Here is a 57,196-nt window from a genome sequence, read left to right as displayed (position 1 = left end):
CAGGCGGAATTAGGAGAGTGCCCGCTGTGGAGCGTAGAGCAACAGGTACTGTGGTTTGTTGACATCATTGCCCCTGCTTTACACCGCTTCGATCCGTCCAGCGGAGAGCATCAGGTCTGGCCGGTAGCGGAGGATATTGGTTGTATTGGCCTGTGTGAAGACGGCGGGCTGATAGCCGCCCTGCGCAGCGGCATCTGTTTCCTCAATAACCGTGGCGAAATTACCCGCCGGATAGCCAGTAACCCCGGTGATGCTCCACGCAGTCGCTTCAACGATGGCCGCATCGATCCCTTTGGCCGTTTCTGGTGTGGCACCCTGTGGGAGCCGCAGGATCGCAATGGCGCGAAACTCTACCGCGTGGATAATCAGCTCAAACTTACCGAGCAGGCAGCCGATATTATGATCTCCAACGGACTGGCCTTTTCTCCCGACAGGCGGTGGATGTATCAAAGCGATACGCCAAATGCGGTGCTTTATCGTTACCCGATGGATGCGGACAATGGTGCAATCGGCCAGCGCGAGGTGGTACGGCACTTCAACCAGCAGCAGGGCGGAAGCCCTGATGGTGCGGCGGTAGATAGCGAAGGCTACTACTGGGCGGCGATGTTTGACGGAGGACGGGTTGTCCGTCTCGATCCGCACAGCGGGGATATTGTTGATGAAATCCCGCTGCCGGTACGCTGGCCGACGATGGTTGCTTTTGGTGGCCCGGATCTGAAGACCCTGTATATCACCACTTCAAGAGAAGATCGCAGCGAAGAGGAGCTGGCACAGTACCCTCAGTCCGGCGATCTGTTTGCTGTCAGGGTTGCGGTCGCTGGCCGTCCTGAACCGTTGTTCCACCAGCAATAACCCAGAGATGCCCGCAGCAGGATTGGCTGTGGGCATCCCGGTTTTCAGCTGGCGATCGGGCGTGCTGCGGTGGACTTCTGCGTCAATTTAGCTGGGGCACGCACAGTGACGGACAACAGTAATGAGAGCACCAGCAGTAGCATAATCAGACTAAAGGTCACGTTAAAGCCACCGAAAAGCGAGGCGATCAGAGATCCCATTACGCTGCCGATGCCGAAACCGAGGTAAATTCCCCCGTAGTTTTTGCTCAAGTTATTCAGTCCGAAAAAGTCACTGACCAGCGATGGATAGACGGTGATCGTCCCGCCAAAGCTGAACGCCACACAGGCAACCGCGATAAAGAAGGTGCTTTCGTTCATCTGGCTGAACAACATGATACTGATGCCCGCCAGTGATACCAACTGTGCGAGGGTAATCACCCGAATACGGGCGACTTTATCAGAGAGAATGCCCAATATCAGGCGGCCACTAAGGTTGGCAATCGCAATAATGGTGACCGCATTAGCGGCGGTGTGCGTGCTGAGGTTCACCATGCTTTCACCAATGTCTTTTGCAATGCCAATCACATACAGGCCACTCATGCATGAAGTCAGGAACATCAGGGCCAGGATCCAGTACTGCGGCATACGCACTGACTCGGCAAAGGCGTAATCCTGCGCGGCCTGAGTAACCCGGGCGTGAGTGTGAACGGGCGCGTCTCTCATTAACAGGGCACCGAGCATCATCATGCTCATGGCGATTGCGGCCCAGATCATAAAGGTCATTTCCAGACTGGTGACGCTGAGCAGGAAGCTACAAATAAATTTGAAACCCAGGCTGCCAAGACCATATGCACCGACTGCACACGCGGAAATAACCCCTTTGCGCTCAGGGAACCATTTCACACAGTTAGACAGCGTCATCAGATAACCCGCACCATCCGCCAGCCCCACCAGCACCCCGGCACTGATATAGAGCATAAACAGGTTGTCGGCGTATGCGGTGAGCGCCAGGCCAATGGCCATCAGCAGCCCGGCCACGATGGTGACATGACGTACGCCGAACCGATCCTGTAATTTTCCGGCGACGGAAGAAGCCAGCGCCAGGCTGAGGCTCAATAAACCAAATGAAAACGCGATTTGGCTCACCGGAGCGGCCATTTTTAACGACAGTTGACCATTAAACAGGCTCCAGGTATAGACCGATCCCAGGGCAAACTGGGTAATGATGGTGCCTGCCAGGGTTAACCAGCGGGTGCGGTTCACATTGCCACTGGCGATGGGTGAGTTCATTGGGGCTTCTCCCGCCGGAATGTTAAGTATCTCGATGGGAGCATAGTAACGCCGGGCTTACGTGCGGTGCGGAATAAGGGAATGAACTGCCGCTGACAGGGAATGAAATGCACCTGTAGCGACATGAGTGGAATGGATTGCTAAGGGCGTCAGCGATGAGTAGAGCGTTGCATCGGCCCGTCGAACGCACCCATTCATTCCTCCGAGTAGGCCATACGATATCCCCCATCAGCCATAAGAATGTCAGCGAACCCCGCAATGTCTAAATGCATGCCTGCAACGATCGTTTTTTCCCTGACGGCCTGTTCCAGGATTTTTTTGCGTGTCTCTTCAGCCAGAGCGGGATCGACGTCAAACATAATGGAAACAGAGGGGTGTGCTGACTGGATATGGGGGAAATGGACGATATCTCCCCATATCAAGAGGCATTGATCGACTGAATGAATGCGGTATCCCGTATGACCCGGCGTGTGGCCCGGTAGCAAAATGGGGGCAATGCCTTCCGCTATTTCGTTTTCATCAATAAAATGCAGGTTATGCGCATAAGCGTCTAACGTTCGACGGACCAGTGCAAAGTTACGTTTACCACGTTCGCTGGCTGTTTTTTGTTTTTCATCATCGCGCCAGTATTCAGCTTCTAAAGCATGAAGATGAAGCGCTGCATGTTTATAGACTGGCTGACCTTCAGCATCCAGCAGCCCGCCAATATGGTCAGGATGACCATGTGTCAACAAGACGGTGTCCACGTCATCAGGACTGATACCGGCCTCACTAAGATTTTTTCCGAGAAGCCCACCTATGTTGTTTAGGCCCCCTGTACCGGCGTCCACCAAAATGGTTCGCCCTCGACCTCGGATGAGATAGCAGTTGATATGGATATTGCCGGGTTCAGCGATCCCGGCAGCATGCTGAATTAACTCGGCGTCAGCAGCCTCAATGCCTGACAGTAAATCCAGACTGGCTGGCATATTGCCGTCACTCAGTACGGTAACCAGATAATTCCCAATCTGACGGGATGTGCGGTGCGGATGGGTCATCACTCTCTCCGGGTTAGTTTTAGGCGTGTCACCTTAATGATTTTTTATCATGCTACTTCCTGTTTTATCGGGTATAAATCGATATTATTTCATTGCTTAATGATATTAAGTCACTGAAAGAGTATCCCATGTACCTGTCCAGGAACCTTTTCTATGCGCAGAAAAATTCCCAGTAGCGCTTCTCTGCAAGCTTTTGATGCTGCCGCAAGGCAGGGTAATTTTGCCCGTGCGGCAGAGGAGTTATCGCTAACAGAAGGTGCCATCAGTCGGCAGATTGCGCGTCTGGAATCTTTACTGAACTGCAAGCTGTTTGACCGTATGGGAAGCCGCGTTAAGCTCAATCCTGTTGGCGCACACTATGCGCATCACATCCGCGAAACGCTCGAACGACTCGAAAGAGATACCCAGTACATAATGGGCATGCCAGGAGGCAGTAAATGTCTGGATATTGCCGCCTTGCCGACGTTTTCCAGTCGCTGGCTTATTCCGCGCCTTAGCGGTTTTAGCGCTATGCATCCGGACATCACATTGAATATTGCGGCCAGAACCGATCCTTTCATTCTCACCGGCAGTGGTTTTGACGCCGTTGTGCATTTTGAGCATCCGGCATGGGCAGGCATGCGTACACGCTTTCTCTTTCAGGAAAAACTGGTGCCTGTGTGTCATCCTGCGCTGTTAACCGATAAAAACATCTGCGATCTGTTGAACGAACTGCCGCGTATTCACCGGCGGCAGAATCCGCAAGCATGGAGTGACTACGCGAGGGAAAGCGGGATAATCCTGGATAATCCCGCGCAGGGGGTGCGATATGACCTGCATGAAATGGCAATAGCAGCCGCATTGGCCGGGCAGGGGGTGGCAATGGTACCGTACATGTACGTCAAAAAAGAACTGATTAGCGGAGCGCTTGTTGCGCCCTGGCCAGAAACAGACTCTGTGAGCAAAAAATTCTGTTTGGTAAAACCGATGGAAACAGGCATCAATGAAGCTGCACTACAGGACTTTGAGCGCTGGTTGCTGGCAGAACTGGGGTGATATCGGTGGATCATACACGTAAGGTATACAGCCCGGGGTCAGAACACCATGCCGGGCTGCGTGACGGTCAGCGGATATAGCTACGGATCACATTGGCTATCGCTTTGTTTGCCTCTCGCTCGTCACGATGTTCGACGTCATCAGCGATCTTTTCCAGATACTTATTCAGCTTGCCGCCGGTTGGCACATTGCCATAAGCGATAAGCATTTGCACAATGTTACGTAGCGCAAGAACCTCTAAAGAGAGGCGCTCAACAACAGGATCTTTATCTGACATAGTGAACTCCGGGGTAAAGTCAGCAATAATCCCACCAGCTTAAACCCCGATGGCAAAATCAATCCGCAGAATATGCACCGTTTTTCATGACGATAAAAGCGTTCAGATGCAGAGGTTAGCAACATTTTTCGATCAGGGTTGAACCTGTACCGTGCTCAAGGCATGATCACCGCTGATTTTTAAGGAGACGCTATGCAGCAATTGATTGCACAACTCAAACAGTTTGGTATTGAACCTAACCATGCCATTTCGCTGACGATTATTTTTTCCATCATTTTTCTTACGGCAATCGTCGTTCACTTTGTTTTGCACCGCATCGTTTTGGCCGCCTGTGAAAAACGCGCCCAGGCCAGCTCACATCTTTGGTTGCACGTCCTGACCGAGAATAAGCTGTTTCACCGACTGGCATTTACCCTACAGGGGATTATTGTCAATGTTCAGGCGGTGCTCTGGCTCAACAAGAACAGTGATGCTGCGGCTATTCTGTCAACCTGTGCGCAACTGTGGGTGATGTTCTATGCCCTGATGTCGCTTTTCTCGCTGCTGGATGTGGTGAATGGTTTATCAAACCGTTTCGCTTTTGCCGCGCAGTTCCCGCTGAAAGGGCTGCTACAGGGCATAAAGCTGATCGCCGCTATTGTTATCGGTATTATGATGATTTCGCTGCTGATTGGAAAATCTCCAGCGATCCTGATCAGCGGGCTGGGCGCAATGGCTGCCGTGCTGATGCTGGTATTTAAAGACCCTATCCTGGGGCTGGTGGCGGGCATCCAGCTTTCTGCTAACCATATGCTGAAGCTGGGAGACTGGCTGGAGATGCCCAAATATGGGGCTGACGGCGAGGTGACGGATATTGGGTTGACCACGGTAAAAGTGCGGAACTGGGATAATACTATTACCACCATACCGACTTATGCCCTGGTCTCCGACGCATTTAAAAACTGGAGCGGCATGTCGGCCTCTGGCGGTCGTCGCATCAAGCGCTGTATTAATATTGATACCACCAGCATCCACTTCCTGACGGAGGAGGAGCAGGAAAAACTGACTCATGCGCGCCTGCTATCGTCTTATATCGAGACGCGTCAGGAGGAAATCGCCAGCTGGAATGGACATAATGCCGGGCCAACTTCCGTACTGAATCAGCGTAAGATGACCAATGTCGGCACTTTCCGCGCCTACCTGACCGAATATCTGCGCCAGCACCCGTCTATACGCAAGGACATGACGCTGATGGTGCGTCAGATGGCTCCAGGAGAGACCGGTTTACCGCTTGAAATTTACGCCTTTACCAATACCGTGGCATGGCTGGAATACGAAAGTATTCAGGCAGATATTTTCGACCATGTGTTTGCCGTTGTGGATGCGTTTGGCTTACGCATCCATCAGGCTCCTACCGGGAGCGATGTGCGCGCCATCGCGGGTCTGAATTCATATTGATTGGGGTGTGGGCGAATCGATTCAGAGACTTAGGGATAGCGTCTCTGAATGGGTTGGTGGGCATTCAAAAAATGGATTTCAATATTACTGTAAGTATCCCGGCTTTAGTTCCACACACTTTTGAGATTTCCGGTTTCTCAGCCATCAGCCGGTATTCTTCCGGTGTCAGGTTATTCAGGGATTCATGGGGCCGCTCACTGTTATATTCATTCAGCCAGCGTTCCGTCATTTCCCGTGCTTCATTCAGTGTTCTGTACAGGTAAAAATCCAGTATTTCTGTCCTGTACGTTCGGTTAAACCGTTCGATAAATGCGTTCTGCGTCGGCTTACCCGGCTTGATAAATTCCAGTATCACACCGTGGTCTTCAGCCCATCGCGCCAGAGTCAGTGATATCAGTTCCGGCCCGTTATCCATCCGCATCTTCAACGGATATCCACGGTTTGCCACTATCCTGTCCAGCACCCGCACGACGCGCTGCGCCGGGATATTCAGGTCAATTTCAATAGCCAGAGCCTCACGGTTAAAATCGATGGACCAACTTTGGTTTAGCGCATCCGGCGTTGTCAGCGGAGCCGGATTACGCACCGGCAGACGTTGTTTACCCTTACGACGAAAATCCAGTTTCAGCAGACAGTAAATCCGGTATATGCGCTTGTGGTTCCAGACGTGCCCCTGCCTGCGAAGCACCTGAAAAAGTTTCTTAAATCCGTAACGCGGATAACGCTCAGCCGCCCCGGTCAGCGCCTGTATCACCGACTCGTCACCTCGTGTATCAGGCTGGTAACGAAACACCGTCCTGCTCAGCGATAACGTCCTGCATGCCTGGCGTATGCACATCGTAAACTGCGCGATCAAATAGTTGACGAACTCACGCTTTATCGCTGGTTTTAAAGCTTTTTTCGATAACGTCCTTCAGCGCCTGGTTTTCGAGGCTCAGATCGGCAAACATCTGCTTCAGACGACGATGCTCGTCCTCAAGCTCTTTGATCTTTTTAATATCAGTGGTTTCCATCCCGCCATATTTCGCCTTCCAGTTGTAATAGCTGGCTTCGGAAACAGCGGCCTCGCAACAGACATCTTTGACGGTTCTGTAGTCCCTCCGTTTTTTTATCCGCTTAAGCGTGCAGCTGTCAACGAACGATTACGAACTATGGCGAACTAAAAATTTAGGTGATGCTTGAGTTTAAAGGGTTTTTGCGAACTACTGCGGAGGGTGGCGAACGATGAAATGGTGTCCCCTGCAGGAATCGAACCTGCAACTAGCCCTTAGGAGGGGCTCGTTATATCCATTTAACTAAGGAGACGTCGAGATGCGGCGCATAACGGCTAAACCGGGGCGCTATCCTAGCGTAAAGGCTCATGTTTTTTCAAGCCTTACATTATAGCAGCCCCGCTTTATTGTGGATGCAAAGCCATTCAGATCCCACAGCAACCCGAACCAGGCGTGTTGAACCCATTTATGCTGTTCGTGTTTGCCCTGCGTGGCACTGAATGGAAACGGATTTAACGGCTGTAATGCATCTTCGCCTTAATCCGCTTTACTCCTTGTCCTTTCCTGCTGTTGTTTTGCTTCTGCCGCCGCTTTAGCTTTCGCCTTGTTACTCATATCATTACGGATCTGTGCATGGCTAATCAGCGCGAAAATAAAGGTGCCGCCAATGATATTACCCGCCAGCGTGGGGAGGGCGAACGGCCAGATAAACTGCTGCCACGGGATCTCACCGTTGAAGACCAGATAGAAGATCTCTACCGATCCGACGACAATATGCGTCAGGTCGCCCAGCGCCACCAGCCAGGTCATCAGGACGATCACCCAGATTTTTGCCGCACCGGCCGACGGGAACATCCATACCATCGTGGCGATAATCCAGCCGGATACCACCGCGTTGGCAAACATTTCACCAGGCGTATTTTCCATCACCTTCTGACTGATGCTGACAAATGCGCTGCGGACGGTCTCATCAAAAATCGGCATATGGTTAAACGCCAGCGCTGCCAGCGCAGTACCCGCCAGGTTACCACACAGTACCAGTCCCCACAGGCGTAAAAGCAGCAACAAATTGCCGCTACTGGGCTTGTGCATGACCGGCAGCACGGCGGTGACGGTGTTTTCAGTGAACAGCTGTTGCCGGGCCATGATCACAATAATAAAACCAAAGGTGTAGCCGAGGTTTTCCAGCAGAAAAGCACCGGGTATGCCATGCAGATGGGCCTGGAATACGCCTTTTGCCATCAGGGATGCGCCCATCGACAGGCCCGCCGCCAGTGCAGAAAAAAGCAATGCCAACCCGTCGCGCTCCAGCTCTTTTTCTCCCTCCTGACGGATTTGTTCATGTATGGCCGCAGCCCGAGAGGGTAATGCCTCTTCGTCCACTTCGATCGCTGCGCCCTGGGAACCTTCCTCACTTTCTACCTGATTTTTATCGTTTTGTGTGCTACTCATCGTTTCCCCTCCAAAGGAACTGGTTTGCCTCTAAGCGTAGCGGGTATTATGCCGTTCGTTAAGTTGGCAGCCCTCGGATCCTCCGTCTGGCTTGATGCAGTTGTCACAATGTTTGTGCTACTATCCACCAATAAATTTAACAAGATATGACTCTCCCTCTATGCTGGCAGCCCGAAATCTGACATGTCTGCGCGACGAGCGTGCGCTGTTTAGCGATCTCAGTTTCACCGTGTCGCCGGGCGATATTGTGCAGGTGGAAGGCCCGAACGGCGTGGGTAAAACCTCCCTGCTGCGTATCCTCACCGGACTGAGCCAAGCAGAGCAGGGCGAAGTGCTCTGGCAGCAGCAGCGTATTCAACATCAGCGTGAAAACTATCATGCCAGCCTGTTATACCTCGGGCATCAGCCCGGCATTAAGGCGCAGCTGACTCCTTACGAAAATCTCAGTTTCTGGTACGCGCATCGTCCACAGGATGAACTGTGGCACGCTCTGGAGCAGGTTGACCTGATCGGCTATGAAGACCTGCCGGTAGCACAACTCTCGGCTGGTCAGCAGCGTCGCGTCGCGGCGGCTCGTCTCTGGCTAAGCCCGGCGCCGCTATGGATACTTGATGAGCCACTGACGGCGATCGACAAATCCGGGGTGGAAAAGCTGATGACGCAGTTTGCGCGGCATACGCAGCAGGGCGGTGCCGTTGTGCTGACCACACACCAAGAACTGCCCGCCTCGGTGCGCAATCTGCGTCGCATTTGCCTCACGGCGGGGGAAGGCTGATGTTCTTAGCCGTACTGAAACGGGAATTACGCATTGCGTTTCGCAGCACTGCGGAAATCCTCAACCCGCTTTGGTTCTTTCTGATTGTGATCACGCTGTTTCCTTTAGGCATTGGTGCAGACCCTCAGCTGCTGGCGCGCATTGCGCCCGGTATTGTTTGGGTGGCGGCGCTGCTCTCCTCGCTGCTGGCGCTGGAGCGGCTGTTCCGCGATGATTTTCTCGATGGTTCGCTGGAACAGCTGCTGCTGCTGCCCGTGCCGCTGCCGTTAATCGTGTTGAGTAAGGTGGTCGCTCACTGGCTGGTTACCGGGCTGCCGCTGCTTCTGTTGTCGCCGCTTATCGCGCTGCTGCTGGCGCTGGATTTTGCCAGCTGGCGTGCGGTGGCGCTGACGTTATTACTCGGTACACCAACGCTCAGCCTGATTGGCGCGATTGGCGTTGGCCTGACGGTGGGGTTACGTCGCGGAGGGGTTTTACTCAGCTTACTGGTCCTGCCGCTGGCGGTGCCGGTGCTGATTTTTGCCAGTGCGGCCATTGATGCCGCAGAGCAGGGGCTGGCGATTGGCGGCTATCTGGCGATTCTTGGCGCTATTCTGGCAGGTAGCGCCGTCCTCGCGCCCTTTGCCACCGCCACAGCTTTACGAATAAGCGTTAACTAACTGACTGATAAGAAAAAAACAGAACCAATGCGTGATCGCTGTCACTGAATTAACCGCACGGATTAACTTTTATTGTGGGCAAGATAATAATGTGGAAATGGATACATCAACAGGGCAAGCCGGAGCGGCTGTATCAGTTATGCGGGCGTTTTGTGCCGTGTTTTGCCATTCCTGGCGTAGCAGCCTTGCTGCTCGGCTGGGGATGGGGGTTCGGGTTTGCTCCCCCTGATTATCAGCAGGGCAACAGCTATCGCATTATTTACCTCCATGTTCCTGCCGCGATGTGGTCGATGGGCATTTATGCATCGATGGCGATTGCCGCGCTGATCGGGCTGGTGTGGCAGTGGAAAACCGCCGACCTCGCTGCAATGGCGATGGCTCCGGTTGGAGCGGTGTTCACCTTTATCGCGCTGGTCACCGGCTCCGCCTGGGGGAAACCGATGTGGGGAACCTGGTGGATCTGGGATGCGCGTCTGACTTCCGAACTGGTGCTGCTGTTCCTTTATATGGGTACGATAGCGCTGTATCACGCGGTCGACGATCGTCGTATGGCAGCCCGAGCTGCCGGTATTCTGATCCTGGTTGGCGTGGTCAATCTGCCGGTGATCCACTACTCGGTGCAGTGGTGGAATACCCTGCACCAGGGCTCTTCCGGCGTGTTACAGCAGGCTATCGACCCCAGCATGCGCACGCCGCTGCGCTGGTCGGTGCTCGGCTATCTGCTGGTGTTTATTGCCCTGACGCTGATGCGCCTGCGTAACCTGCTGCTACAGGCTGAACGTCATCGCCCGTGGGTGTCAGAGCTGGCCGCGAAGAGAGGGCGAAAAGTATGACGCCCGCTTTCTCTTCGTGGCAGGCTTTCTTCGCGATGGGGGGCTATGCCTTCTACGTCTGGCTGGCCGTCGCCTGTACCCTGATCCCGCTTGCTGTGCTGCTGGTGCATACCTGTTGGCAGCGCCGTCGTCTGTTGGCCGACATCCGCCAGCGTCAGGCGCGTGAGCAGCGCATCCGTGCGGTAAAAGAAAAAAAGGCGGCGCAGGCCGCTAAGGAAGATCGCGCGTGAATCCCCGTCGCAAAAATCGCCTGATATTGGTGATGCTGGTGCTGGTCGGACTGGGGCTGGCAACGGCGTTGGTGATGTACGCCCTGCGTTCCAATATCGATCTGTTTTATACCCCAAGTGAAATTATCAATGGTAAAGGGGATCGGCAGCAAAAGCCGGATGCGGGCCAGCGCCTGCGCGTGGGCGGTATGGTGATGCCGGGCAGCGTTAAGCGCGATCCGCATACCTTGCAGGTGGTATTCAAACTGTATGATGCCAGCGGAGTGATTAGCGTCAGCTATGATGGCATCCTGCCAGATCTGTTCCGGGAAGGGCAGGGTGTGGTGGCGCAGGGCGTATTACAGGACGCCACTCACGTTATCGCCAAAGAGGTATTAGCGAAGCACGATGAAAAATATACCCCGCCGGAAATAGAAGATGCCATGAAAAAGAATCAGCCTGCTCAGGTCGTCGGCGATAACAGCGCGAGGCCGTCATGATACCGGAGATTGGTAGTTTCCTGCTGTGCCTGGCGCTGGCGCTGTCACTGCTGCTTAGCGTCTATCCACTATGGGGCGCGGCGCGTCAGGATCTGCGGCTGATGGGGCTGGCACGGCCGCTGTCATACGCGCTGTTTGCCTGCATCGCCGCTGCCTTTTTGATCCTCGTGCACGCTTTTGTGGTGAATGATTTCAGCGTCACCTATGTGGCCACTAACTCCAATACGCTGCTGCCGGTTTATTATCGTGTTGCTGCTACCTGGGGAGCGCATGAAGGCTCGCTGCTGCTGTGGGTCTTACTGCTCAGCGGCTGGACGCTGGCGGTGGCGCTGCTTAGCCGCACTATGCCGCTGGAGGCGATTGCTCGCGTGTTGGCGGTAATGGGCATGATTAATCTCGGTTTTCTGCTGTTTATCACCCTGACCTCTAACCCGTTTAGCCGCACGTTACCGAATTTTCCCATTGATGGCAGCGATCTCAACCCGATGTTGCAGGATATTGGGCTGATCTTCCATCCGCCGCTGCTGTATATGGGCTACGTCGGTTTCTCGGTGGCGTTTGCTTTTGCGATCGCTTCGCTGTTAGCCGGGCGGCTGGATACGGCCTGGGCTCGCTGGTCGCGTCCGTGGACGACGGCCGCCTGGGTCTTTCTGACTATCGGCATTGTGCTGGGCTCTGCGTGGGCTTACTACGAACTCGGCTGGGGCGGATGGTGGTTCTGGGACCCGGTAGAAAACGCCTCATTTATGCCGTGGCTGGCCGGTACGGCGCTGATCCATTCGCTGGCCGTCACTGAAAAACGCGGCACCTTTAAAGCCTGGACCGTGCTGCTGGCGATTACCGCCTTTTCCCTCAGCCTGTTAGGCACTTTTCTGGTGCGCTCCGGGGTGCTGGTGTCGGTACACGCCTTTGCCTCCGATCCGGCACGCGGCATGTTTATTCTCGCCTTTTTGATTATCGTCATCGGCGGATCGCTCCTGCTGTACGCCATTAAGGGCGGCAAGGTGCGCAGCCGGGTACAGAATGAAGTCTGGTCGCGAGAATCTTTCCTGCTGGGGAATAACGTGCTGCTGATGGCTGCCATGCTGGTGGTGTTGCTGGGTACGCTGCTGCCGCTGGTGCATAAACAGCTCGGTCTTGGCACGATCTCCATCGGCGAGCCGTTCTTTAATACGCTTTTCACCTGGCTGATGGCGCCGCTGGCACTACTGCTCGGCATCGGGCCGCTGGTGCGCTGGCGTCGTGATGAGCCGCAGAAACTGTGGAAACGGCTGGGGCTGGCGCTGGTGGTGACGCTGCTACTGTCGATCCTGCTGCCGTGGCTAATGCAGGATCGCATTGAGGCGATGACGGTCGTGGGGCTGCTGATGGCGCTGTGGGTGATTATCCTGACGCTGATGGAGCTGCACGAACGCGCCACCCACCGTCATCGCTTCTTCAGCGGTTTGCGCCATCTGTCGCGCAGCCACTGGGGCATGGTGCTGGGCCATCTCGGCGTGGCGGTGACGGTGATTGGCATTGCCTTCAGTCAGAACTACAGCGTCGAGCGCGATGTGCGTATGAAGGCTGGGGACAGCGTGGATATCAACAATTATCACTTTACGTTTCGCGATGTTGACCGCCTACAGGGGCCAAACTATTCCGGCGGCGTTGGCCTGATTGACGTCACGCGCAACGGTCATTACGAAGCCACGCTGCGCGCTGAAAAACGCTACTACAGCGTGGCGCGCGCCATGATGACGGAGGCGGCGATTGACGGTGGTTTTACCCGCGATCTCTATGCTGCACTGGGCGAAGAGCTGGACGGTGACTCATGGGCGGTACGCCTCTATTACAAACCTTTTGTACGCTGGATTTGGTTTGGCGGGGTGTTTATGGCGCTGGGTGGCGTGTTCTGCCTGCTGGACCCGCGCTACCGTACGCGTAACAAAACGCCTAAGGAAGCGCGATGAGCAAGAAAGTTCTCTATATTCCGTTGGTACTGTTTTTGCTGCTGGCCGCCACGTTGTTATGGCAGCTTAACCGCAATGCCGACGGCGACGATCCGACGCGCCTGGAATCGGCGCTGCTGGGAAAGCCGGTGCCGGTATTTAAGCTGGAGTCGCTGAATGAGCCAGGTAAAACCTTCGATCGGTCGGTGCTGAAGGACGGTAAACCGCTGCTGCTGAACGTCTGGGCGACCTGGTGCCCGACCTGCCGTGCGGAACATCAGTACCTCAACTCGCTGGCCGCCCAAGGTGTGCGCGTGGTGGGGCTGAATTATAAGGACGATCGTCAGAAAGCCATTCACTGGCTCAACACGCTGGGAAATCCTTATGCTTTAAGCCTCTATGATGGCGATGGCATGCTCGGGCTGGATCTCGGCGTGTACGGCGCACCGGAAACTTTCCTTATCGACGGACGCGGCATTATTCGCTATCGCCACGCCGGTGACCTGAATGAGCGGGTGTGGAACCAGCAGGTGAAACCGCTGTGGCAGAAATACAGTCAGGAGGGGGGAGCATGAAGCGCTACCTGATCCTGCTATTGGCGCTGCTGTTTAGCGCTCTGGCGCAGGCCGACAACATTGATATTTACCCGTTTGACTCCGTTGCCCAGGAGCAACAGTACCGCCATCTTACTGAATCGCTGCGCTGTCCTAAATGCCAGAACAACAGCATTGCCGACTCGAATGCGATGATTGCTGGGGATATGCGGCTCAAGGTGTATCAGCTGCTGCGCGCCGGGCAGACGCCAGAGCAGATCAAAGCATATATGGTGGCGCGCTACGGCAATTTTGTCTCCTACCAGCCGCCGCTTACTCCATCAACCTTGATCCTCTGGGCTGGCCCGCTGCTATTTGTCATCATCGGTGCGCTGGTGATTATTCTGCGCAGCCGCCAGCGGCGAACAGCGCCTGTACTGGACTCAGAGCAGCAACGGCGGCTTAATGCGCTGTTGCACAAAAATGGGAAGCAACCATGAGCGGATTTTGGCTAACCATTGCGCTGCTGCTGGCGGCGGCCAGCGCGCTGGTGTTACTGACGGGCAATCGTCGCGGCAGCGCCGCAACCACCGATCGCGATACGTTAAATCAGCGCTTTTATCATCAGCGTCTGCGTGAACTGGAAGACGATGAGGCGCAGGGCGTGGTCGACGGCCGGCCGGAAATGGTGCGTGAGCTGCAACAAACCCTGCTGCTCGACATACCCGAACAGCCCGCCGCGCAACGACACCCGATAAGCCGCTGGGCATTGCTGCCGGGGGTTGTTGCCTTGCTGCTGGTGAGTCTCGGCATTTACTTGAAGACCGGGGGCCTGCAACAGCTGATGGTTTGGCAACAGGTACAAAACCAGCTGCCCGCGCTGCGCGCCCAGGCGATGGACCCCAATGCTCGTCCGTTGACGATGGAGCAGCTGGCAAGACTGGCGCTGGGTGTTCGCAGTGAGCTACAGCATTCCCCTGATAATGTTAACGACTGGATGTTGCTCGGACACCTCGGCATGTTACTCAACAATGCTACTACCGCCTCGCAGGCTTTCCGGCGCGCGCTGCAACTGGCACCAACCAATGCTGAAGCGCGGCTAAGCTATGCGGAAGTACTGACCCGCTCAAGTGACCCGCAGGATAACCGCCAGGCGAGTGCCATGCTGAACGAAATGCTCAGCCATGATGATCGTAATCTACGGCTGCTGGGATTACTGGCATTTAATGACTTCAGTCTGCAAAATTACGCCCGGGCAATCACCGGCTGGCAAAAAATGTTGCCGCTGTTACCGCCTGAAGATGGGCGGGTCGCCATGATCCGGCGCAGTATCGCCGAGGCCAAAAGCGCGTCGGGTTTACAGAATAATCAGCTGGCTTTAACCATCGGGTTATCAAATGCGGCAGAAAAAATGTTACAGCCGGGCGGAGTGTTGTATATTTCTGTGACTGATGGCCACTCGCCGATCCCCGTGGCGGTGAAAAAAGTGCCGCTGAGTCACTTTCCTTTATCACTCACGCTGGACGACAGTAACGCCATGATGCCGGAGCGCTTGTTATCCGCGCAGCGCCAGCTACAGGTGCGCGTACGCATTTCGCGCGACGGCAGCGCGACGCCGCAACCGGGTGACTGGTTCGGACTGAGTGCGGTAACACCCTTCGCGGGTCAGCAGCAGCTTGCCGTTGACATAAACCGACAATAGCGGGCGAGAATTCACAAAAAGCAGGACTGGGAGACAACTATGAACTATCGCCTGACGGGCTTAGCGCTGGCAAGCGTACTGATGGTGGGCTGTGCCAGTTCGCCAACGGCTGATGAACCAGCAGGGCGCTCCGATCCGCTGGAAGGCTTCAACCGGACCATGTTCAATTTTAACTACAATGTTCTGGATCCGTATGTTGTGCGCCCGGTTGCGGTGGCATGGCGTGATTATTTACCGCTTCCTGCCCGTAACGGACTGAGCAATTTTACCAGTAACCTCGGCGAACCTGCCTCAATGGTCAACTATTTCATCGAAGGAAATCCCTATAAGGCGATGGTTCACTTCAACCGCTTCTTCCTGAATACCCTGTTAGGGATGGGGGGATTGATTGACGTGGCGAGCATGGCTAACCCGAAACTGGCAAAAGAAGAGAACCGCGCTTTCGGCAGCACCCTCGGTCACTACGGCGTAGGTTACGGCACCTATGTAGAAATCCCGGGTTATGGTGGCTTTACGCCGCGTGAAGACGTGGGCGGGATGGTGGATTATCTTTATCCGCCGTTCAGCTGGTTGACATGGTGGATGTCTGCCGGTAAGTGGGTGGTGGAAGGCATTGAAACCCGTGCCCAGCTGCTGGACTCGGACGCCGTGGTCAGAAACTCAAATGATCCCTATGCGTTTATTCGCGCAGCCTACTTCCAGCATCATGATTTCCTCGCCAGCGATGGCAAGTTAATCCCGCAGGAAAACCCCAATGCGGCGGCGATCCAAAACGATCTCGGCGACATTGATTCGCAATAATTGATTCGCAGTAAATCATGCGTCATAACAAACCCCGCGAAATGCGGGGTTTTTTCTGCGATGTTGGGCGGGATCAGAACTTATAGTTAAAGCTCGCGCCGTACAGCCAGGCTTTGCCGCTGGAGTTAAAGACATAAGGGGTTGGCTGACCGTTCTTGAGGCTGGCAACCGGATCGTTGCCCTCTTTGATCGTCACCTTCTGACCGTGCATATAAGAGATGCCCACATCGACCGAGGCATTTTCATTGAAGGCATAGGAGGTGCCGGCGCTTAACCACAGACGATCCTGATCGGGAATGGAAATGGAGCGTTTATCTGCCGGAACCGGACTGTCATCGAATGCAATCCCGGTACGGAAGGTCCAATTTTCATCGTAGAAGTAACTGGTCCCCAGCGCGATGCGCCACGCATCGTGGTAGCTTTCATCTTTGTAGAACAGCTCCTGTCCATTGCTGCCGGTCGCTTTCAGCTCCTGGAACTGGCTCCAGCTGGTATAGGCCATGCTGTAATGTACCGCCCATTTAGGCGCGACCTTATGATACCCGGAGACTTCCCACATTTCTGGCAGATGCAGCGACAGTGAGCCGGGAATGGTATTGCCGCCGGTGCCCGTCGGTAAGCCAAACTGCGAGCCAATCGCGTTATACGCCACCGGGATCGCGCTGCGGTAATCACCGTCAAAATCGACTTTAACTTCAGAGCGATAGCTTAGGCCAAAGCGGTTATTATCGTCCAGTTCGTACAGAATCCCGGCATTCCAGCCGTATCCCCATTCATCACCTTTAAGATGGGCAATCTGGGTATCTGCTGGCGCAGCAGGCAGGCCGTAAGCGGGTAATAACGCCCCGAGTTCTCCGATAGTGCGTTCGATTTTTGCCCGTGCGTACACGGCGTCAAAACCTATGCCAAAGCTAAAATGCTGGTTGAGGCGATAAGCTGTGCTCAGGTTAAGGTTCATGGTCATCAGATCGGTTTTGCCGGCAAACGGGCCGCCTGCATAGCCATCGTTAAACTCGGTTGCCAGACCATAGTTGCTGGTAGCAGAAGCGCCCACCCACCATTGGTCATTGATGGGCTGAACATAGTGGATATTGGGTACCCACTGCGTTGGGGCAATGTTGTTGGCTCTCAGGCTGTTACCCGAGCCGGACTGCCCGTCAATATTGACATCCGGATCGATAAAGACACCGCCGACAGAAAACATCGGGCGATCCATTAAGGCCATTGTGGCCGGGTTGCGGCTGGCGGAAGCCGCAGTATCTCCCATTGCCCCTTCACCGGAATAGGCACGGCCTAAACCAATGGTTGAAAATTCGTTTAGCTGAAAGCCCGCCGCGATGGCATGGGAAGAAACTAACGCCACTGCCGCTGCAAGGGCAGATTGAGCAAACAGGTTTTTATGGTTCATAACCATAACCTCATTATCTGATTATTATTAATATCTGTTACCGTGAGTAACAAAAAGCGGAAATTGTAGGGACTGATAGACTGTTAACAAATCAGACCAGTTGAGCCAGTATAGGTATGACCAGTAAGGAAGTTGCAATAACGTTTTTTTGATTCGGGTAAATTGTTTCTGGAAAAGAGATCTGCTTAACAAAAAAATTACATTTAGTCTTGCCGTGAGTCCTGCGGGTTTGTTTTGCATCAAACAATAGTGTGATTTTCATCACTATAGCGCCCGCAAGCCGTTCATCGCTGGAGCCACAATAGTACCGGGCGTAAACTGAGATCCTGCTAAATTCATCTGCCGCCCGATCAATGACGGCAAGCCGGAGGAGTTATGACTGATGCCATTAAACGCTGTAGTACCCGTGAGACCGCTGCCTGTTGCTGTGTGGATGTCGGCACCATTTTGGATAACAGCGACTGCACGGCGAGCTATCGCCAGGACTTTCAACATCAGGATCAGGCCGAGGCGATGCTGAGAAACCTGACGGCTAAAGCGCGTGCGGTAGAATCCGAACCCTGCCTGATTGATAGCCAGTTTCATCAGACATCGGCGGGTATCCAGCTGGAATGCCACTTCACCTTTAGCTGCCAGGCGGAGACGATGATTTTCCAGCTTGGCCTGCGCTAAACGCGCGGCGGAGGAGGTGCTTCCTCCGCCTTAATCGTGTCCTCTCCCGCACTTTTCTCCTGCCGTCATGGCATCCGCCGACATTCTGGTTAACACTGATCAGGTCAGACCTCTTTGGCAGTGATGCCGTTTATCGACAGGATACAGGTGAGAAAAATGAGCAAAGCGTTACCTTTGCTGACGCGTCAGGGTGAGCGTATCGCCATCACCCACGGGTTACGTACTCCATTTGCCCGTCAGGCGACGGCCTTCCACGGTATTCCGGCACTGGAGCTGGGATGCATGGTGGTCACTGAGCTGTTGGCACGTAGCGAAATCCCCCCCGAGGTCATTGAACAACTGGTGTTTGGTCAGGTGGTACAGATGCCGGAAGCGCCCAACATTGCCCGTGAAATCGTGCTTGCCAGCACTCTGAGTGTGCATACCGATGCCTGGAGCGTGAACCGCGCCTGCGCCACTAGTTTTCAGGCGGTGGCCAACGTGGCGGAAAGTCTGACGGTCGGAAATATTCAGGCAGGGATCGCCGGAGGGGCAGATTCATCATCGGTGCTGCCGATAGGCGTCAGCAAAAAGCTGGCGCGGCTGCTGGTTGATGTCAGTAAAACGCGTAGCCTTGCACAAAAGCTAAAGCTGTTCAGCCAGCTGCGCCCGCGCGATCTGCTGCCGGTAGCGCCAGCGGTAGCCGAATACTCCACCGGATTGCGTATGGGCGACAGTGCCGAACAGATGGCGAAAAGCTACGGGATCACGCGTGAACAGCAGGATGCGCTGGCTCTGCGTTCTCATCAGCGTGCTGCCAGCGCCTGGCAGCAGGGCTTGCTGAATGACGAGGTGATGACCGCCTGCGTACCGCCGTGGAAACAGCCATTCGAACAGGATAACAACGTGCGCACCGAGTCAAAACCAGAGGATTACGCACGTCTGCGTCCGGCGTTTGACCGCCGTCATGGCACGGTGACCGCTGCTAACAGTACGCCGCTCACCGATGGCGCGGCGGCGGTGATCCTGATGACGGAATCGCGCGCCAGGGAGCTGGATATTGTGCCACTCGGCTTTCTGCGCAGCTATGCTTTCACCGCCATTGATGTAGGTTGGGACATGCTGCTGGGGCCGTCCTATGCTTCACCGCTGGCGCTGGATCGCGCCGGGATCACGCTCGCCGATTTGAGCCTGATCGATATGCATGAAGCCTTCGCGGCGCAAACCCTGGCGAATCTGAAAATGTTTGCCGATGAACGTTTTGCCCGTGAGGTGCTGAATCGTCCGCAGGCTCTGGGGGAGGTGGATCTGGAGCGGTTCAATGTGCTGGGCGGCTCCATCGCCTATGGCCATCCGTTTGCCGCTACCGGGGCGCGGATGATCACCCAAACGCTGAATGAACTACGCCGACGAGGTGGCGGGCTGGGGCTGGTGACCGCCTGTGCTGCGGGCGGGCTGGGTGCTGCTATGGTTCTGGAGGTGGAATAATGAATCTGCCCTCTGCATTGACTCTGACTCTGCGCCCTGATGGGGTTGGCGTGATCGCCATCGATGTGCCCGATGAGAAGGTTAACACCCTGAAAGCTGAATTTGCCGCAGATCTTCTGGCGCTGATCCAGCAGGCGCGGGCCAACCCGCATCTGGCCGGGCTGGTACTGATTTCCGGCAAGCCCGACAGTTTTATTGCCGGAGCGGATATCAGCATGATCGCCGCCTGTCACAGTACACAGCAGGCGACTGAGTTGGCTCAGGCCGGGCAAAAGGCGATGGCGGAGATAGCCGCACTGCCGTTTCCGGTGGTTGCGGCCATTCATGGTGCCTGCCTGGGCGGGGGGCTTGAACTGGCGCTGGCCTGCCATTACCGCATCTGTACGCTGGATGGTAAAACCCGACTTGGCCTGCCTGAAGTGCAGCTGGGACTGCTGCCGGGTTCCGGCGGGACGCAGCGGTTGCCGCAACTGACGGGCATCCGGGTGGCTTTGGATATGATATTGACGGGTAAAACGCTCAATGCCCGCGCCGCTTTACGCTGCGGTCTGGTGGACGATGCGGTGTCACCTGCTATTTTGCTGGAAGCTGCCGTGCAGCAGGTGCTAAAACCGCGTGCGGCCGCGAAACGTGTCCCACTGGGCGAGCGGCTGTTAACCAGCAGGGCTGGGCGTGCGCTGCTGTTTACCCTGGCGCAGCGCCAGATCCAGGCAAAAACCCACGGTAACTACCCGGCGACGAAAAAAATTCTTAGCGTGGTGCGCCGTGGGCTGACGCCCGGCGGAAGTGGCTATTTAGCCGAAGCGCAGGCGTTTGGTGAACTGGTGATGACCCCGCAATCTGCCGCACTGCGCAGTCTGTTTTTTGCCACCACCGCGCTGAAAAAAGAGGGCTTCGGCGCTGAACCTTATCCACTGAAACGCATTGGTGTACTGGGCGGCGGCCTGATGGGCGGTGGTATAGCCTGCGTCACCGCCACCCGTGCCGGATTGCCGGTACGTATTAAAGACGTCAATTTCAGCGGCATTAACCATGCGCTGAAAACCAGCTGGCAGGTTCTGACTCAGGCGGTGAAGCGCCGCCGCCTGAGTGCGGCACAGCGCCAGCAGCAGATGGCGTTGATCACCGGCAGCACCCGCTATCAGGGCTTCCGGCAGTGCGATATGGTGATCGAGGCGGTATTTGAAGATCTCGCACTGAAGCAGAAAATGGTGAAGGAAGTCGAAGCAAACTGTAGTGCGCATACGCTGTTTGCTTCCAACACCTCTTCTTTGCCGATAGCCGATATTGCCGCCGCCGCGCAGCGGCCAGAGAACGTCATCGGCCTGCATTACTTTAGCCCACCGGACAAAATGCCGCTGGTGGAGGTGATCCCACATGCAGGCACCTCTGCACAGACCATCGCCACGGCGGTGATGCTGGCGCGAAAACAAGGCAAGACGCCGATCGTTGTCGCCGACCGGGCTGGCTTCTACGTCAATCGCATTCTGGCACCCTATATCATCGAAGCGCTGCATTGTTTGCGCGATGGAGAGCCGATTGAATATATCGACCGGGCGCTGGTGCAGTTTGGTTTTCCGCTTGGGCCGTTACAATTATTGGATGAGGTCGGCCTGGATGTGGGTACGCATATTATGCCTGTTCTCCAACAGGCATGGGGCGAACGCTTTGCATTACCGGCAGGGGTTGACGCGCTGTGGCAGGATGGCCGTAAAGGGCGCAAAAATGGGCGTGGATTCTATCTGTACCGCAATAAAGGTGGGAAAAAGCGCGTCGACACCACGCTGTACCGCCTGCTGCCCGTTAACGTGAAACATCATCTTAGTTCACAGAATGTCTCTCAGCGCTGTGTAATGATGTTGTTAAATGAGGCGGCACGCACGTTGGAAGAGCAGGGGATCGCCAGCGTGCGCGATGGTGATATTGGGGCGGTATTTGGCATCGGTTTTCCGCCATTTCTCGGTGGGCCGTTCCGCTATATGGACCAGTTGGGCATCGGTGAAGTGACCAACAGATTAACTATGCTTATGCAACAACACGGGCCTCGCTTTGCACCTTGTTCCCTGCTGCTGAAAATGGCAGCCCGACAAGAGACTTTTTATATAAATGAAGTGAAATGTGACAACCCCAGTGATTCAGCGGGTTAGCCTGAGGGAGTGTAGGGAATTGGTCGATCGGGGAAAGACATTTGGCGCTCATTAAGTAAACGATCGGTTGACTCCCGTCAAGGCATTGGGGTACAACACAGCGTTCATTCTCAGAATGAAGAGTCGGATAGCGTTTTCTCCGGCGTTTTTGTTTAACTACAGCGGTGCTATATGCAAGTTTTCATAATGCGTCACGGCGATGCTGCTTTAGAAGCAGTAAGCGACTCGGTCAGACCTTTGACTCACTGCGGCTGTGATGAAACTCGTCAGATGGCGATATGGCTTAACGACCAGGCGGTTGACATCGAGCGGGTGTTAGTCAGCCCTTATCTGCGTGCGCAGCAGACGCTAATCACGGTGCGTGAAGCGCTGCTTCTGCCCGACGGTGAGGATGTACTGCCGGAACTGACGCCAGGCGGTGACCCGAAGCAGGTGGCCTGCTATTTACAGGTGCTGGCGAACGAAGGGGTGAAGTCGGCGCTGGTGATCTCTCACCTGCCGCTGGTGGGCTATCTGGTATCGGAACTTTGCCCACAGGAAACGCCGCCGATGTTTGCTACCTCTGCCATCGCCTGTATTGATTTCAATACCGATAACGCGGCGGGTGAATTGGAATGGCAGGTCTCTCCGGCAAAATTAGCCAAAGCCATGTAATGCAAACGCGAGGGCGCGATCCTTTTCCCGGTCGGCCCTGCGTCAGCCTTCTTTATTAAAATTCCCCGTTACGGTAGCTCCGGCGGTAACCACTCTTCCACTTCAATCAGCACCAGCAGCGCGGCGTCGCCGCCGAACATCTTAGGTGCCTGATGAAAAGCCATCACCCACGGATGTTGTGCCAGCCACAGCGGGGTTTGTTGCTTGAGAATGTGCTTTCCGTGGCCGTGCATCACGCTGGCGCAGAAAATATGTTCGCGGCGGCAGGCGGCAATCAGCGCGCCCAGCTCCTGTTTTGCCTGCTTCTGTGTCAGACCATGCAGGTCGAGAAAAATCTCCGGTGTAAAATCCCCACGGCGCAGTTTTTTCAGCTCGTAGTGGCTGACGTCGCTGCGGACATATCGCACGGCACCTTCACTTGCCAGCAGCGGCTGGAACTCATCGGAAAAATAGTGGCTGGCATCCATCTGCTCCGACAACAGGCGCTTTACCGGCACCTGATTGAATTTTTTGCGCGGCGGTTTGTGGACAATCGTGTCCTGTGCCAGCTGGCGCGTCCCGCTCATTAGCCCGCGAAACAGCGCCTTTTCTTCCGCACTAAGCTTCTCTTTTTTACTCATTTCTGGCGATCGCTACTCTCTGGGGGGCGAATTATCGGATGGCGTCAATGGCCATTCGATCAATTTGATACGGTCAGTCTACCTTTTCCTCCTTTCAGGCTAAAACAAATCTCAGCTTTTTCATCCCCCTGCGCTGAATTATTGTCGGCTTCGTGGCAAACTAGCGCCCGGGTTTAACAGAACGGCCTGCGGAGGGCACCTTGGACAAAATTCTCGTCGATGAAGCAGTCAGTGAACTGCATACTATTCAGGATATGTTGCGCTGGTCGGTCAGTCGCTTTGCTGCCGCTGATATCTGGTACGGCCACGGCACCGATAATCCCTGGGACGAAGCCGTCCAGCTGGTGCTCCCGACCCTCTATTTGCCGCTGGATATCCCGGAAGATATGCGCACCGCGCGCCTTACCCTGAGCGAGCGCCAGCGCATCGTTGAACGCGTGATCCGCCGGGTTAGCGACCGTACTCCAGTGGCTTACCTCACCAATAAGGCCTGGTTCTGCGGCCATGAATTCTATGTCGACGAGCGCGTGCTGGTGCCGCGTTCACCCATTGGCGAACTGATTGAACAACACTTTGCCGGGATCATTAGCCATCAGCCACGACATATTCTGGATATGTGTACCGGCAGCGGCTGCATTGCGATTGCCTGTGCCTGGGCTTTCCCAGAGGCTGAGGTTGACGCAGTGGATATCTCCGACGATGCGCTGGCGGTGACCGAGCAGAATATCAGCGCGCACGGTCTTGAACAGCATGTGACGCCCATTCGCTCCGACCTGTTCCGCGAGTTGCCGAAAACACAGTATGACCTGATTGTCTCCAATCCGCCGTATGTTGATGCTGATGATATGGATGACCTGCCGGACGAGTACCGCCATGAGCCGGAGCTGGGGCTGGCGGCGGGCAATGATGGACTGACGCTGGCGCGGCGTATTCTGGGCTGTGCGGCGGATTACCTGAGCGAACAGGGGGTGCTTGTCTGCGAAGTGGGCAACAGCCTGGTGCACCTTATCGAGCAGTACCCGGATGTTCCATTCACCTGGCTGGAATTTGAAAATGGCGGTGATGGCGTATTTATGCTGACCCGACAGCAGCTTATCGACGCACAGCATCACTTTAACATTTATAAAGACTGAGACTAATTTTCGCGAGGAGCCAGCATGGCGGGTAATACCATTGGACAACTATTTCGGGTCACGACGTTTGGTGAATCCCACGGCATCGCTCTCGGCTGCATCGTTGATGGCGTCCCCCCTGGCATTCCGCTGACCGAGGATGACTTACAGCACGATCTCGATCGCCGTCGCCCTGGCACTTCACGCTACACCACGCCACGCCGTGAGCCGGATCGGGTGAAAATCCTCTCCGGGGTATTCGAAGGACGCACTACTGGAACCAGTATCGGACTGCTGATCGAAAATACCGACCAGCGTTCGCAGGATTACGGTGCGATCAAAGAACTCTACCGTCCTGGCCATGCGGATTACACTTACGACGGTAAATACGGCTTCCGCGATTATCGTGGCGGTGGCCGCTCTTCAGCACGCGAAACGGCAATGCGCGTGGCGGCCGGAGCGATTGCTAAAAAATACCTGGATATGAAGCATGGCATCAAAGTCCGTGGCTATCTGGCGCAGATGGGGGACGTGGTCTGTGAACTGAAAGACTGGCAGCAGGTTGAGCAGAACCCCTTTTTCAGCCCGGATGTGGACAAGCTGGATGCGCTGGACGAACTGATGCGCGCTTTGAAGAAAGAGGGCGACTCCATCGGGGCTAAAGTCACGGTGATGGCGGAAAATGTGCCGGTTGGCCTCGGTGAACCGGTGTTTGACCGTCTCGATGCCGATCTGGCCCATGCGCTAATGAGCATTAACGCGGTGAAGGGCGTTGAAATCGGTGATGGTTTTGCCGTGGTCAACCAGCGTGGCAGCGAGCACCGCGATGAAATACGCGCGAACGGCTTCCAGAGCAATCATGCGGGCGGCATCCTCGGCGGGATCAGCAGCGGCCAAACGGTGACCGCGAACCTGGCAATGAAGCCGACCTCCAGCATCACCGTACCGGGTAAAACCATTACTCGCAGCGGCGAAGAAGTGGAGATGATTACCAAAGGACGTCACGATCCCTGCGTCGGCATTCGCGCGGTGCCCATCGCGGAAGCGATGATGGCCATTGTGTTGATGGATCATCTTCTGCGTAATCGTGCGCAAAATGCCGACGTTCATGTCGATATGCCTCGCGGGTAACAGATGAAGAAGACGCTGACAGCGCTGTGCGCACTGTTGATAAGCGCCACGGTAGCGCAGGCCGCCACGCCGTGGCAGACCATCCGCCAGCCGATTGCAGGTACGCCGCAGTCGATAGGGGAATTTGCCAATGGCTGCATTATCGGGGCGCAGCCGCTGCCGTTGGATGCGGCGGGTTATCAGGTGATGCGCACCGATCAGCGGCGCTTTTTTGGTCATCCCGATTTGATCGCTTTTATCCAGCGTCTCAGTCACCGCAGCCAGCAGCAAAAGCTGGGAGAGGTGCTGGTCGGGGATATGGGGATGGCGGCAGGAGGGCGTTTTAGCAGCGGCCATGCCAGCCATCAGTCCGGCCTTGATGTCGATATCTGGTTGCAGCTGCCGAAACAGCGCTGGAGCCAGCAGATGCTGCTTAAACCCCAGCCGCTGGATCTGGTGACCGCCGACGGAAAAAATGTGGTGGCGCGTCACTGGCAGCCGGAGATCGACAGCCTGATCAAACTGGCGGCACAGGATAACGACGTTACGCGCATTTTCGTTAACCCGGCGATTAAACAGCAGCTGTGTACCGATGCCGGAAGCGATCGCGCCTGGCTGCGCAAGGTACGGCCGTGGTTCCAGCATCGTGCGCATATGCATGTGCGTTTACGCTGTCCGGCGGGCAGTGTGCAGTGTGAAGATCAGCCTGCACCGCCGCCGGGCGACGGCTGCGGCGCTGAACTGCAAAGCTGGTTCGCGCCGCCAAAACCGGGCAGCACACCGCCGGTGAAGCGCGAACCGCCGCCGCTGCCGTCTGCTTGTCAGGCATTGTTGGACACCCATCAACTGTAAGGCGTTTAAATGGAATGGCTTAGCGTTGCGCCGGGTTTATTGTGCGTACTGTTTCTGGTGGCTCTGCTCGCGGGTTTTATCGATTCGATTGCCGGAGGCGGTGGATTACTGACGGTACCCGCTCTGTTGGCAGCGGGGCTTTCTCCTGCCCAGGCACTGGCAACCAATAAACTACAATCGGTTGGCGGATCGTTTTCCGCCAGCCTCTACTTTATCCGCCGTAAAGCGGTAAATTTGCGCGAGCAGTGGCTGAATATTGCCTTGACCTTTATGGGGTCTCTGGTGGGTGCGCTGTTGGTTCAGCATGTGCAGGGCGATGTTCTGCGCCAGCTGTTGCCGCTGCTGGTGATTGCCATCGGACTTTACTTCCTGTTGATGCCGCGCATTGGAGAAGAAGATCGCCAGCGCCGCCTGCATGGCCTGCCGTTTGCCCTGGTGGCCGGTGGCTGTGTGGGTTTTTATGACGGTTTTTTCGGCCCCGGTGCGGGGTCATTCTATGCGCTGGCCTTTGTGACGCTGTGCGGCTATAACCTGGCGAAATCGACCGCGCATGCCAAAGTACTGAATTTTACCTCTAACCTCGGCGGCCTGCTGCTGTTTATGCTGGGCGGCAAAGTGGTGTGGCTGGTCGGGCTGGTGATGCTGGCAGGCCAGGTTTGCGGTGCGCGTCTTGGTGCCAGAATGGTATTAAGTAAAGGCCAGAAGCTGATCCGCCCGATGATTGTGATTGTCTCGGCGGTGATGAGCGCCAAACTGCTGTATGACAGCCACGGTGCAGAGCTGGCCGCCTGGCTGCATGCGCTGTGACTGCCGGGCTTTACCGCAGAATAGTGCTCGAAACGCGGCGGGCAAAATGCGACAATTGCGCGTTTTTTTACTTTAACGACAGACGGCTATGAGCACGCAACATCACTACCAGGACCTGATCGACATCTTCGATCGCTGCTTTATGGATGAATTCCAGACCCGCCTGATTAAAGGCGACGATGAGCCGATCTATCTTCCGGCGGATGACAGTTCTCCGTGGCATCGGGTGGTGTTTGCCCACGGCTATTATGCCAGCGGGCTGCATGAAATTTCCCACTGGTGCATTGCCGGTGAGGCGCGTCGTAAGCTGGTGGATTTTGGCTACTGGTACTGCCCGGACGGCCGCGATGCGGCGACCCAGGGGCAGTTTGAATCGGTCGAAATTAAACCTCAGGCGCTGGAATGGTTGTTGAGTGTTGCCGCCGGTTTTGCCTTCAACGTCAGTTGTGACAACCTTGAAGGTGACTGCGAGCCGGATCGTATCGCGTTTCAGCGTAAGGTTCATGCCCAGGTGATGGCGTATCTGCAAAAGGGCATTCCTCCTCGCCCGGCGCGCTTGATTGCTGAACTTCGCTCGTTTTACTCAACTCCACCGCTGACGGCGGCACAGTTTTCCTGGCCGGAAGATCTGTGTTAAGCGCGGAGCGAATCGTTTACAGAGGAAATTTATGATCGATGAATTCGAGGCGCGCATTCTGGGCCTGATTGATGACATGGTGGATCACGCCAGTGATGACGAGCTTTTCGCGGGCGGCTATCTGCGTGGTCACTTAACGCTTGCGGTCGCCGAGCTGGAGCTGACCGGCGAACATACCCCGGAAGCGTTGCAGATTGAGGTACAAAGAAGCCTGCAAAACGCCATCCAGGCCGGGGAACTGTCACCGCGTGACCAGGCGCTGGTGATCGGCATGTGGGACAACCTGTTCCTGCAAGCGCGTAAGGCGTCTTAATTCTCACCCGATCCGCTGCCAGCGATCGCCCGTGTAGGATACAAAAATGCCCCTTAACCAGCCTGGGGCATTTTCTTGCTGTTTTAAGTTATTTCTGGCGCTTCAGTTAAGTGAATTTGTGGTCTGTAGCGCTCATGCGCAAAGAATGTCAGTTCAGCGCCCTGCCTTTTATCAACCTGCGTATCCAAAAGCGATTAGGGCTGGTGGCTGCCAGCGTGGCGCGATCCAGCGGGAGCGGTTCCGCGCATAGCTGGGCCGCCAGCACCTCCGCCGCCAGCGGGGCGCTACACAGTCCGCGCGCACCCAACGCGCCCAGCACAAACAGCCCCTTATGCACAGGCGCAGACTGAGCCTGCCGTTTCTGCTGCGCCAGGTCGGCATACTGTTCAAGCGTGGCCGCGTAGTCCGGCAATGCGCCGATCATCGGCAGATGGTCGCGGGTGGCGGCACGCACGGCGCAGCGCGCCTCTGCGCCGCTGACGTCGATCTGCCCAGGCCACTCTGCTGTTGGCAGGCAACGCATCAGCCGCTCGCGGTTCTCCTGCTGGTCGTTGGCACAATAGTCGGTGCTGGCGTTGCCACGGTGATAGCTGGCTCCGATACAGTGCTGCTGAAATTGAGCACTGACCGGGGTGAGATAGCCGTCATAGCACAGCACCTGTTTCAGCGCTGCCAGCGTATCATTGGTCGGCACATGGCTCACCTGTCCGCCTACCGCATTGACGGGCAGTTTCTCACTCTGTGCAAATGCCGTCAGAAGATGACCGGTGGCCAGCACCAAATTGCGGTGAGTGGTGGCAGGCTGCGTGGTAAAGCTCAGCTGCCAGCCGTCTGCCTGTGGCGCAAGCTGAGCGATGTCATGCTGCCAGTTCAATTTTGCCCCTTGCTGTTCGGCCAGCTGCCACAGGGCGCGGGTGAGTTCGGCGGGAGAGAGCCAGCCGCCCAGCGGATAGGTTATGCCACCGCAGCCGGTTTCCACGCCGCACAGCGCTTCGGCTTCTTCTGTGGTAACAGCCGCCGCCAGCGTGTCTGGCAGATCCATTTGCAGCATCTTACTGATTTTTTCAGCGCTCTTTTCATCCCATGCCAGCTGGGTCACACCACACCACTGGTGTTCAAACGTCACGTCCAGCTGGTCATAAAACCGGCGTGCAAAGGTGAATGCGGCGGGGAAAAAGATCGCCAGCGCCGGGTCATGCTGGTTAAGCAACGGATATAACGCCCCCTGTCGATTGCCGGAAGCCCCCTGCGCCGGACTGGCGTCAGCACAGTAGAGCGTCACCTTTTTACCGCGCCGCAGCAGTGCCAGCGCCAGCAATACACTGGCAATACCGCCCCCGGCGATGGCGATATCATCACCTTCAGCAGCGGGGCGTGCGTACCACGGCGTATGAGCTTGGGTGTTGACAGGCTCCGGCAATCGGCCTGTCAGCATCTCACGTTTCTCCCCGAAGCCTTTACGTTTGCTCATCTCAAACCCGGCCTGTTGCAGGCCACGCCGCACAAATCCGGCGGCGGTAAAGGTGGCCAGCGTCGCGCCGGGGCGCGCCAGCCGTGCCATGCAGTCAAACAGCTCCGCAGTCCACATCTCCGGGTTTTTTGCGGGCGCAAAGCCGTCCAGCAGCCAGGCGTCGACCTGCCGATCCATCGTGTCATCAAAAGTGCGAATAAGTTGGTTAACATCACCAAACCACAGATCGAGCGTCACGCGCCCGCCATCCAGCAGCAAACGGTGACAGCCCGGCAGCGCGACAGGCCACTGTTGGTGCAGCTGGTGGGCCAGAGATGCCAACTCGGGCCAGCTGGCGTGGGCGGCTGCCAGATCGCTGGCACTAAGAGGAAACTTTTCACAGCTAATAAAGTGCAAACGTTGAAGCGGGGCATCCGGCTGCTGTTGATGAAAGTCGTTAAATGCCTGCCAGAGTGCGAGAAAATTCAGCCCGGTGCCAAATCCTGTTTCGGCAGCCACAAACAGGCTACGCGGATGGGTAGAAAAGCGATCGGGCAGGCCATTGCCGGCGAGAAACACGTGCAGCGTCTCTTTAAGACCATTTTGGTTAGAAAAATAGACGTCATCAAATGCTCGGGATACAGGTGTACCACGTTCATTCCAGCTTAGCTCAGCGTACTCTATTGGGGCTGTTTTCACGGCAAAGGCTCACGGATCAGGCAGTGGCAAGATTTTAACGATGAGATTGGTCCTACGCAAATTTACACAGTTAATATGCTGATCGGACTTGTTCGGCGTACAACTGTAAGCTAAAGTGCCTCTCGAATCCTAATAGAAGAAGTGGAAGAGGTATTGAATGAAACGTGCTGTGATTACTGGCTTAGGGATCGTTTCCAGTATTGGTAATAACCAGGAAGAGGTTCTGGCATCCTTGCGTGCAGGGCGCTCCGGTATTACCTTCTCGCAGGAACTGAAAGATTCCGGCATGCGTAGTCACGTCTGGGGTAACGTTAAGTTATCCAAAGAAGACATCTCAGCGCGAATCGATCGCAAAATGCTGCGTTTTATGAGCGATGCGTCTGTTTATGCTTTCCTTTCCATGCAGCAAGCGGTGCAAGACTCCGGTCTGACCGACGAGCAGTACCAGAACAACCCACGTGTGGGGCTGGTCGCTGGTTCCGGCGGCGGTTCGCCGTTCTACCAGGCGGCCAGCGTTGATGGCATGCGCGCTAAAGGCCTGCGTGGCGTGGGGCCGTATATGGTCACCAAAGCGATGGCATCCGGCGTTTCAGCCTGTCTGGCAACACCGTTCAAAATCCACGGCGTTAACTACTCCATCAGTTCTGCCTGTGCGACATCTGCACACTGTATCGGCAACGCCGTTGAACAGATTCAGCTGGGCAAACAGGACATCGTTTTTGCTGGCGGCGGCGAAGAGCTGTGCTGGGAGATGTCATGTGAGTTCGATGCGATGGGCGCACTCTCGACCAAATACAATGAAACCCCGGAAAAGGCTTCCCGCACCTATGACACCGCACGCGATGGTTTCGTCATTGCCGGTGGCGGCGGCATGGTGGTGGTTGAAGAGCTGGAGCACGCGCTGGCGCGCGGCGCACATATCTATGCTGAGATCGTGGGCTATGGTGCGACCTCTGACGGCGCGGATATGGTGGCACCATCAGGTGAAGGTGCAATGCGCTGTATGCGTATGGCGATGGAAGGCGTAGACACGCCAATCGACTACCTGAATACTCACGGCACCTCAACACCGGTGGGTGATGTGAAAGAACTGGGCGCTATCCGTGCCGTATTCCCGGAAAAAACGCCAGCGATGTCAGCCACTAAAGCAATGACCGGTCACTCACTGGGTGCTGCTGGCGTGCAGGAAGCGATCTACTCACTGTTGATGCTGGAGCACGGTTTCGTGGCACCAAGTATCAATATTGATGAGCTGGATCCGGCTGCGGAAGGCCTTGATATCGTGACTCAGCCTGTTGAGCGCCAGCTGACCACCGTGATGTCTAACAGCTTCGGCTTTGGTGGCACCAATGCCACTCTGGTAATGCGCAAGCTGGCATAACCGATTCAGGGGGCGAACCTATCGCCCCCTGTTCTCATTCCGCTCTACTGATCCCAACTCCTGCACGCCAACCTGATAATCTCCCCGTTTTGCTTATTTCTATCTCTTTGCGATGACGATTGCATTAAAGCTGATTAAAAAGCATAAGAAAATATTAACCTTAATAGTTAAATGGATTTAAGGTATCATCACGTTATTATTCTTTTGAGGTATGACGTTTTGACTTCTTTCGCTAAATATTTCCCAGCTTCTGCATGCCATCTTTGCGCCTGGCATCAGGCTCCACAAGCAGGCAACACGTCATAGCCTGAAAATTATCAGCCCGCCGCAGGACGGGATAAACGGATACTGTTACCTCACTCTTCGCACTGATGCACCCGCCACTCTTTTCACCAGATAAACGGAATTATGCCCCCAGTATGCTACAGCACCTTGTAAAACAGCCTTTATCAGCCGAATCAGAAACCTTACAGGCAGTGATCGACTTCACGCAGGATTTAGCCCGTCATGTACAGGAGCACGCGCGCGCCGCCCAGTCGAGGCTACCTGAACTGGATTTTGCCCCCGCAGGGCTTGCCAGACCTGGCCCAAAGTACCCGGCGCGAACCTTCTCTTGGCTGGAAGAACTTGAAGGCGAGTTGGGAGATAGCCCGGCCGAAGATGGCGAGCTGTTCGACGAGGTCGCTCGCTACTTTGAGGGCGCGATCCGCCCTCAGTCGCGCCATTCCCTGTTTAACATGGTTCCGGCACCGAGCAGGGAGGCAACGGCGGCTGCATGGCTAACAACCGCCTACAATATCAATAGCCTGATGGACGTATTCGGCGGCCAGTCGCTGCTTATTGAACAAAAGGTGGCCCGCTGTATCGGGCGGTGGGCTGGCTGGCCGCAGGCGATGGGCATATCCTGTAGCGGTGGCAAACTCACCATTATGTACGCCATTAAATCAGCGCTGAGCCGCCTCGACCCGGGATCGTTACGCACGGGGCTGCCGGGCGATACGGTGATTTTGTGCAGCGAAGGCTCACATTACTGCGTGGAGCACGCCGCCAGCCTGCTGGGACTGGGTTCAGACAACTGCCTGCGCGTGCCCGGTAACGGCAGCGGCCGCATGTGCGGCACGGCGTTGCTGCGCATCCTCAAGCAACAGCACGATCGGGGGCGTCGGGTTGCCGCTATTGTCTGCTGCGGCGGAACCACCATTAATTTCAACTGTGAAGATACGCGGCAGATAGGTGACATTGTCGACGTATTCATGCGTGAGCGTAATGTCAAGCAGCGCCCCTGGCTGCATTTAGACAGCGTCATCGGCTGGCTGTATCTGAGCCTTAACCCGGTGGGTCAAAAGCCGCAGCTACAGGCTGTGGACGACCCGCGTAGCAGAAAGCGTATTGCCGAAGTGGGGCAACGCCTACAGGGTTTAGACGGGTTTGATTCACTCGGCGTCGACTTTCACAAAGATGGCCTGTGCCCGTATGCCAGCAGCTTCTTTGTCGGTCGGGAGCGACATTTTATGGACCTGCTCGGTGACGGTCATTATCACTACGACGAAACCGATTTTCAGTCGGGGAAATTTCGCGCCTATCGCTATACTTTTGAAAACTCGCGCTCAGGTCAGGGGATCCTCGCCGCCTGGATCAACCTTCGCCGCCTGGGTCGCGCTGGCTACGCAGATTATCTCGTCAGTCTGCATCAGGCACGCAATTCGCTGGTTGAGGCGCTGGAGCGTCACGGTCTGTTCCGTGTGCTTAACCATGCAAGTCTTGGTTGGGAAGTGGTCTTTGAAGCGCCGTTTGACCCTGAACTGATCGACCGGGTAGGAACTCACCAGGATCTTGCTGCGGGATTTATGCAGGCGTGTTGGGATCGGGTTAATGCGGGCTACGATCTCCCGCTGTTCAGTATCATACCCGGCTATCAGATTGATAATGATGCTAAATCGGTCACCACGGCTTTTCTTCTGTATCCCATGCGCCAACGCGAGGAGAGCGAGTGGGATGAAACGGTGGCGCTGATCGCAGCACAGTTTGACAACTTCCAGGCTCGCCTGCGCGCGCAGCCCCTTGAGTCAGTTACCGGAGAGTTTGAAAAGCCCATTCGCTAATCCGGGCCGCCAGGTTTAACGCCGACACCGGCGCATTTTTCTGTCTGCGGCGGCGTTAATAGCTTAACCGGGCGAGCTTATTGACGGCATCTATCAGCTCCGCAGGTTGCAGTGCCGAAAACCCGAGCATCCAGCCTTCACACGCAGGCTGCTGGCGATACAGTGGCGACAGGCGTGGCAGCAGCAAATCATGCTGTAACGCCTGCTGTGTCAGCCTCTGTTCGCCGCCCCCGGGCAGAGCCACCGTTAGCTGTAATCCGCCCTGATGCGGAAACAGACTGAGACGATGTGGCAGTTTGTTATTTAGCTCGTTAATCAACAAGTTGCGGCGACTGGCATACAGCTGGCGCATCAAACGCAGATGGGCAGCAAAGTGACCATGCTGGATAAAGTCGGCGGTTACGGCCTGCATCAGCTGGGCGCTGTGGCCGTCCATCAGACTGCGCAGGCGGCGTAACGGGTCGACCAGGGCATCAGGTACAACCAGATAGGCCAGTCGCAGAGAAGGGAACAGAACTTTGGAAAAGGTGCCAACGTACAGTACCCTGGCCCGCTCCTCCAGCCCTTGCAGGGCTGGCAGGGGGCGTCCGTCATAGTGGAATTCGCTATCGTAATCATCTTCAATCAGCCAGCACTGTGAGCGACGGGCGAAGTCAAGCCACGCCAGCCGTCGTTGGCCACTGAGCGTGCTGCCGGTGGGATACTGGTGAGAAGGCGTCAGATAAACCAGACGCGGTGCGGCATCATGGCCAATGATTGCCCCCTGTTCATCGGTGGCAAGGGTACAAACCTCAGCACCGGCGCTGTGGAAGGCGTGATAAGCGCCCCGATAGCCCGGATCTTCCAGCCACACCCGGTCGCCCCGATCGCAGAGTAGCAGGGCAATCATCTGTAGCGCCTGCTGCGAACTGGTGACGATCACCACCTGGTCTGCCGTACAGCGCACCCCGCGTGACTGGCCGAGGTAGTGCGCCACCGCTTGGCGCAGAACCGGTAGCCCCAACGGATCGCCGTAGCCCATCAGCGACTCACCGCCCGCAGTTAAACGCTGCTGCGTCAGACGCCGCCACAGGCGTTGTGGAAAAGCACGCAGGTCGGGAGAACCGGCGGCAAACGCCCGGGGAAACGGCGGGTCGTCACAGCCGCCTGCTGCGATAATCTGCCGTCCGCGCGTTGATAACACCGGTACTGGCGCGGGCAGGTTGCGGTGCACTGTGCGATCGGCAAAGGGGGCGACAAACGTTCCCTTGCCGCTATGGCGCAACAAATAGCCTTCGCTCTCAAGCTGACTATAGGCAGCTTCAATGGTCACGCGCGACAGGGCAAGATCGCTGGCCAGCAGGCGCGATGACGGCAGGCGCGTTTCTGCGGGTAAGATACCGCTGGCGATGGCCTGGCGTAGCATCGAGCAGACCCGGTCACGCAGCGTGGCGGCGGACTGGCTATTGAACAAGGCGAGAAACGGGACGGTAGTGAGTGCCATATGGGTCTTATCTGTTGGCTTAAATGGGTCTTAATATTAAGACCTGTCCAGCTTATGATAGCAAGACACCCTATTGATCAGGAGTTTATTATGAGTCACCTTTCGGCTGTCTTACAATTTCCCCCTCCTTCTCCACGGCAAAGTGAGATATGGCTGGCGGAAAAGCTGGCTTACTATGCGGATGCCTGGGATGTGGCGCAGGATTTGGCAAACGGCGTGGCGGAAATTGTGGTGATTGATACACGCTCACCGCAGCATTATCGCGCCGGGCATATTTGCGCTGCCATCAGTTTTCCTCATCGCACCATGAATGCCGACAGCCTGGCGGCGCTGGATCGTGACAAAGTTTATGTCACCTACTGTGACGGCATCGGCTGCAACGGCTCAACCCGGGGAGCGTGGAAGCTGGCGGCGGCAGGATTTAAGGTGAAGGAACTGATTGGCGGGCTGGATTTCTGGCGGCGCGACCAGCATCCGGTAATGACCGGGGATGAGTCGGGCAGCTGGCCTGATGTCACCACGCTGCCCGACTGCGGCTGCTAAATTACAGCAGCATCCACAGCACCAGACCGATCAGGATAAGGGTAACAAAGGCGGCTAACACCGGGCGTTTAGCCAGTGGCTGCAATACGGTCGGCAGCGCACCCCAGACGGGCATGGCAATCGGTTTCGGGTTGAGGTTGCTGTCGGCAACGGGTTGCTCCAGCAGTCGCTCGGCGCGGCGGCTGAACAACAGATTTAACAGATCCTGCACCTGTGCTGCGCTGAGCGGCATCTGCGGCGTGGCGTTAAAACGATGCTGGCTGTAATCCTCCAACAACCGTTGTTCGCCGCTATCCAGCGGCTGCTTCAGCGTGGCGGTGAGTTGTGACAGCGTTGTTGATACGTGTTGCGTCATCGTCTGGCTGGCCTGGAGATACTGGTTCAACAGCGGGAATAAGCGCGCTGGGATCGGGTCGCCGCTGTGCAGATTGACCACTTTCAGCAGCGATGCCCACAGCTTGACCGGCTGTTCTCCGGTGGCAGCGGCGAGACGCGAGATCTGTTGGTTAAGGGCGTGATGTTCCGCTGGCAGCAGGGTGCGGTCGGTCGCGAGGCCTTGCTGCGGCTGAGGAATGGCCATCTGGCCATTTTGCAACATGGTCAGGACCTGGCGTAGCTGGTCCGGGTTAAGCGAACTGAGCACCGTATGACCAAACTGCTGACGGATGAAATCACTGACGGCCTGGCGGTTATTGCCGGTAGGCAGCAGCTCACTTAGCTGTTGCTGCAGCTGGCGCGTGGCGTGGCTATCCTGCACCTGTGCCAGACGGACATTGAGAAACTGTTCGGCCTGAGGAAAGTGACGCGCCTGGAGTCCGGCATCATTTTTTACACCTATATCATGGCGCAGCCCGGCCCACAGTTCGGCAGATTTTAGCGAGCTAAGCGACATGATTTTTACTATCAATCGTTCCAGCGTGGTGCGTTGTGCCGGCGTTAACGGCTGATTGCCCGCGCCGGATTGGGCATCGATCGCCGGGCGATCGCCGGGTAGGGGCGCACCAGGGCCGCTTATAGGTTGCATGGCGAAGTCCTTCAGTCAGAGTCAACGTCCGGGGGCGCCGGCGTAAAAGGTAATCGGCTATGATAACAATCCCGCCCGGCGATAGGTAGAGGAAGGGTGCGCATTCACCCCATTTGACGCGATTTATTTCATCATTCTGGTGATTTATTGCCGGGCGTACAAGGTGACTTGCGTCCAGTCAATGGCGTGCGCAGTCGCTGCGCCAGAATGACCCCCGCCAGGGCGATACCCCCACCGATAAAATGATAGCTGTGCAGCGTCTCATGCAGAAAGCTTACCGCAATCACGGCGGTAAAAATGGGTACCAGGTTCATATAAATGCTGGTGCTGCTTGCTCCGAGGCGCATCACGCCCTGGATCCACAGGAAGGGCGCAACGATCGACGCTGGGATAGCGGCAAATAACACCAGGGGAAGGTTATGGGCATTGAGCGAGACATCGGTGGCCAGCAGGAAATTGGGGATCAATAACAGCACGCCAAATAAAATCTGCATCCACAGACTCTGCCAGTTAGGCAGCGGAATGGCCCAGCGTCTGGTCAGCACGCCATATAAAGCATAGGAGGTTGATGCCGTAAACATCATAATTTCTCCTTTACCCAGTCCCTGTGTCAGTATCCGTGCCGGGTCCCCCTGGCTGACCAGCCACACCAGCCCACTGAATGACAGCAGGCTGCCGAGCAAGATCCCCAGCGTCGGTGCCAGGCGCATCACCACCATGCTCAGCAGTACGGTGAGCAGCGGGATCAGGGCGGCAATAATCCCCATAAACAGCGCGCTGACACTGTGTGCCGCGTAGTAAGCCAGGCTCTGGTACATCACCATGCCTAACAATCCGAGCACCAACAGTTTCCACCATAATTGCTTAATTTGCTGGCGATGACGCCAGACGCCGGGTAGGGCAAAAGGGGCTAATACCAGCAGCGCCACCAGCCAGCGGTAAAAGGAGATCGCCGCAGGATCGATAGCCGTTGCGGAGAGCTTGCTGACGATGGCATTGACTGACCAGATCAGCACAGCCAGTAGCGGAAAAAGGAAATTCATCAGGGTGTGCTCAGACAGGAAAAAAGTAGGGGGTAGTTTATACGGCACGGCGGTAAATAACATGCGTTGATTGTGGAAGTCGTGAGTCGACTGCGGGAGATGATGAAGATGCCTCATCCGTCCTGCTTTATGGCAGAATACCCCATCCTGAATGAGCTGGAATCCTATTGTGAAAATCCTCGTTGATGAAAATATGCCTTATGCTCGTGAGCTGTTTAGTCGTACTGGTGATGTGGTGGCAGTGCCCGGTCGGCCGATCCCGCAGGAGCAGCTGGATGATGCCGATGGCCTGATGGTACGTTCGGTGACTCTGGTAGACGCCGGGCTGTTGAAAGATAAACCGGTAAAATTCGTCGGTACGGCAACCGCAGGAACCGACCATATCGACGAGTCATTCCTGCAACAGCAGGGCATTGCTTTCTCTGCGGCACCCGGCTGCAATGCTATCGCGGTGGTGGAATATGTTTTTTCAGCCCTGCTGCTGCTGGCCGAGCGCGACGGATTTCAGCTGACCGATCGTACCATTGGTATTGTCGGCGTGGGCAATGTCGGCGGTCGTCTACAGGCGCGGCTTGAGGCGTTGGGCATCCGTACCCTGCTGTGCGATCCCCCGCGTGCCGAACGCGGCGATGATGGAACATTTTTACCGCTGTCGCAGCTGGTGGCAGAAGCGGACGTGCTCACCTTCCATACCCCGCTATTTAAGGATGGGCCATATCAGACCCGGCATATGGTGGATGAAGCGCTGCTGCAAAACCTGAAGCCGGGAACCATCCTGATTAACGCCTGCCGTGGCGCGGTGGTGGATAATGCGGCTCTGCTGAAGGTGCTGGAGCAGCGTGACGATCTCAGCGTCGTGCTGGATGTCTGGGAGCCAGAACCGGATCTGTCGCTGCCGCTGTTGGCACAAGTCGATATCGCCACCGCCCATATTGCCGGTTATACCCTTGAGGGCAAAGCGCGCGGCACGACCCAGGTGTTTGAAGCCTGGACACAATTTATCGGGCAGCCACAGCAGGTGGCGCTGAATACGCTGTTGCCCGCACCGGAGTTTGGCAGCATCACCCTGAGCGGTGAACTGGATCAGGCAACGCTGAAACGTCTGGTGCATCTGGTGTATGATGTGCGCCGCGACGATGCACCGCTGCGGCGCGGCGCGGCTATTGCCGGTGAGTTTGACCGTCTGCGCAAGAATTATCAGGAGCGCCGGGAGTGGTCCTCATTACGGGTTGAATGCGATAATGCGGCAACGGCTGCGCTGCTGAACAGGCTGGGTTTTAACGCGGTTCATGTCGTGCGCTAATTGACTTGGTCGTATTTGTATCACCCCCGTCTACCACGGGAAAAATCTGAATCTTCGGGCGGTGAACTCACCGCCCTTCATTTTTATGTCATTGTCTGGAGTAAACCAACATGTCTGACGGCTGGAATATCGCTATCCTCGGAGCGACAGGCGCAGTAGGGGGAGCTTTACTGGAATTGCTGGCAGAACGCCAGTTCCCGGTTGGTGAGCTGTACGCGCTGGCAAGCGAACGCAGTGCGGGTGAAGTTCTGCGTTATCAGGGCAAATCACTGCGCGTGAGCAATGTGGCGGAATTTGACTGGTCACAGGCCCAGCTGGCGTTCTTCGTCGCCGGGCGTGATGCCTCCGCGCTCTATGCAGAAGAAGCGGCGAATGCCGGTTGCCTGGTTATCGACAGCAGCGATCTGTTCGCCCTGGAGCCGGATGTGCCGCTGGTAGTGCCAGACGTCAATCCGCAGGTGCTGGCGGACTATCGCAATCGTAATATCGTCAGCGTGGCTGCGGCATTAACCAGCCAGCTGCTATGTGCCATTAAGCCGCTGGTCGAGCAGGCCGGACTGGGCCGCTTACAGGTGACTAACCTGCTGGCTGCCTCATCGCACGGCAAAGTGGCGGTAGACTCACTGGCCGGAGAGAGTGCGCGTTTGCTCAATGGCCTGCCGGCAGAAGAGGGCTATTTCGGCCGGCAACTGGCGTTTAACCTGTTGCCACTACTGGCGGACGGCGAAGGCAGCGTAGCACAAGAGCGCCAGCTGGTTGAGCAGGTGCGTAAGGTGTTGCAGGATGAAGGTTTGCCGATTGCGGTCAGCAGCGTGCAGGCCCCGGTGTTTTACGGCAATGGACAGATTGTCCATATTGAAAACCTGCGCCCGCTTTCTGCGGAAGAAGCGCGTGAAGCGCTGGCCCAAGGGGAAGGTATCAATTTGACGGAAGAAGATAACTTCCCAACCCAGGTGGGGGATGCCTCTGGCAGCGATCATCTGAGCATCGGCTGTGTGCGTAACGACTACGGTATCCCTGAACTGCTGCAATTCTGGTCAGTGGCGGATAACGTGCGCTTTGGCGGGGCGTTGATGGCGGTGAAAACTGCCGAGAAGCTGGTGCAGGAGTATTTCTACTGATGTCCGGCATCGATGTGCTACAGCCGACGGTAAAACTGGCGCTGGGCATTGAATATGATGGCAGCCGTTACTACGGCTGGCAGCGGCAGAATGAAGTGCGCAGCGTGCAGGAAAAACTGGAAAAAGCGTTGGCGAAAGTCGCCGATTGCCCGGTCAATGTCTTCTGTGCCGGGCGCACGGATGCCGGCGTTCATGGAACGGGCCAGGTGGTTCATTTCGAGACCACCGCGCAGCGTAAAGACGCTGCGTGGACGCTGGGCGTGAATGCCAATTTGCCAGCAGATATCGCCGTGCGCTGGGTCAAAGCGGTACCGGATGAGTTCCATGCCCGCTTTAGTGCTACCGCCCGGCGCTATCGCTATATTATCTATAACCAGCGCCTGCGCCCGGCCATTCTCGCTGGCGGCGTCACGCATTTTTATCATCCATTAGACGTGGAAAAAATGCAGCGTGCCGGGCAGTGCCTGCTTGGAGAAAATAATTTTACGTCATTTCGCGCCGTACAGTGCCAGTCGCGCACGCCAATGCGTAATGTGATGCATCTGAACGTCAGCCGTCACGGTGCCTATGTGGTGGTTGATATTAAGGCCAACGCGTTTGTGCATCATATGGTGCGCAATATCGTCGGCAGTCTGATGGAAATTGGCTGCGGTAATCAGCCCGAGGGCTGGATGCGTGAGCTGTTGGACGCGAAGGATCGCAAGCTGGCTGCGGCAACGGCGCGTGCCGAAGGGCTGTATCTGGTCGCTGTGGATTATCCTGCCAGCTATGAATTACCCAGCCCACCGATGGGGCCGCTGTTCCTCGGTGATTAATATTGGTTTGCCTTATTCAAGGAATCCCGTATGGATTTAGTTCGTTTTGTTGTCGACTTTATTCTGCATATTGATGTTCACCTCGCGGAGCTGGTGTCACAGTATGGTATTTGGATCTATGCCATTTTGTTTTTGATCTTGTTTTGCGAAACCGGCCTGGTGGTTACCCCTTTCCTGCCGGGGGATTCCCTGCTGTTTGTTGCCGGAGCGCTGGCAGCGCTGCCGGGCAACGACCTTAACGTACATACAATGGTTGCGCTGATGGTGGTTGCCGCGATACTCGGCGATGCGCTGAATTACACAATTGGAAAACAGTTCGGGGTCAGGCTGTTCAGCAATCCTGACTCGAAAATTTTCCGCCGCAGCTATCTGGATAAAACCCACGCGTTTTATGACAAGCACGGCGGTAAAACCATTATCCTCGCGCGCTTTGTGCCAATCGTGCGTACCTTCGCGCCTTTTGTGGCGGGTATGGGCAAAATGTCCTATCGCCATTTTGCCCTGTATAACGTGTCGGGTGGCCTGCTGTGGGTGCTGCTGTTTACCTATGCCGGCTATTTCTTTGGCAATCTCCCGGCGGTGCAGGAAAACCTTAAACTACTGATCGTCGCCATTATCCTGCTGTCAATTCTGCCTGGGGTGATTGAAGTGTGGCGTCAACGCCGTGCGGCCCGTCAGAACAGGGTAGGCTAACCCGAACGGCTGCTGCTATCGGTGATAAGCCCTACTGAATCAAAGCAGGCCATTCCGTCAGGGACGGCCTGCTTAAATAAGATCATTTCTGCCGAATCAGGCAAAACTCCACCTCTCTGAAAAATTCTCTGCGTTATATCGCTTCTCTTAAGTGAGTTAATCCTGCCGTTCTCTTTGAGCGCTTGCCGCACGACAGCCAGTATTTAATGCCGACTATCAGACTAAAAGTGTTTTTAGATATTATTTATCTTAAGGATCGTCTTAATTGTAGGGCTGCGCCGAACGTAAACTGCCTTGATTCTGACAGAGGTTATATTAGAGGAGCCTTATCATGCTTGAAACGTCAGCCCCACCCGAAAATCACCATCCCACCATAAATACGCCTCTTAATGAAAAAGAAACGAAGCTGATAACAGAAAAAGCATTAATGGCTGAACATATTATTTCCGTATCAGAAAGTACTAATACTCTGCTTTTGGGTTGTGATGCCCCCACCTCACGGCCGCAGGCAGGTGTGCTTAGTCGTTTTAGCAAATTTCTCTCTTCAGCAGGTTGGCAAATTAATCCCAGGGATGAGGGAGAGACGGAGATGTCAGAGATCAGGGATACGGGAAGAGAGCTGCGCCAGCTGGCAGAAAATTGTGCCTTGCAGAGTGATGCCAACCACAGAGAATCTTCTCCTTCAGCACTCAGTTTAACAAGCAAGGTTGGGCTGTTGATAGGAGCCGGTCTGTTGGCAGGTACCGGCGGAAGTCTGGCCTACCGGCGCATCTGGGCAACAGACTGCAACGATAACAGCACGACCCTGAATCGTGCGGAGGTTTTCCCTTTATTTAATCAACATGATGCACAAATGGCTAATCGCTCGGCGGATAATTATGCCGGTCAACATGTCATCCAGGGCGAACCTTTACCGCAACCCGCAGCCAGAGCCTTGCCACGCGGTTTAAGGATCAGCAAGCAGCCTGAACGCGATGATGTAAAAAAAATAGCTATCGCCGATTTGATTTGCTATGAAACCGTGGGGGTGGGGAGAATGGTACATAGGAGAATCGCCCCTTGTAAAAACAGTCTGCCTGACTTTGCGCAACACAAACCCAGGTCAAAGCCACCGAGAAAGTATTATTATACGAATAATCAACCTGATATATGCAGTTCGACTCAGTTTGAAGCACAATGTCAAAATTTTCATCATGCGCAAAAGAATAAAAATAAGGTGTTTAATCGTGTCGTACTGAATGTGGGAAAAATAAGATGCTTGTGCCCCCCTCCTGTAGGCGAAAAAGTTGAAATAATTTCACCGCACAAATCAAGTGAGAAAATAAATAAAGTTAAAGGGGGGGGTAAAACGTCAGACAGACCGAATGTATCATTTGCTTATACTAATGCCACGATGGCGGTTCAAACCGAAATGAGTATTTATCCCGTGTCTGAAGTTAATAACACGACGATAAGTACCCTTTTTGAAGAGGTGAAAATAGAAAGATTATTCGATTTTTCATGTATTGATGAGCGTGAGAATATTTCATGGTCTGATATTATCAGGCAGGTAGGGAAAACCCTGGCCTCTCCAATAAGAACGCTGGGTGATGAATCCCTTATTATTCACTATCACAATACTCTTGGACAGGGCTGCCCACCAAACCAGACAACTGAGCGAGTCGACCAGATAAACGGTAAAATTGATTCCGTGACCACGCAAATACTGACTTTATTACCAGGGTCGCAGGTGGTTGCCGTTGCCCAACTCATCGTTGCTCCTGCATTGCAGGTGCTTGCAGATGATTTATCGGGAAGATCCGTAAATCTACAAAGTATTGCAGGTATCAATCAGCAATTAATGTTTATGATAAGGCAAACCATCCCTACGCTCTCTGGAACAGAGATGGTTTCTCTTTACGAAAATTCTATGCAAGAGAAAGGACAGAAAGGTGTAGCAACCGGAGACCCCGTAAAAAGGTTTATATTGAAGGATAAAAAATTAGCCGTGGAGATAAATGGTAAATCTTACTCTTATCATAGACGGAAAACAGGTGAGTCTTATATATATGATGGGGATGATACGCGGGTTATTGCCTATAATAAGTCAAAGTTCCAATGGGATTTTATTAGTAAAGATAAAGAGTTAATTTATTCATCGTACAATGTTAATTACAGCAAGGCTTTTGGCATTCCAATAAATAAGTTTGTAAAAAACAGAGATTCATTGTTGCGAGCCGATAATGAAAATACGGATATTATTAGCCTTAACAGTAAGGATGGGGGAGTGTCAGAGTATGTTCTCATCAGGGGTTATTTGGTGTCGATAGAGCAGTATGATTTTTTCGATAGCACGACAAGCGTTGCTATTTCACCTAAGAGAAAGGAGATGAGTATTCTGCTATCAACAGAATATGGTTGGGTGTTTGAAGAAGAGTCTACCCTGGTTGATGAGAATCTGGATGTTTTGCTTGGCAGCAATGGGAATGGAAAAACCATTACTCACGATAATCTATTTAGCAATATAATGAATGATGGCTTTAGCTATGATCAAACAGGGAAGTTTTATCTTAAATACAAGCAAAAATATTACGAATCCTGTCAGCCATTTAGTAATATTTACAATATTGTTGATAGGCCAGAGAGTTTGTTTTTCAAAGAGAACGGTATTTTTAAGCTAAGAAACTCACCTGACATTATCTTTGGTTACAGAAATTTGGAAGTAGGTTTCCCTGACCTTGAACCCATAACAGGGACTTCACTACGTATTGAAGAAGATGCGTATAATTTTCTTTGCTTACATGGAAAAGTTGCCGATACTATTCCGGTGAGAAAAATTGGTCACGGGGTCTACGTTGATGGAAAAGGGAAAATGCTGTTCACCGTAAATAATAAGCATTTTTCCGTATCTAGCTACACGAAGGATTATGTTGTCATCCATCATGAAATCGACATGACCAGTGAAAACGACATAGGTCTTTTTTTAAGTAGTGATATTTATCTCAGAGAACGAGAAGCCATTAAAGATAATATTCTTAACTACATTGAGATTGATCATTGTGATTTGAAACGCTCTCCGGGGATAGCGCCAGGCTGTACTCCATGCGTTATCACCGAGAGCTTAGATACATTGCTTAAACATAATATTGAATTGGGTCATGCAAGTAAAAAGACCATTTTAACTACCAAGCTAGTTCAATATAAAATGCCGGAATTTCCAGGTTTGTTTGTCAACCCAGAAAAAAACAAGTACTACTATCTCCATGATGGGCATTTCTTCAGCGCTGAAATTATTTCTTCTGACAGCAAGGATAATGCTGCCAGCAGAGCTATGGTGCGTATTTTCACAAAAGGAGATATTTTCAGGCGTAAAAAGGACATTGCTAATATCGTTTTCGATAGTAGAGACGGGAGGATCGAATTAAAAACCCAAGTTGATTTTTTGGCCGAAAAACTGGGGGTGAGAAAAGGAGCGGTTAACAGTTATTTGAATAACAGAATTTATAACAGTATTGGGAGTCTGGATACGATTAAAAATGTTGTAGACCAGGTGTTAATGTCCAAGCGGTTTCTTATGCCTAACCTGCGAGAGAAATATATTCCCTACATCGATGATGAAAACGTCAAAGATCTCATTGCAAAGCATTTTTATTCATCCCGAATCAGGTCTAGTGAAAACACCGTGGAACTTTCCGAAGTTAAAAGGGTAACCGATTCGTATCCACTCTATTTACGTGGTGCGAAAACAAACGTTGAAAATGCTGTCAATCATCTCAATGTTGAGGTCATTCCAGCTGTTATTAAAGAGTTGAGTAACTTCAGTCAGAATTGTGAAAATTATCTTCGTATAGTAATGGATACAGATAATGTCGAATTTCTGCGAAGTTTTGCTCTTAACATCAAAAAATGTCTTGTCAGGATACAAGCCGCTTTGAAACTCAACAAAATCCGTTTAGCCAGTTTGGTTAAGGAGCCGCTAACCGATCATATGTTACCGGGTGACGAAATTGTTCATCATCGGCCCATTCTTACCGAAGAAGAAAGGCAGTTCGGAACGCTGGCTTTTACGCTACTTGATAGAAGTGGAAGGATCTATATCAATGCCGATAAACTCTATTTTGTTGACCCTACACATCCCGATCAAACCATGAGGGAGGATCCTGTTATAACCCTGAGCAGTACCCTGTTACATGAGGCCTCACACGTCGGGATGATGGCCAGCGATATTGTCTACTTTCCCCTGGAGAACGGGGATATTATACCGGTGCTGGATGCCAAAGATGATATGATCGAAAAAATCAGGGTGGGTAAAATTGTTGAAAAGAACGATTTTAATGAATTGAATAAGCAGTATCTTAGCCGTATATCTTTGTACCGTGGACGGATGGAGCAACTTATGGAGTCTGAAAACCTCGCTTATCTCGCCTCACACGATCCGGGCTATTTAGCACATCTGTTTCTGAATACCGCAGACGGCATCGCTCTTCTGACGCGAGATATCTATCAGAACAGACAGGTAAAAAATGACTAACTGCGGCAATGTTGGCGCTATTTCACACATAAACTTTCTGCACTCCCTTTCCCCAAATTATCCCCGTAATACACATCCTTAAACGGGATGTATAGATTCATATCTCTCTCATTTATTATCAGAGACTGCATCCGCAGGGGAGGTAAGAGATCAGCATGGAAATTTCCCTTAAATGCGACGGTCTTCCTCATTGACGAATGTGTAGCGAAGTGCCGTGTTTTGTGGTGTAATAACGCCTAATTCTCAGGCGATAATCTGTGTTAAGTATCTGATTTAGCACAAAAAACAACATAACAGGTCATCAATGAGCTGGATTGAACGAATTCTAAATAAGAGCACAACAACCCCGTCGCGCAAGGCAAGTATTCCTGAAGGGGTCTGGACAAAATGTGATAGCTGCGGCCAGGTTCTTTACCGTGCCGAGCTGGAACGCAATCTGGAAGTTTGCCCCAAATGTGACCACCATATGCGCATGCATGGCCGCGATCGTCTGCACAGCGTGTTGGACGAAGGCTCAATGGTTGAACTGGGTAGCGAACTGGAACCCAAAGATGTGCTCAAGTTCCGGGATTCTAAAAAGTATAAAGATCGTCTGACGTCTGCGCAGAAAGAGACCGGTGAAACGGACGCGCTTATCGTGATGAAAGGCACCCTGCACACGATGCCTGTCGTCGCAGCAGCGTTTGAGTTTTCCTTTATGGGTGGCTCAATGGGTTCTGTGGTCGGTGCACGCTTTGTGCGTGCGGTAGAACAGGCGCTGGAAGATAACTGCCCGATGATCTGTTTTTCCGCATCAGGCGGAGCGCGTATGCAGGAAGCGCTGATGTCGCTGATGCAGATGGCGAAAACCAGCGCTGCGCTGGCAAAAATGCAGGAGCGCGGCCTGCCATATATCTCTGTACTGACCGATCCCACGATGGGCGGGGTTTCAGCCAGCTTTGCGATGCTCGGCGATTTAAACATTGCGGAACCTAAAGCATTAATCGGCTTCGCCGGGCCTCGTGTGATTGAGCAAACCGTTCGAGAAAAGCTGCCGCCTGGCTTCCAGCGCAGTGAATTCCTGATTGAGAAAGGGGCTATTGATATGATCGTGCGCCGCCCGGTCATGCGCTTCAAGCTGGCCAGCGTGCTGGCTAAAATGATGAATCTGCCTGCTCCTCAGGAAGATATTGTCACCGAAGCTGCCGTTGAGCCTCAGAGCCCCGAGGCCTGATCGATGATGAGAAAGGGACTCACGTCCCTTTCACCAATGAACCGTAACTTTGTGAACGGGACACATGGATAATCTTCCTCAAGCCACGTCGCCTCTTGCCGCGTGGCTTCATTATCTTGAGCATTTGCATTCCCAGGCGATTGAACTTGGGCTGGAACGTGTCCAACGCGTTGCTGCTGTGCTCGACCTGCTAACTCCAGCCCCTGTCGTGATAACCGTTGCCGGGACTAATGGCAAAGGTACTACCTGTCGCACCCTTGAAACTCTGTTGCTGGCCGCAGGCTATCGCGTCGGGGTTTACAGTTCGCCGCACCTGGTGCGCTACACTGAAAGGGTACGCGTTCAGGGGGCCGAGCTGGCAGAAACGGCGCATACGGCCTCTTTCGCGGCGATTGAAGCCGGACGCGCCGCAACCTCGCTAACCTACTTTGAGTTCGGCACGCTGTCAGCGCTGTGGTTGTTCAAACAGGCGCAGCTGGATGTGGTGATCCTCGAAGTCGGCTTGGGTGGACGGCTGGATGCCACCAATATTGTCGATGCGGATGTGGCTGTGGTAACCAGTATTGCGCTGGACCACACCGACTGGCTTGGCCCTGATCGGGAAAGTATTGGCCGCGAAAAAGCGGGGATTTTCCGCCAGAATAAGCCAGCAGTGGTGGGCGAACCGGACATGCCACGCACCATTGCCGACGTGGCGGCTGAGAAGGGCGCACGGCTCTATCAGCGCGATCGTGACTGGTCGTATCAGGTCGATGGCGATAGCTGGTCTTTCCGCGATGCTAGCGGCAGTATTGAACATCTGCCATTGCCTCAGGTTCCCGTGCCCAATGCGGCTACCGCACTCGCCGCACTGCGTGCTTCAACCCTGAAGGTTGATGAGACTATCGTTCGCCGCAGCCTGCACCAGGCGATCCTGCCGGGACGTTTCCAGACCGTGAGCGAATCACCCCGGGTTATCCTCGATGTGGCGCATAACCCTCATGCGGCAAGCTATCTGGCCGGTCGTCTGGCGGAGATCAAACATGGGGCTAAAGTGCATGCTGTGGTGGGGATGTTGCACGATAAGGACATCCCCGGTACGCTTGGATGCCTTGCCCCACAGGTTGATTACTGGTATTGCGCCCCGCTGGAAGGCCCGCGTGGTGCCAGCGCAGAGCAGCTGACGGCGCATCTTAATGCGGCGCGCTCCTTTGCGTCGGTCACCGCAGCCTGGCACTGTGCGTTAACGCAGGCGGATCAACAGGATATTGTGCTGGTGTGCGGCTCTTTCCACACCGTTGCGCAGGTAATGGAAACGATGACAGCGGAGAGTGGAAGTGGCAAGTAAGTTTCAAAACCGTTTAGTCGGCACCGTTATTATCGTAGCGCTGGGGGTGATCGTGCTGCCCGGCGTACTTGATGGTCAAAAGAAACATTATAAAGAAGAGTTTGCTGCCATTCCTCTGGTGCCAAAAGCCGATGAGCAGCCTGAAACCGACGTCGTGCCGTCGGTGACCCAGTCGCTGCCTGCCCAGGCACCGCAAGAGGGCGAAGTTGCCGCTGCGGGTAATGATAATCCTTCCGAGGCGGAGAGCGGCTCGACCGTGCCAGCCTCGGACAATCAGCCAACGGTGGTGACGCCGCCTCCGGTGCAACAGCAGGTTCAGCCGCCTAAAGTGGTGGAGAAGCCTAAATCGCAGCCTAAGCCCCAGCCTAAACCGGTCGAGAAACCGGTAGAGAAAGCCGAGCCGGTCGAAAAACCGAAACCGGTGACTAAACCGCAAGCGAAGTCAGAAGCTGCGGTGGATGATTCTCCCCCGCCGACAGAAACAGCGCCCGCTGGTCAGGCGTATGTCGTACAGCTTGGCGCATTAAAAAATGCGGCTAAAGTGAATGAAATCGTTGCGCAGTTACGTCTCTCCGGCTATCGCGCCTATACCGTCCCGGCAACGCCGGTACAGGGGCAAATCACCCGTATCTACGTCGGGCCGGATGCGTCAAAAGCGAAAATGCAGGCCGCCATCGGCGCGTTGCAGGGGATATCCGGGCTGGGCGGCGTGGTCAAACCTTACGGTACGCATTAATGTTTTTGCCCATCCCGGTTCACAGGTCTGGGCTATTATTGTAATAGCGATCGTCACACGCGCCCGATGTTGCTGCCCGGCAACATCGGGCGTTGTGCATGATGGCAGAGGCAAATCAAGGTATTGCGTCAGGGGAAGCGGGGGCCGTCAGAAAGGCCGTCGCCAGCGATTTTTTTTAAACCCCAAGTTTAATTTAAATTCGCACGGCAAAACCCCTACGCAAACGTTTTCCTTTTCTGTTAGAATTCGCCCCGAACTGAGGCTAAGTCTGTCAAGACGCAGTCCGGGGCAGGGTCACTGGAAGTGTTTATGGTCTGGATAGATTACGTCATTATTGCGGTTATCGGTTTTTCGGCTCTTGTCAGCCTGATCCGTGGGTTTGTTCGGGAAGCACTTTCCCTTGTGACCTGGGGATGCGCATTTTTCGTCGCCAGTCATTACTACTCCTTCCTTGCCGTCTGGTTCACTGGATTTGAAGACGAACTGGTTCGAAATGGGATCGCCATTGCGCTGCTGTTTGTCGCCACGCTGATTGTCGGGGCGATCGTCAACTACGTCATTGGGTCTCTGGTTGAAAAAACCGGCCTGTCGGGTACCGACAGGGTTCTCGGCGTCTGTTTCGGGGCATTACGTGGCGTGCTGATTGTTTCTGCCATACTGTTCTTCCTCGATACCTTCACCGGTTTTTCCAAAAGTCCGGACTGGCAACAGTCCCAGCTTATTCCCCAGTTCAGTTATATCATCAGGTGGTTTTTTGACTACCTGAAAAGCACGTCGAGTTTTTTGCCCCGGTAATCGCACCGGGGTCGCGGCTTATGAGGAAATATCAATATGTGCGGTATTGTCGGGATCGCCGGTTTTATGCCGGTCAACCAGTCGATTTATGATGCGTTAACGGTGCTTCAGCATCGTGGGCAGGATGCCGCAGGCATCGTCACCATTGATGCATTGAATTGCTTCCGTCTGCGTAAAGCAAACGGCCTGGTCAGCGATGTATTTGAAGCCCGCCACATGCAGCGTATGCAGGGCAATATGGGCATTGGCCATGTGCGCTACCCGACGGCTGGCAGCTCCAGCGCTTCTGAAGCCCAGCCCTTCTATGTGAACTCCCCATACGGTATTACTCTTGCACATAACGGCAACCTGACTAACGCCCACGAGCTGCGCAAAGCGCTGTTCGAAAGCGGCCGCCGTCATGTCAATACCACGTCGGATTCTGAAATTCTGCTCAATATTTTTGCGCAGGAAGTGGATCGCTTCCAGCACTATCCGCTGGAAGCGGACAACATCTTTGCCGCCATTGCTGCGGTGCATCAGAAGGTGCGCGGGGCTTACGCCTGCGTGGCGATGATTATTGGTCACGGTCTGGTTGCATTCCGCGATCCTAACGGCATTCGCCCGCTGGTTATCGGCAAACGCCCGATGGCCGACGGCCGCGTCGAATATATGGTGGCTTCGGAAAGCGTGGCGCTGGATACCCTGGGCTTTGAGTTCCTGCGTGATGTGGCACCGGGTGAAGCGGTGTACGTGACGGAAAAAGGCCAGCTGTATACCCGTCAGTGTGCTGAAAATCCTAAATGTAATCCGTGCCTGTTCGAGTATGTTTACTTCGCTCGTCCGGATTCGTTCCTCGACAAGATTTCCGTCTACAGCGCTCGCGTGCGGATGGGCACCAAGCTCGGTGCCAAAATCGCCCGTGAATGGGAAGATCTGGATATCGATGTGGTGATCCCTATCCCCGAAACCTCCTGTGATATTGCGCTGGAGATGGCACGGATTCTGGACAAGCCTTATCGTCAGGGCTTCGTGAAAAATCGCTACGTGGGCCGCACCTTTATTATGCCCGGTCAGCACCTGCGCCGCAGCGCGGTTCGCCGCAAGCTGAACGCCAACCGCGCCGAATTCCGGGGTAAAAACGTGCTGCTGGTGGATGACTCCATCGTGCGCGGCACCACCTCGGAGCAGATTATTGAAATGGCACGCGAAGCAGGAGCGAAGAAGGTTTATCTGGCTTCCGCCGCGCCGGAAATTCGCTTCCCGAACGTCTACGGCATTGATATGCCTAGCGCAACGGAGCTGATTGCTCACGGACGCGAAGTTGAAGAGATCCGCCAGCTGATCGGTGCTGATGCGCTAATCTTCCAGGACCTTAGTGACCTGATCGAAGCGGTGCGCGAAGAGAACCCGGATATCGCCCAGTTTGAGTGTTCGGTTTTCGACGGCATCTACGTCACCAAAGATGTCGATCAGCAGTACCTTGAGTATCTGCAATCCTTGCGCAACGATGATGCGAAAGCGATGCAGCGCCAGAATGAAGTGGAAAACCTGGAAATGCATAACGAAGGCTAAGCGCTTTGTGGTGTAAGCAGGTAACATGGGCCGGAAGCGATTCCGGCTCATTTTTTTTAAGGACAGGGTATGAAACGACTCATTATTGGCATCTCTGGCGCCAGCGGGGTGATTTATGGCATACGCATGCTGCAAATTTTGCAACAGGTGAGCAACATTGAGACGCATTTAATCATGAGCCAGGCGGCACGTCAGACGCTGGCCCTGGAAACTGACTACTCGGTGCGGGATGTACAGGCAATGGCTGACGTGGTTCACGATGCGCGTGATATTGCGGCCAGTATCTCTTCCGGCTCGTTTAAAACGGACGGTATGGCCATCCTGCCCTGTTCAATGAAAACCCTCTCCGGCATTGTTCACAGCTACAGCGACGGACTTCTGACGCGCGCTGCTGACGTTATCTTGAAAGAACGTCGCCGACTGGTGCTGTGCGTGCGTGAAACCCCGCTTCATCTTGGGCACCTGCGCATGATGACCACGGCGGCTGAGCTGGGTGCGATCGTCATGCCGCCCGTACCGGCGTTTTACCATCGTCCGCAAAGCGTGATGGATATTGTCGACCAGACGGTAAACCGCGTGATCGACCAGTTTGATATTGAACTGGACAAGGACCTGTTCATGCGCTGGCAGGGTGCAGTGTCTCGGTGACTTGCACTGATTCAGTGCGATAATTCGTGCTGAATCGCATTCTGTACAGAATGTGCACCACGGCGAATCATTGCTGCTTTCTTGCTGGCATAAACCTGCTATAAATTTCCCTTCAAACCGGGTGTTTGCAGCGCCAGGTGAAACGCATTTTAAAAACAGAGAGATGCTGCATAAAGTGGCACGGAACCTGCAAATTAAACTGTGTTCACCACAGCGCAAAGACATCAACTACAACATAATAAATTCCATTCTTGAGGGGTATCTATGAAAAAGCAGGTTCTGGCTCTTTCCCTGTTAATGGCAATGACGGCGGCAGGCAGCGCTTTTGCCGCTGGTCCAAAAACGCTGCGCATTGGCACCGATCCGACCTATGCTCCGTTCGAAATGAAAAATGCTCAGGGGCAGCTAACGGGCTTTGATATCGATCTGGCCAACGAAATTTGTCAACGCATGGAAACGAAATGCACTTTCGTTGAAAGCGACTTTGACGCGCTGATCCCTTCGCTGAAAGCCAAGAAGATTGATGCCATCATCTCTTCCCTGTCTATTACCGCTAAACGCCAGCAGGAGATCGCCTTCTCTGAAAAGTTATATGCGGCAAACTCCCGCCTGATCGCGCCTAAAGGCTCTAAAATTGCGCCAACGCTGGATTCTCTGAAAGGGAAAACGATCGGGCTGTTGCAGGGGACTACCCAGGAAACTTACGCTAACGAAAACTGGCGGCCGAAAGGCATCACCGTAACACCCTATGCTAACCAGGATTTGGTGTACCAGGATCTGACAGCGGGTCGTATCGATGCGGCATTCCAGGATGAAGTGGCTGCCAGTGAAGGTTTCCTCAAACAGCCAGCCGGTAAAGATTATGCGTTTGCCGGCCCGGCGGTAAAAGATGAGAAAATCTTTGGCGTGGGCACCGGTATGGGGTTGAGCAAGGACAACCCTGAGCTGAAGGCTGCTATCGATAAAGCGTTTGATGAAATGCGTAAAGATGGCACCTACGCGAAATTAGCGAAAAAGTACTTCGACTTTGATGTGTACGGCGGTTGATTAACCCTGTCTGTGGGCCTCACCGCGTACGGCGGTGAGGCTGATGCTGGTAGTCACGATTTCTGTACCCATCATCGCTCATCTTGCCGCCTGCGAGTGACGAGATTACCATGCGATGTAAACGCGTGGTTGCGGTTTTGAAAGCGCCAGGTCCGGGGCAGCGATTGTCTGGCAAGGTGAGGGATGACGGGTATAACGACAGGATATTGCCCATGCTTTACGGCTACTCTGAAGTTATTTTTAAAGGCGCGCTGGTGACGCTGGAGCTGGCGATCAGCTCGGTGGTGTTTGCCGTGCTGCTCGGATTGATTGGCGCCGGGGCCAAGCTCTCTAACAGCCGCCCGCTGGCGGCGATTTTTGAAGGCTACACCACCCTGATTCGCGGCGTACCGGATTTGGTACTGATGCTGCTGATTTTCTACGGTTTGCAGATTGCGCTTAATCAGGTCACTGACTTCTTTGGTTTCGCCCAGTTTGATATCGATCCAATGGTGGCTGGTATCATCACTCTCGGATTTATCTATGGGGCTTACTTCACCGAAACGTTCCGTGGTGCCTGGATGGCGGTGCCGAAAGGGCAGGTTGAAGCGGCTACCGCCTTTGGCTTCACCCATTCTCAAACCTTCCGTCGTATTCTGTTTCCGGCCATGATGCGCTTTGCGCTACCTGGGATTGGCAATAACTGGCAGGTTATCCTTAAAGCCACGGCGCTGGTGTCACTGCTGGGGCTGGAGGATGTGGTAAAAGCCACCCAGCTGGCCGGGAAATCCACCTGGCAACCGTTCTGGTTTGCCATCGTTGCGGGCATGATTTATCTGCTGTTTACCACGCTCTCCAACGGCGTGCTGTGGTGGCTGGAACGCCGTTACACGGTGGGCGTGAAAAGGGCTGACTTATGATTGAGATTATTCAGGAATATTGGAAGGCTCTGCTGTGGACTGACGGCTACCGCTTCTCTGGCGTGGTGATAACCCTGTGGCTGTTGGTGGTTTCCGTGGTGCTGGGTGGCTGTATGGCGCTGCTGCTATCGATAGCGCGCGTCTCGCCTTACAAAGCGGTTCGTTTTCCGGTGTGGTTATTCACTTATGTCTTTCGCGGTACGCCGCTTTACGTGCAGCTGCTGGTGTTCTATTCCGGCATGTATACGCTGGAAGTGGTTAAAGGCACGGAGCTACTCAACGCTTTTTTCCGCAGCGGCCTGAACTGTACGCTGCTGGCGCTAACGCTGAATACCTGTGCCTACACCACGGAAGTGTTTGCCGGTGCCATTCGTGCGGTCCCGCACGGTGAGATTGAAGCGGCGCGCGCCTACGGCTTTTCGACGTTTAAACTTTATCGCTGCATTATCATGCCTTCAGCGCTGCGTACCGCACTGCCGGCCTACAGTAACGAAGTGATCCTGATGCTGCACTCCACGGCGCTGGCGTTTACCGCCACGGTGCCGGACCTGCTGAAGGTTGCCCGCGATATCAACTCCGCTACCTATCAGCCGTTTATCGCCTTTGGTATTGCCGCCGTGCTGTATCTGATTATTTCTTATGCGCTGATTAGCCTGTTCCGCAAAGCGGAAAAACGCTGGCTGGCACACGTTAAACCTTCATCGTCCCATTGAGTACACTATGGCTGAAAAAAAACTAAGCGTGACCGAACTGTATAAACGTTATGGTGAGCACGAGGTACTGAAAGGGGTTTCGCTACAGGCAAATGCCGGGGATGTTATCAGTATTATCGGCTCGTCCGGCTCTGGGAAAAGCACCTTCCTGCGCTGTATCAACTTTCTTGAAAAACCGAGCGAAGGCACCATTTCGGTTAACAATGAGTATATTAAACTGGTGCGTGACACCGACGGGCAGCTGAAGGTCGCGAATAAAGAGCAGTTGCGCAGCCTTCGTACCCGCCTGACGATGGTTTTCCAGCATTTTAATTTGTGGAGCCATATGACGGTGCTGGAAAACGTGATGGAAGCGCCGGTGCAGGTGCTGGGGCTGACGAAAGCTCAGGCACGTGAGCGCGCCATTCGCTATCTGGATAAAGTCGGTATTGATGAACGCGCGCGCGGCAAATACCCGGTGCATTTGTCAGGCGGTCAGCAGCAGCGCGTCTCCATTGCCCGTGCGCTGGCGATGGAGCCGGAGGTACTGCTGTTTGATGAGCCGACGTCGGCGCTTGACCCGGAGCTGGTCGGCGAGGTGTTGCGGATTATGCAGAAGCTGGCGGAAGAGGGCAAAACGATGGTGGTGGTCACGCACGAAATGGAGTTTGCCCGCCATGTTTCCAACCATGTGATTTTCCTGCATCAAGGCAAAATTGAAGAGGAAGGGCCGCCGGAAGCGCTGTTCAACCACCCTAAAAGTCCGCGCCTGCAGCAGTTCCTCTCGGGGGCATTGAAGTAGTTCCGGCCAGCGTGGCCATATTAAACAGGGGGGCGAATATCCCCGCCCCCCTGTTTAATGAATGCCGTTTTTTTAGGCATCAGCCTTCAGCAAAGTCTACACCACATCCTGTAGCGCCTGTTCCAAATCGTACCAGCGGAAAGTAAAACCTGACGCTTCCAACCGCTGGGGGATCACATGCTGTCCACCCAGTATCAGCACGGCAGACTCACCCATCATCAGCTTAATCGCCATTGCCGGAGCGCGCATCCAGGCCGGACGATGCATGGCCTGACCGAGGGCAGCGGCAAACCGCTCATTGCGCACCGCGTAAGGAGCCACCAGATTGAACGGGCCGTGCAGTTCTGGTTTATCCAGCAGCCACAGAATACCGTTAATGGCATCTTCCAGATGTATCCACGGCATATACTGCCTGCCGCTGCCCAGCGCGCCCCCGACGCCCAGTTTAAACGGCAGTTTCATTTGTGCCAACGCACCACCCTGTTTGCTCAGCACCACGCCGGTACGGATCAGGCAAACGCGAGTCTGGTCACTCTGCGCCTGCTGCGCCAGCTGTTCCCAGCGCGCGCAGAGCTGATGGGTAAATTCATCATGCCCGGGATCGTCCTCGGTCAGAACCTGGTCGCCGCTGTCACCATAGTAGCCGGTCGCAGAGCCGGAAATCAGCAGCGCAGGCGGGCGACTACTGGCCTTAATCAATGCGACCAGACGTTCGGTTATCTGCCAGCGGCTGTCACACAGCAGGCGTTTTTGTGCATGACTCCAGCGTTTGCCGGCAATCGGCTCCCCAGCCAGATTAATCACCGCATCAATATCATTCAGATCCTGTTGCTGATCCAACCCTGACCACAGCCCGACCCGCTCCCCCAGTTTGCTGCGGGCAGCGGCGACGTCGCGGGTGACCACGCTGACCCGATGGCCCAGTTGTAGCAGGTGGGCAGTTAACGGGCGACCAATCAGCCCCGATCCGCCGGTAATCAGAATATGCATGTGGTTATCCTTTGAGAAGAGTCAGTACAACATCTGCTTTTATCATAGGTGAAGATGGCGAAATTGCGTGTGATGTCATGCGCACAGATTGATGTTGTGAATTGCGCTCCAGGCCCGCTATGAAGATTGCCTTCGGGGGAAAAAATCGGTAAACAGGAAGCTCCTAATGCGACAACGTCAGAGAATGTGCCGATGCGTTATCCCCCGATAGTTTTATGGTCAGATGCCCAT

General features: G+C 54.5%; 54 protein-coding genes and 1 tRNA gene (2 of these 55 only partly in view). 42 read left to right on the top strand and 13 right to left on the bottom strand.

Annotated elements, in window-relative coordinates; translation table 11 throughout:
* Window positions 1-852, top strand: the 3' portion of a protein-coding gene (locus EPIR_RS12030) for an SMP-30/gluconolactonase/LRE family protein (protein ID WP_023655685.1). 33 nt of this gene lie to the left of the window's left edge; only the last 852 of its 885 coding nucleotides appear in the window; its start codon lies off the left edge, out of view; the stop codon is at window positions 850-852.
* A 44-nt stretch (window positions 853-896) separates the two neighbouring features.
* Here the strand turns inward: EPIR_RS12030 and EPIR_RS12025 are convergent, their stop codons facing one another.
* Together EPIR_RS12025 and EPIR_RS12020 are read right to left on the bottom strand one after the other, a co-directional pair.
* A complete protein-coding gene (locus tag EPIR_RS12025) occupies window positions 897-2,123 on the bottom strand; it encodes an MFS transporter (RefSeq protein ID WP_023655684.1) in 1,227 nt (408 codons plus the stop codon).
* A 194-nt stretch (window positions 2,124-2,317) separates the two neighbouring features.
* Entirely contained in the window at window positions 2,318-3,160 is an 843-nt protein-coding gene (locus EPIR_RS12020; RefSeq protein WP_023655683.1) for an MBL fold metallo-hydrolase, read from the bottom strand.
* Between the two features lie 153 nt (window positions 3,161-3,313).
* On the opposite strand from EPIR_RS12020, the gene EPIR_RS12015 reads away from it, so the two are divergent.
* Entirely contained in the window at window positions 3,314-4,195 is an 882-nt protein-coding gene (locus EPIR_RS12015) for a LysR substrate-binding domain-containing protein (protein WP_023655682.1), read from the top strand.
* Between the two features lie 67 nt (window positions 4,196-4,262).
* On the opposite strand, the gene EPIR_RS12010 is transcribed toward EPIR_RS12015, so the two are convergent.
* Window positions 4,263-4,472 (bottom strand): hypothetical protein, encoded by a 210-nt coding sequence (locus tag EPIR_RS12010; RefSeq protein WP_023655681.1) that lies wholly within the window; start codon window positions 4,470-4,472, stop codon window positions 4,263-4,265.
* Window positions 4,473-4,664: 192 nt separating this feature from the next.
* Here EPIR_RS12010 and EPIR_RS12005 point away from each other — a divergent pair, with 192 nt between their 5' ends.
* Window positions 4,665-5,909, top strand: a complete 1,245-nt coding sequence (locus tag EPIR_RS12005) for a mechanosensitive ion channel family protein (protein WP_023655680.1) — start codon at window positions 4,665-4,667, stop codon at window positions 5,907-5,909.
* Between the two features lie 64 nt (window positions 5,910-5,973).
* On the opposite strand, the gene EPIR_RS12000 is transcribed toward EPIR_RS12005, so the two are convergent.
* The 3 genes from EPIR_RS12000 to EPIR_RS11985 all read right to left on the bottom strand — a co-directional run bounded on the left by EPIR_RS12000 (window position 5,974) and on the right by EPIR_RS11985 (window position 8,353).
* A protein-coding gene (locus EPIR_RS12000) for an integrase core domain-containing protein (RefSeq protein WP_157037524.1) occupies window positions 5,974-7,021 on the bottom strand; the annotation gives its coding sequence in 2 pieces (window positions 5,974-6,811 and window positions 6,810-7,021; 1,050 coding nt in all).
* A 118-nt stretch (window positions 7,022-7,139) separates the two neighbouring features.
* Window positions 7,140-7,214, bottom strand: a tRNA-Arg gene (locus tag EPIR_RS11990).
* 224 nt (window positions 7,215-7,438) lie between these two features.
* The gene (locus EPIR_RS11985; RefSeq protein WP_023655677.1) at window positions 7,439-8,353 is read right to left on the bottom strand and encodes a formate/nitrite transporter family protein; all 915 of its coding nucleotides are present in this window, start codon (window positions 8,351-8,353) and stop codon (window positions 7,439-7,441) included.
* A gap of 160 nt (window positions 8,354-8,513) precedes the next feature.
* Between EPIR_RS11985 and ccmA the strand changes: the two genes are divergently transcribed.
* The 10 genes from ccmA (at window position 8,514) to mlaA (ending at window position 16,296) form a co-directional block, all read left to right on the top strand.
* Complete coding sequence (gene ccmA, locus EPIR_RS11980; protein ID WP_157037523.1) at window positions 8,514-9,128, top strand: cytochrome c biogenesis heme-transporting ATPase CcmA; 615 nt, start codon at window positions 8,514-8,516, stop codon at window positions 9,126-9,128.
* Complete coding sequence (gene ccmB, locus EPIR_RS11975) at window positions 9,128-9,787, top strand: heme exporter protein CcmB (protein WP_023655675.1); 660 nt, start codon at window positions 9,128-9,130, stop codon at window positions 9,785-9,787. Before ccmA ends, ccmB begins: the two co-directional genes overlap by 1 nt.
* 89 nt (window positions 9,788-9,876) lie before the next feature.
* Window positions 9,877-10,620, top strand: a complete 744-nt coding sequence (locus tag EPIR_RS11970; protein ID WP_023655674.1) for a heme ABC transporter permease — start codon at window positions 9,877-9,879, stop codon at window positions 10,618-10,620.
* Window positions 10,617-10,850, top strand: coding sequence for a heme exporter protein CcmD (gene ccmD, locus EPIR_RS11965; protein ID WP_023655673.1), 234 nt, complete (start codon window positions 10,617-10,619; stop codon window positions 10,848-10,850). The genes EPIR_RS11970 and ccmD overlap by 4 nt, the downstream gene beginning before the upstream one ends.
* Window positions 10,847-11,329, top strand: coding sequence for a cytochrome c maturation protein CcmE (gene ccmE, locus EPIR_RS11960; RefSeq protein WP_023655672.1), 483 nt, complete (start codon window positions 10,847-10,849; stop codon window positions 11,327-11,329). Before ccmD ends, ccmE begins: the two co-directional genes overlap by 4 nt.
* Complete coding sequence (locus EPIR_RS11955) at window positions 11,326-13,281, top strand: heme lyase CcmF/NrfE family subunit (protein WP_023655671.1); 1,956 nt, start codon at window positions 11,326-11,328, stop codon at window positions 13,279-13,281. Before ccmE ends, EPIR_RS11955 begins: the two co-directional genes overlap by 4 nt.
* Window positions 13,278-13,835 carry a DsbE family thiol:disulfide interchange protein gene (locus EPIR_RS11950; protein WP_023655670.1) on the top strand — a complete coding sequence of 186 codons (558 nt, stop codon included), beginning with the start codon at window positions 13,278-13,280 and terminating at the stop codon, window positions 13,833-13,835. Before EPIR_RS11955 ends, EPIR_RS11950 begins: the two co-directional genes overlap by 4 nt.
* Window positions 13,832-14,293, top strand: a complete 462-nt coding sequence (locus EPIR_RS11945; protein ID WP_023655669.1) for a cytochrome c-type biogenesis protein — start codon at window positions 13,832-13,834, stop codon at window positions 14,291-14,293. Before EPIR_RS11950 ends, EPIR_RS11945 begins: the two co-directional genes overlap by 4 nt.
* The gene (gene ccmI, locus EPIR_RS11940) at window positions 14,290-15,495 is read left to right on the top strand and encodes a c-type cytochrome biogenesis protein CcmI (RefSeq protein WP_023655668.1); all 1,206 of its coding nucleotides are present in this window, start codon (window positions 14,290-14,292) and stop codon (window positions 15,493-15,495) included. Before EPIR_RS11945 ends, ccmI begins: the two co-directional genes overlap by 4 nt.
* 39 nt (window positions 15,496-15,534) lie before the next feature.
* Complete coding sequence (gene mlaA, locus EPIR_RS11935; protein ID WP_023655667.1) at window positions 15,535-16,296, top strand: phospholipid-binding lipoprotein MlaA; 762 nt, start codon at window positions 15,535-15,537, stop codon at window positions 16,294-16,296.
* Window positions 16,297-16,369: 73 nt separating this feature from the next.
* Here the strand turns inward: mlaA and fadL are convergent, their stop codons facing one another.
* Window positions 16,370-17,704 carry a long-chain fatty acid transporter FadL gene (gene fadL / locus EPIR_RS11930; RefSeq protein WP_023655666.1) on the bottom strand — a complete coding sequence of 445 codons (1,335 nt, stop codon included), beginning with the start codon at window positions 17,702-17,704 and terminating at the stop codon, window positions 16,370-16,372.
* Window positions 17,705-18,079: 375 nt separating this feature from the next.
* Between fadL and EPIR_RS11925 the strand changes: the two genes are divergently transcribed.
* From EPIR_RS11925 to sixA, 4 genes are all read left to right on the top strand, one after another.
* Window positions 18,080-18,376, top strand: coding sequence for a YfcZ/YiiS family protein (locus EPIR_RS11925; protein WP_023655665.1), 297 nt, complete (start codon window positions 18,080-18,082; stop codon window positions 18,374-18,376).
* A gap of 156 nt (window positions 18,377-18,532) precedes the next feature.
* The gene (fadI, locus tag EPIR_RS11920) at window positions 18,533-19,843 is read left to right on the top strand and encodes an acetyl-CoA C-acyltransferase FadI (RefSeq protein WP_023655664.1); all 1,311 of its coding nucleotides are present in this window, start codon (window positions 18,533-18,535) and stop codon (window positions 19,841-19,843) included.
* A complete protein-coding gene (gene fadJ / locus EPIR_RS11915) occupies window positions 19,843-21,990 on the top strand; it encodes a fatty acid oxidation complex subunit alpha FadJ (RefSeq protein ID WP_023655663.1) in 2,148 nt (715 codons plus the stop codon). The genes fadI and fadJ overlap by 1 nt, the downstream gene beginning before the upstream one ends.
* A 171-nt stretch (window positions 21,991-22,161) precedes the next feature.
* Window positions 22,162-22,644, top strand: coding sequence for a phosphohistidine phosphatase SixA (gene sixA, locus EPIR_RS11910; protein ID WP_023655662.1), 483 nt, complete (start codon window positions 22,162-22,164; stop codon window positions 22,642-22,644).
* Window positions 22,645-22,712: 68 nt separating this feature from the next.
* Here sixA and smrB read toward each other — a convergent pair whose 3' ends face one another.
* Window positions 22,713-23,264: an endonuclease SmrB gene (smrB, locus tag EPIR_RS11905; protein ID WP_023655661.1), complete on the bottom strand. Its 552-nt coding sequence runs from the start codon at window positions 23,262-23,264 to the stop codon at window positions 22,713-22,715.
* 200 nt (window positions 23,265-23,464) lie between these two features.
* On the opposite strand from smrB, the gene prmB reads away from it, so the two are divergent.
* The 6 genes from prmB (at window position 23,465) to EPIR_RS11875 (ending at window position 28,095) form a co-directional block, all read left to right on the top strand.
* Window positions 23,465-24,397 carry a 50S ribosomal protein L3 N(5)-glutamine methyltransferase gene (prmB, locus tag EPIR_RS11900; RefSeq protein ID WP_023655660.1) on the top strand — a complete coding sequence of 311 codons (933 nt, stop codon included), beginning with the start codon at window positions 23,465-23,467 and terminating at the stop codon, window positions 24,395-24,397.
* Window positions 24,398-24,421: 24 nt separating this feature from the next.
* The gene (aroC, locus tag EPIR_RS11895; RefSeq protein WP_023655659.1) at window positions 24,422-25,507 is read left to right on the top strand and encodes a chorismate synthase; all 1,086 of its coding nucleotides are present in this window, start codon (window positions 24,422-24,424) and stop codon (window positions 25,505-25,507) included.
* Between the two features lie 3 nt (window positions 25,508-25,510).
* Window positions 25,511-26,338, top strand: a complete 828-nt coding sequence (gene mepA, locus EPIR_RS11890; protein ID WP_023655658.1) for a penicillin-insensitive murein endopeptidase — start codon at window positions 25,511-25,513, stop codon at window positions 26,336-26,338.
* 9 nt (window positions 26,339-26,347) lie between these two features.
* Entirely contained in the window at window positions 26,348-27,145 is a 798-nt protein-coding gene (locus EPIR_RS11885) for a sulfite exporter TauE/SafE family protein (protein WP_023655657.1), read from the top strand.
* Between the two features lie 88 nt (window positions 27,146-27,233).
* Window positions 27,234-27,782 carry an elongation factor P hydroxylase gene (locus EPIR_RS11880; RefSeq protein WP_023655656.1) on the top strand — a complete coding sequence of 183 codons (549 nt, stop codon included), beginning with the start codon at window positions 27,234-27,236 and terminating at the stop codon, window positions 27,780-27,782.
* 31 nt (window positions 27,783-27,813) lie between these two features.
* Window positions 27,814-28,095, top strand: coding sequence for a YfcL family protein (locus EPIR_RS11875; protein ID WP_023655655.1), 282 nt, complete (start codon window positions 27,814-27,816; stop codon window positions 28,093-28,095).
* A gap of 148 nt (window positions 28,096-28,243) precedes the next feature.
* Here EPIR_RS11875 and mnmC read toward each other — a convergent pair whose 3' ends face one another.
* A complete protein-coding gene (gene mnmC / locus EPIR_RS11870) occupies window positions 28,244-30,244 on the bottom strand; it encodes a bifunctional tRNA (5-methylaminomethyl-2-thiouridine)(34)-methyltransferase MnmC2/FAD-dependent 5-carboxymethylaminomethyl-2-thiouridine(34) oxidoreductase MnmC1 (RefSeq protein WP_023655654.1) in 2,001 nt (666 codons plus the stop codon).
* A 157-nt stretch (window positions 30,245-30,401) separates the two neighbouring features.
* On the opposite strand from mnmC, the gene fabB reads away from it, so the two are divergent.
* Together fabB and EPIR_RS11860 are read left to right on the top strand one after the other, a co-directional pair.
* On the top strand, window positions 30,402-31,625 hold the full coding sequence (gene fabB, locus EPIR_RS11865) for a beta-ketoacyl-ACP synthase I (protein WP_023655653.1): 1,224 nt from the start codon (window positions 30,402-30,404) through the stop codon (window positions 31,623-31,625).
* 419 nt (window positions 31,626-32,044) lie between these two features.
* Entirely contained in the window at window positions 32,045-33,727 is a 1,683-nt protein-coding gene (locus tag EPIR_RS11860; RefSeq protein ID WP_048697436.1) for a pyridoxal phosphate-dependent decarboxylase family protein, read from the top strand.
* A 55-nt stretch (window positions 33,728-33,782) separates the two neighbouring features.
* Here the strand turns inward: EPIR_RS11860 and pdxR are convergent, their stop codons facing one another.
* Window positions 33,783-35,210 (bottom strand): MocR-like pyridoxine biosynthesis transcription factor PdxR, encoded by a 1,428-nt coding sequence (gene pdxR / locus EPIR_RS11855; RefSeq protein ID WP_023655651.1) that lies wholly within the window; start codon window positions 35,208-35,210, stop codon window positions 33,783-33,785.
* A gap of 90 nt (window positions 35,211-35,300) precedes the next feature.
* Here pdxR and EPIR_RS11850 point away from each other — a divergent pair, with 90 nt between their 5' ends.
* Window positions 35,301-35,753, top strand: coding sequence for a rhodanese-like domain-containing protein (locus EPIR_RS11850; protein ID WP_023655650.1), 453 nt, complete (start codon window positions 35,301-35,303; stop codon window positions 35,751-35,753).
* Window position 35,754: 1 nt separating this feature from the next.
* On the opposite strand, the gene flk is transcribed toward EPIR_RS11850, so the two are convergent.
* On the bottom strand, window positions 35,755-36,777 hold the full coding sequence (flk, locus tag EPIR_RS11845) for a flagella biosynthesis regulator Flk (protein WP_023655649.1): 1,023 nt from the start codon (window positions 36,775-36,777) through the stop codon (window positions 35,755-35,757).
* Between the two features lie 131 nt (window positions 36,778-36,908).
* Window positions 36,909-37,820 (bottom strand): DMT family transporter, encoded by a 912-nt coding sequence (locus EPIR_RS11840; RefSeq protein WP_048697525.1) that lies wholly within the window; start codon window positions 37,818-37,820, stop codon window positions 36,909-36,911.
* A gap of 151 nt (window positions 37,821-37,971) precedes the next feature.
* Between EPIR_RS11840 and pdxB the strand changes: the two genes are divergently transcribed.
* From pdxB to hisP, 15 genes are all read left to right on the top strand, one after another.
* The gene (gene pdxB, locus EPIR_RS11835; RefSeq protein WP_023655647.1) at window positions 37,972-39,123 is read left to right on the top strand and encodes a 4-phosphoerythronate dehydrogenase PdxB; all 1,152 of its coding nucleotides are present in this window, start codon (window positions 37,972-37,974) and stop codon (window positions 39,121-39,123) included.
* A gap of 110 nt (window positions 39,124-39,233) precedes the next feature.
* Window positions 39,234-40,244 (top strand): aspartate-semialdehyde dehydrogenase, encoded by a 1,011-nt coding sequence (locus EPIR_RS11830; RefSeq protein ID WP_023655646.1) that lies wholly within the window; start codon window positions 39,234-39,236, stop codon window positions 40,242-40,244.
* Window positions 40,244-41,059, top strand: coding sequence for a tRNA pseudouridine(38-40) synthase TruA (gene truA, locus EPIR_RS11825; RefSeq protein ID WP_023655645.1), 816 nt, complete (start codon window positions 40,244-40,246; stop codon window positions 41,057-41,059). Before EPIR_RS11830 ends, truA begins: the two co-directional genes overlap by 1 nt.
* 30 nt (window positions 41,060-41,089) lie before the next feature.
* Window positions 41,090-41,752 carry a DedA family protein gene (locus EPIR_RS11820; protein WP_023655644.1) on the top strand — a complete coding sequence of 221 codons (663 nt, stop codon included), beginning with the start codon at window positions 41,090-41,092 and terminating at the stop codon, window positions 41,750-41,752.
* Window positions 41,753-42,083: 331 nt separating this feature from the next.
* The gene (locus EPIR_RS11815) at window positions 42,084-46,262 is read left to right on the top strand and encodes a hypothetical protein (RefSeq protein WP_023655642.1); all 4,179 of its coding nucleotides are present in this window, start codon (window positions 42,084-42,086) and stop codon (window positions 46,260-46,262) included.
* 304 nt (window positions 46,263-46,566) lie between these two features.
* Window positions 46,567-47,475: an acetyl-CoA carboxylase, carboxyltransferase subunit beta gene (accD, locus tag EPIR_RS11810; RefSeq protein ID WP_023655641.1), complete on the top strand. Its 909-nt coding sequence runs from the start codon at window positions 46,567-46,569 to the stop codon at window positions 47,473-47,475.
* A 64-nt stretch (window positions 47,476-47,539) separates the two neighbouring features.
* Entirely contained in the window at window positions 47,540-48,802 is a 1,263-nt protein-coding gene (gene folC / locus EPIR_RS11805; protein WP_023655640.1) for a bifunctional tetrahydrofolate synthase/dihydrofolate synthase, read from the top strand.
* Window positions 48,792-49,538, top strand: coding sequence for a cell division protein DedD (gene dedD, locus EPIR_RS11800; protein WP_023655639.1), 747 nt, complete (start codon window positions 48,792-48,794; stop codon window positions 49,536-49,538). Before folC ends, dedD begins: the two co-directional genes overlap by 11 nt.
* A 309-nt stretch (window positions 49,539-49,847) precedes the next feature.
* A complete protein-coding gene (gene cvpA, locus EPIR_RS11795) occupies window positions 49,848-50,333 on the top strand; it encodes a colicin V production protein (protein WP_048697432.1) in 486 nt (161 codons plus the stop codon).
* A 36-nt stretch (window positions 50,334-50,369) separates the two neighbouring features.
* Entirely contained in the window at window positions 50,370-51,887 is a 1,518-nt protein-coding gene (gene purF, locus EPIR_RS11790; protein ID WP_023655637.1) for an amidophosphoribosyltransferase, read from the top strand.
* A gap of 69 nt (window positions 51,888-51,956) precedes the next feature.
* A complete protein-coding gene (locus EPIR_RS11785; protein ID WP_023655636.1) occupies window positions 51,957-52,535 on the top strand; it encodes a UbiX family flavin prenyltransferase in 579 nt (192 codons plus the stop codon).
* A gap of 264 nt (window positions 52,536-52,799) precedes the next feature.
* Window positions 52,800-53,582 (top strand): lysine/arginine/ornithine ABC transporter substrate-binding protein ArgT, encoded by a 783-nt coding sequence (argT, locus tag EPIR_RS11780; RefSeq protein ID WP_023655634.1) that lies wholly within the window; start codon window positions 52,800-52,802, stop codon window positions 53,580-53,582.
* Between the two features lie 212 nt (window positions 53,583-53,794).
* Entirely contained in the window at window positions 53,795-54,481 is a 687-nt protein-coding gene (locus EPIR_RS11775) for a histidine ABC transporter permease HisQ (protein WP_023655633.1), read from the top strand.
* Window positions 54,478-55,194 (top strand): ABC transporter permease, encoded by a 717-nt coding sequence (locus tag EPIR_RS11770; protein ID WP_023655632.1) that lies wholly within the window; start codon window positions 54,478-54,480, stop codon window positions 55,192-55,194. Before EPIR_RS11775 ends, EPIR_RS11770 begins: the two co-directional genes overlap by 4 nt.
* Window positions 55,195-55,201: 7 nt before the next feature.
* On the top strand, window positions 55,202-55,975 hold the full coding sequence (hisP, locus tag EPIR_RS11765) for a histidine ABC transporter ATP-binding protein HisP (protein WP_023655631.1): 774 nt from the start codon (window positions 55,202-55,204) through the stop codon (window positions 55,973-55,975).
* A gap of 96 nt (window positions 55,976-56,071) precedes the next feature.
* Here hisP and EPIR_RS11760 read toward each other — a convergent pair whose 3' ends face one another.
* Window positions 56,072-56,965, bottom strand: a complete 894-nt coding sequence (locus EPIR_RS11760) for a TIGR01777 family oxidoreductase (RefSeq protein WP_023655630.1) — start codon at window positions 56,963-56,965, stop codon at window positions 56,072-56,074.
* A gap of 192 nt (window positions 56,966-57,157) precedes the next feature.
* Between EPIR_RS11760 and yfcF the strand changes: the two genes are divergently transcribed.
* Window positions 57,158-57,196: the 5' portion of a glutathione transferase gene (gene yfcF / locus EPIR_RS11755; RefSeq protein WP_023655629.1), read on the top strand. It continues 609 nt past the right edge of the window; the window shows 39 of its 648 coding nt (coding positions 1-39); it begins with the start codon at window positions 57,158-57,160; its stop codon lies off the right edge, out of view.

Source organism: Erwinia piriflorinigrans CFBP 5888 (assembly GCF_001050515.1).
Taxonomy (GTDB): domain Bacteria; phylum Pseudomonadota; class Gammaproteobacteria; order Enterobacterales; family Enterobacteriaceae; genus Erwinia; species Erwinia piriflorinigrans.
The sequence above is the reverse complement of the archived record's forward strand: the minus strand, read 5'-3'. Positions and strand labels throughout refer to the sequence as shown.

What these genes read in the sequence shown, in the direction of transcription:
- EPIR_RS12025 (WP_023655684.1), bottom strand. Translation starts at nt 2,123, where the DNA reads ATGAACTCACCCATCGCCAGTGGCAATGTGAACCGCACCCGCTGGTTA.
- EPIR_RS12020 (WP_023655683.1), bottom strand. Translation starts at nt 3,160, where the DNA reads ATGACCCATCCGCACCGCACATCCCGTCAGATTGGGAATTATCTGGTT.
- EPIR_RS12015 (WP_023655682.1), top strand. Translation starts at nt 3,314, where the DNA reads ATGCGCAGAAAAATTCCCAGTAGCGCTTCTCTGCAAGCTTTTGATGCT.
- EPIR_RS12010 (WP_023655681.1), bottom strand. Translation starts at nt 4,472, where the DNA reads ATGTCAGATAAAGATCCTGTTGTTGAGCGCCTCTCTTTAGAGGTTCTT.
- EPIR_RS12005 (WP_023655680.1), top strand. Translation starts at nt 4,665, where the DNA reads ATGCAGCAATTGATTGCACAACTCAAACAGTTTGGTATTGAACCTAAC.
- EPIR_RS11985 (WP_023655677.1), bottom strand. Translation starts at nt 8,353, where the DNA reads ATGAGTAGCACACAAAACGATAAAAATCAGGTAGAAAGTGAGGAAGGT.
- ccmA (WP_157037523.1), top strand. Translation starts at nt 8,514, where the DNA reads ATGCTGGCAGCCCGAAATCTGACATGTCTGCGCGACGAGCGTGCGCTG.
- ccmB (WP_023655675.1), top strand. Translation starts at nt 9,128, where the DNA reads ATGTTCTTAGCCGTACTGAAACGGGAATTACGCATTGCGTTTCGCAGC.
- EPIR_RS11970 (WP_023655674.1), top strand. Translation starts at nt 9,877, where the DNA reads ATGTGGAAATGGATACATCAACAGGGCAAGCCGGAGCGGCTGTATCAG.
- ccmD (WP_023655673.1), top strand. Translation starts at nt 10,617, where the DNA reads ATGACGCCCGCTTTCTCTTCGTGGCAGGCTTTCTTCGCGATGGGGGGC.
- EPIR_RS11955 (WP_023655671.1), top strand. Translation starts at nt 11,326, where the DNA reads ATGATACCGGAGATTGGTAGTTTCCTGCTGTGCCTGGCGCTGGCGCTG.
- EPIR_RS11950 (WP_023655670.1), top strand. Translation starts at nt 13,278, where the DNA reads ATGAGCAAGAAAGTTCTCTATATTCCGTTGGTACTGTTTTTGCTGCTG.
- EPIR_RS11945 (WP_023655669.1), top strand. Translation starts at nt 13,832, where the DNA reads ATGAAGCGCTACCTGATCCTGCTATTGGCGCTGCTGTTTAGCGCTCTG.
- ccmI (WP_023655668.1), top strand. Translation starts at nt 14,290, where the DNA reads ATGAGCGGATTTTGGCTAACCATTGCGCTGCTGCTGGCGGCGGCCAGC.
- mlaA (WP_023655667.1), top strand. Translation starts at nt 15,535, where the DNA reads ATGAACTATCGCCTGACGGGCTTAGCGCTGGCAAGCGTACTGATGGTG.
- fadL (WP_023655666.1), bottom strand. Translation starts at nt 17,704, where the DNA reads ATGAACCATAAAAACCTGTTTGCTCAATCTGCCCTTGCAGCGGCAGTG.
- EPIR_RS11925 (WP_023655665.1), top strand. Translation starts at nt 18,080, where the DNA reads ATGACTGATGCCATTAAACGCTGTAGTACCCGTGAGACCGCTGCCTGT.
- fadI (WP_023655664.1), top strand. Translation starts at nt 18,533, where the DNA reads ATGAGCAAAGCGTTACCTTTGCTGACGCGTCAGGGTGAGCGTATCGCC.
- fadJ (WP_023655663.1), top strand. Translation starts at nt 19,843, where the DNA reads ATGAATCTGCCCTCTGCATTGACTCTGACTCTGCGCCCTGATGGGGTT.
- sixA (WP_023655662.1), top strand. Translation starts at nt 22,162, where the DNA reads ATGCAAGTTTTCATAATGCGTCACGGCGATGCTGCTTTAGAAGCAGTA.
- smrB (WP_023655661.1), bottom strand. Translation starts at nt 23,264, where the DNA reads ATGAGTAAAAAAGAGAAGCTTAGTGCGGAAGAAAAGGCGCTGTTTCGC.
- aroC (WP_023655659.1), top strand. Translation starts at nt 24,422, where the DNA reads ATGGCGGGTAATACCATTGGACAACTATTTCGGGTCACGACGTTTGGT.
- mepA (WP_023655658.1), top strand. Translation starts at nt 25,511, where the DNA reads ATGAAGAAGACGCTGACAGCGCTGTGCGCACTGTTGATAAGCGCCACG.
- EPIR_RS11885 (WP_023655657.1), top strand. Translation starts at nt 26,348, where the DNA reads ATGGAATGGCTTAGCGTTGCGCCGGGTTTATTGTGCGTACTGTTTCTG.
- EPIR_RS11880 (WP_023655656.1), top strand. Translation starts at nt 27,234, where the DNA reads ATGAGCACGCAACATCACTACCAGGACCTGATCGACATCTTCGATCGC.
- EPIR_RS11875 (WP_023655655.1), top strand. Translation starts at nt 27,814, where the DNA reads ATGATCGATGAATTCGAGGCGCGCATTCTGGGCCTGATTGATGACATG.
- fabB (WP_023655653.1), top strand. Translation starts at nt 30,402, where the DNA reads ATGAAACGTGCTGTGATTACTGGCTTAGGGATCGTTTCCAGTATTGGT.
- EPIR_RS11860 (WP_048697436.1), top strand. Translation starts at nt 32,045, where the DNA reads ATGCTACAGCACCTTGTAAAACAGCCTTTATCAGCCGAATCAGAAACC.
- pdxR (WP_023655651.1), bottom strand. Translation starts at nt 35,210, where the DNA reads ATGGCACTCACTACCGTCCCGTTTCTCGCCTTGTTCAATAGCCAGTCC.
- EPIR_RS11850 (WP_023655650.1), top strand. Translation starts at nt 35,301, where the DNA reads ATGAGTCACCTTTCGGCTGTCTTACAATTTCCCCCTCCTTCTCCACGG.
- flk (WP_023655649.1), bottom strand. Translation starts at nt 36,777, where the DNA reads ATGCAACCTATAAGCGGCCCTGGTGCGCCCCTACCCGGCGATCGCCCG.
- EPIR_RS11840 (WP_048697525.1), bottom strand. Translation starts at nt 37,820, where the DNA reads ATGAATTTCCTTTTTCCGCTACTGGCTGTGCTGATCTGGTCAGTCAAT.
- pdxB (WP_023655647.1), top strand. Translation starts at nt 37,972, where the DNA reads ATGAGCTGGAATCCTATTGTGAAAATCCTCGTTGATGAAAATATGCCT.
- EPIR_RS11830 (WP_023655646.1), top strand. Translation starts at nt 39,234, where the DNA reads ATGTCTGACGGCTGGAATATCGCTATCCTCGGAGCGACAGGCGCAGTA.
- truA (WP_023655645.1), top strand. Translation starts at nt 40,244, where the DNA reads ATGTCCGGCATCGATGTGCTACAGCCGACGGTAAAACTGGCGCTGGGC.
- EPIR_RS11820 (WP_023655644.1), top strand. Translation starts at nt 41,090, where the DNA reads ATGGATTTAGTTCGTTTTGTTGTCGACTTTATTCTGCATATTGATGTT.
- EPIR_RS11815 (WP_023655642.1), top strand. Translation starts at nt 42,084, where the DNA reads ATGCTTGAAACGTCAGCCCCACCCGAAAATCACCATCCCACCATAAAT.
- accD (WP_023655641.1), top strand. Translation starts at nt 46,567, where the DNA reads ATGAGCTGGATTGAACGAATTCTAAATAAGAGCACAACAACCCCGTCG.
- folC (WP_023655640.1), top strand. Translation starts at nt 47,540, where the DNA reads ATGGATAATCTTCCTCAAGCCACGTCGCCTCTTGCCGCGTGGCTTCAT.
- cvpA (WP_048697432.1), top strand. Translation starts at nt 49,848, where the DNA reads ATGGTCTGGATAGATTACGTCATTATTGCGGTTATCGGTTTTTCGGCT.
- purF (WP_023655637.1), top strand. Translation starts at nt 50,370, where the DNA reads ATGTGCGGTATTGTCGGGATCGCCGGTTTTATGCCGGTCAACCAGTCG.
- EPIR_RS11785 (WP_023655636.1), top strand. Translation starts at nt 51,957, where the DNA reads ATGAAACGACTCATTATTGGCATCTCTGGCGCCAGCGGGGTGATTTAT.
- argT (WP_023655634.1), top strand. Translation starts at nt 52,800, where the DNA reads ATGAAAAAGCAGGTTCTGGCTCTTTCCCTGTTAATGGCAATGACGGCG.
- EPIR_RS11775 (WP_023655633.1), top strand. Translation starts at nt 53,795, where the DNA reads ATGCTTTACGGCTACTCTGAAGTTATTTTTAAAGGCGCGCTGGTGACG.
- EPIR_RS11770 (WP_023655632.1), top strand. Translation starts at nt 54,478, where the DNA reads ATGATTGAGATTATTCAGGAATATTGGAAGGCTCTGCTGTGGACTGAC.
- hisP (WP_023655631.1), top strand. Translation starts at nt 55,202, where the DNA reads ATGGCTGAAAAAAAACTAAGCGTGACCGAACTGTATAAACGTTATGGT.
- EPIR_RS11760 (WP_023655630.1), bottom strand. Translation starts at nt 56,965, where the DNA reads ATGCATATTCTGATTACCGGCGGATCGGGGCTGATTGGTCGCCCGTTA.